General features: G+C 72.5%; 46 protein-coding genes (1 of these 46 cut by a window edge). 24 read left to right on the forward strand and 22 right to left on the reverse strand.

Annotated features, from left to right (window positions below; all coding sequences use genetic code 11):
• Together ACFYZA_RS38390 and ACFYZA_RS38395 are read right to left on the reverse strand one after the other, a co-directional pair.
• On the reverse strand, positions 1-678 hold a 678-nt coding region (locus ACFYZA_RS38390; protein WP_388494905.1), incomplete at its 3' end, for a DEAD/DEAH box helicase.
• 384 nt (positions 679-1,062) lie between these two features.
• Entirely contained in the window at positions 1,063-1,266 is a 204-nt protein-coding gene (locus ACFYZA_RS38395; RefSeq protein WP_100580096.1) for a cold-shock protein, read from the reverse strand.
• A 312-nt stretch (positions 1,267-1,578) separates the two neighbouring features.
• Here ACFYZA_RS38395 and ACFYZA_RS38400 point away from each other — a divergent pair, with 312 nt between their 5' ends.
• The 4 genes from ACFYZA_RS38400 to ACFYZA_RS38415 all read left to right on the forward strand — a co-directional run bounded on the left by ACFYZA_RS38400 (position 1,579) and on the right by ACFYZA_RS38415 (position 5,687).
• The gene (locus tag ACFYZA_RS38400; protein ID WP_388494906.1) at positions 1,579-2,745 is read left to right on the forward strand and encodes a sensor histidine kinase; all 1,167 of its coding nucleotides are present in this window, start codon (positions 1,579-1,581) and stop codon (positions 2,743-2,745) included.
• Entirely contained in the window at positions 2,742-3,398 is a 657-nt protein-coding gene (locus tag ACFYZA_RS38405; RefSeq protein WP_388494907.1) for a response regulator, read from the forward strand. Before ACFYZA_RS38400 ends, ACFYZA_RS38405 begins: the two co-directional genes overlap by 4 nt.
• A 113-nt stretch (positions 3,399-3,511) precedes the next feature.
• Positions 3,512-4,150 carry a GPP34 family phosphoprotein gene (locus tag ACFYZA_RS38410; protein ID WP_382590522.1) on the forward strand — a complete coding sequence of 213 codons (639 nt, stop codon included), beginning with the start codon at positions 3,512-3,514 and terminating at the stop codon, positions 4,148-4,150.
• Positions 4,143-5,687, forward strand: coding sequence for a carboxylesterase/lipase family protein (locus tag ACFYZA_RS38415; protein ID WP_388494908.1), 1,545 nt, complete (start codon positions 4,143-4,145; stop codon positions 5,685-5,687). Before ACFYZA_RS38410 ends, ACFYZA_RS38415 begins: the two co-directional genes overlap by 8 nt.
• An 8-nt stretch (positions 5,688-5,695) precedes the next feature.
• On the opposite strand, the gene ACFYZA_RS38420 is transcribed toward ACFYZA_RS38415, so the two are convergent.
• The 7 genes from ACFYZA_RS38420 to ACFYZA_RS38450 form a co-directional block, all read right to left on the reverse strand.
• The gene (locus tag ACFYZA_RS38420; RefSeq protein WP_382590528.1) at positions 5,696-6,583 is read right to left on the reverse strand and encodes a polysaccharide deacetylase family protein; all 888 of its coding nucleotides are present in this window, start codon (positions 6,581-6,583) and stop codon (positions 5,696-5,698) included.
• A gap of 373 nt (positions 6,584-6,956) precedes the next feature.
• Positions 6,957-8,189 carry a GNAT family N-acetyltransferase gene (locus tag ACFYZA_RS38425; RefSeq protein WP_382590531.1) on the reverse strand — a complete coding sequence of 411 codons (1,233 nt, stop codon included), beginning with the start codon at positions 8,187-8,189 and terminating at the stop codon, positions 6,957-6,959.
• A gap of 115 nt (positions 8,190-8,304) precedes the next feature.
• Positions 8,305-9,453, reverse strand: coding sequence for an XdhC family protein (locus ACFYZA_RS38430; RefSeq protein ID WP_382590534.1), 1,149 nt, complete (start codon positions 9,451-9,453; stop codon positions 8,305-8,307).
• A 46-nt stretch (positions 9,454-9,499) separates the two neighbouring features.
• Positions 9,500-10,963, reverse strand: coding sequence for an NCS2 family permease (locus ACFYZA_RS38435; RefSeq protein ID WP_382590537.1), 1,464 nt, complete (start codon positions 10,961-10,963; stop codon positions 9,500-9,502).
• A 399-nt stretch (positions 10,964-11,362) separates the two neighbouring features.
• Positions 11,363-13,768 (reverse strand): xanthine dehydrogenase family protein molybdopterin-binding subunit, encoded by a 2,406-nt coding sequence (locus tag ACFYZA_RS38440; protein ID WP_382590539.1) that lies wholly within the window; start codon positions 13,766-13,768, stop codon positions 11,363-11,365.
• Between the two features lie 2 nt (positions 13,769-13,770).
• Positions 13,771-14,364: a (2Fe-2S)-binding protein gene (locus ACFYZA_RS38445; protein ID WP_382590542.1), complete on the reverse strand. Its 594-nt coding sequence runs from the start codon at positions 14,362-14,364 to the stop codon at positions 13,771-13,773.
• Positions 14,365-14,366: 2 nt separating this feature from the next.
• Positions 14,367-15,263, reverse strand: a complete 897-nt coding sequence (locus ACFYZA_RS38450; RefSeq protein WP_382590546.1) for an FAD binding domain-containing protein — start codon at positions 15,261-15,263, stop codon at positions 14,367-14,369.
• Between the two features lie 264 nt (positions 15,264-15,527).
• Here ACFYZA_RS38450 and ACFYZA_RS38455 point away from each other — a divergent pair, with 264 nt between their 5' ends.
• Positions 15,528-17,198 carry a PucR family transcriptional regulator gene (locus ACFYZA_RS38455; RefSeq protein ID WP_382590549.1) on the forward strand — a complete coding sequence of 557 codons (1,671 nt, stop codon included), beginning with the start codon at positions 15,528-15,530 and terminating at the stop codon, positions 17,196-17,198.
• 141 nt (positions 17,199-17,339) lie between these two features.
• Positions 17,340-18,113: a hypothetical protein gene (locus ACFYZA_RS38460; RefSeq protein ID WP_382590720.1), complete on the forward strand. Its 774-nt coding sequence runs from the start codon at positions 17,340-17,342 to the stop codon at positions 18,111-18,113.
• Between the two features lie 85 nt (positions 18,114-18,198).
• Here the strand turns inward: ACFYZA_RS38460 and ACFYZA_RS38465 are convergent, their stop codons facing one another.
• Positions 18,199-18,978: a GntR family transcriptional regulator gene (locus tag ACFYZA_RS38465; RefSeq protein ID WP_382590552.1), complete on the reverse strand. Its 780-nt coding sequence runs from the start codon at positions 18,976-18,978 to the stop codon at positions 18,199-18,201.
• A 122-nt stretch (positions 18,979-19,100) separates the two neighbouring features.
• Between ACFYZA_RS38465 and ACFYZA_RS38470 the strand changes: the two genes are divergently transcribed.
• Together ACFYZA_RS38470 and ACFYZA_RS38475 are read left to right on the forward strand one after the other, a co-directional pair.
• A complete protein-coding gene (locus ACFYZA_RS38470) occupies positions 19,101-19,949 on the forward strand; it encodes a (2Fe-2S)-binding protein (RefSeq protein WP_388494909.1) in 849 nt (282 codons plus the stop codon).
• A gap of 193 nt (positions 19,950-20,142) precedes the next feature.
• Positions 20,143-21,204, forward strand: a complete 1,062-nt coding sequence (locus tag ACFYZA_RS38475) for a DUF2637 domain-containing protein (RefSeq protein WP_382590558.1) — start codon at positions 20,143-20,145, stop codon at positions 21,202-21,204.
• An 86-nt stretch (positions 21,205-21,290) separates the two neighbouring features.
• Here ACFYZA_RS38475 and ACFYZA_RS38480 read toward each other — a convergent pair whose 3' ends face one another.
• The 5 genes from ACFYZA_RS38480 to ACFYZA_RS38500 all read right to left on the reverse strand — a co-directional run bounded on the left by ACFYZA_RS38480 (position 21,291) and on the right by ACFYZA_RS38500 (position 32,206).
• Positions 21,291-21,659 (reverse strand): ATP-binding protein, encoded by a 369-nt coding sequence (locus tag ACFYZA_RS38480; RefSeq protein WP_382590561.1) that lies wholly within the window; start codon positions 21,657-21,659, stop codon positions 21,291-21,293.
• Between the two features lie 1,050 nt (positions 21,660-22,709).
• Entirely contained in the window at positions 22,710-24,590 is a 1,881-nt protein-coding gene (locus tag ACFYZA_RS38485; protein WP_388494910.1) for a serine/threonine-protein kinase, read from the reverse strand.
• Positions 24,591-24,766: 176 nt separating this feature from the next.
• Positions 24,767-26,509 carry a pyruvate dehydrogenase gene (locus tag ACFYZA_RS38490; protein WP_382590567.1) on the reverse strand — a complete coding sequence of 581 codons (1,743 nt, stop codon included), beginning with the start codon at positions 26,507-26,509 and terminating at the stop codon, positions 24,767-24,769.
• 27 nt (positions 26,510-26,536) lie between these two features.
• Positions 26,537-28,276: a protein phosphatase 2C domain-containing protein gene (locus tag ACFYZA_RS38495; RefSeq protein ID WP_388494911.1), complete on the reverse strand. Its 1,740-nt coding sequence runs from the start codon at positions 28,274-28,276 to the stop codon at positions 26,537-26,539.
• Between the two features lie 153 nt (positions 28,277-28,429).
• A complete protein-coding gene (locus ACFYZA_RS38500) occupies positions 28,430-32,206 on the reverse strand; it encodes a S8 family serine peptidase (RefSeq protein ID WP_388494912.1) in 3,777 nt (1,258 codons plus the stop codon).
• 212 nt (positions 32,207-32,418) lie between these two features.
• On the opposite strand from ACFYZA_RS38500, the gene ACFYZA_RS38505 reads away from it, so the two are divergent.
• From ACFYZA_RS38505 to ACFYZA_RS38515, 3 genes are all read left to right on the forward strand, one after another.
• Positions 32,419-33,399: a helix-turn-helix domain-containing protein gene (locus ACFYZA_RS38505; protein WP_382590723.1), complete on the forward strand. Its 981-nt coding sequence runs from the start codon at positions 32,419-32,421 to the stop codon at positions 33,397-33,399.
• A gap of 69 nt (positions 33,400-33,468) precedes the next feature.
• Complete coding sequence (locus ACFYZA_RS38510) at positions 33,469-33,951, forward strand: DUF456 domain-containing protein (RefSeq protein ID WP_382590575.1); 483 nt, start codon at positions 33,469-33,471, stop codon at positions 33,949-33,951.
• A 146-nt stretch (positions 33,952-34,097) separates the two neighbouring features.
• Positions 34,098-34,481: a PPOX class F420-dependent oxidoreductase gene (locus tag ACFYZA_RS38515; protein ID WP_382590578.1), complete on the forward strand. Its 384-nt coding sequence runs from the start codon at positions 34,098-34,100 to the stop codon at positions 34,479-34,481.
• Positions 34,482-34,529: 48 nt separating this feature from the next.
• On the opposite strand, the gene asnB is transcribed toward ACFYZA_RS38515, so the two are convergent.
• From asnB to rsgA, 4 genes are all read right to left on the reverse strand, one after another.
• Positions 34,530-36,371 carry an asparagine synthase (glutamine-hydrolyzing) gene (gene asnB / locus ACFYZA_RS38520; RefSeq protein ID WP_382590581.1) on the reverse strand — a complete coding sequence of 614 codons (1,842 nt, stop codon included), beginning with the start codon at positions 36,369-36,371 and terminating at the stop codon, positions 34,530-34,532.
• A 421-nt stretch (positions 36,372-36,792) separates the two neighbouring features.
• Positions 36,793-37,893 (reverse strand): calcium:proton antiporter, encoded by a 1,101-nt coding sequence (locus ACFYZA_RS38525; protein ID WP_382590583.1) that lies wholly within the window; start codon positions 37,891-37,893, stop codon positions 36,793-36,795.
• A 64-nt stretch (positions 37,894-37,957) separates the two neighbouring features.
• Entirely contained in the window at positions 37,958-39,328 is a 1,371-nt protein-coding gene (locus ACFYZA_RS38530) for an AlkA N-terminal domain-containing protein (protein ID WP_388494934.1), read from the reverse strand.
• Between the two features lie 586 nt (positions 39,329-39,914).
• Positions 39,915-41,120, reverse strand: coding sequence for a ribosome small subunit-dependent GTPase A (rsgA, locus tag ACFYZA_RS38535; RefSeq protein ID WP_388494913.1), 1,206 nt, complete (start codon positions 41,118-41,120; stop codon positions 39,915-39,917).
• Between the two features lie 526 nt (positions 41,121-41,646).
• On the opposite strand from rsgA, the gene ACFYZA_RS38540 reads away from it, so the two are divergent.
• Together ACFYZA_RS38540 and ACFYZA_RS38545 are read left to right on the forward strand one after the other, a co-directional pair.
• The gene (locus tag ACFYZA_RS38540) at positions 41,647-43,395 is read left to right on the forward strand and encodes an ABC transporter permease (RefSeq protein ID WP_388494914.1); all 1,749 of its coding nucleotides are present in this window, start codon (positions 41,647-41,649) and stop codon (positions 43,393-43,395) included.
• Between the two features lie 26 nt (positions 43,396-43,421).
• Positions 43,422-44,840: a nitrate/sulfonate/bicarbonate ABC transporter ATP-binding protein gene (locus ACFYZA_RS38545; protein WP_382590592.1), complete on the forward strand. Its 1,419-nt coding sequence runs from the start codon at positions 43,422-43,424 to the stop codon at positions 44,838-44,840.
• An 82-nt stretch (positions 44,841-44,922) separates the two neighbouring features.
• On the opposite strand, the gene ACFYZA_RS38550 is transcribed toward ACFYZA_RS38545, so the two are convergent.
• Positions 44,923-45,327, reverse strand: a complete 405-nt coding sequence (locus ACFYZA_RS38550; protein ID WP_382590595.1) for an ArsR/SmtB family transcription factor — start codon at positions 45,325-45,327, stop codon at positions 44,923-44,925.
• A 99-nt stretch (positions 45,328-45,426) separates the two neighbouring features.
• Between ACFYZA_RS38550 and ACFYZA_RS38555 the strand changes: the two genes are divergently transcribed.
• Complete coding sequence (locus tag ACFYZA_RS38555; protein WP_382590598.1) at positions 45,427-45,819, forward strand: VOC family protein; 393 nt, start codon at positions 45,427-45,429, stop codon at positions 45,817-45,819.
• Here ACFYZA_RS38555 and ACFYZA_RS38560 read toward each other — a convergent pair.
• Both ACFYZA_RS38560 and ACFYZA_RS38565 read right to left on the reverse strand, forming a co-directional pair.
• Positions 45,759-46,481 (reverse strand): helix-turn-helix domain-containing protein, encoded by a 723-nt coding sequence (locus ACFYZA_RS38560; RefSeq protein ID WP_388494915.1) that lies wholly within the window; start codon positions 46,479-46,481, stop codon positions 45,759-45,761. The two genes, ACFYZA_RS38555 and ACFYZA_RS38560, sit on opposite strands and share 61 nt — an antisense overlap.
• Before the next feature lie 37 nt (positions 46,482-46,518).
• Positions 46,519-47,724 (reverse strand): YihY/virulence factor BrkB family protein, encoded by a 1,206-nt coding sequence (locus tag ACFYZA_RS38565; RefSeq protein ID WP_382590601.1) that lies wholly within the window; start codon positions 47,722-47,724, stop codon positions 46,519-46,521.
• Between the two features lie 17 nt (positions 47,725-47,741).
• Between ACFYZA_RS38565 and ACFYZA_RS38570 the strand changes: the two genes are divergently transcribed.
• The 10 genes from ACFYZA_RS38570 to ACFYZA_RS38615 form a co-directional block, all read left to right on the forward strand.
• Positions 47,742-49,388, forward strand: a complete 1,647-nt coding sequence (locus tag ACFYZA_RS38570) for an acyl-CoA dehydrogenase family protein (protein ID WP_382590604.1) — start codon at positions 47,742-47,744, stop codon at positions 49,386-49,388.
• Between the two features lie 331 nt (positions 49,389-49,719).
• Positions 49,720-50,973 carry a GAF domain-containing protein gene (locus tag ACFYZA_RS38575; protein ID WP_382590730.1) on the forward strand — a complete coding sequence of 418 codons (1,254 nt, stop codon included), beginning with the start codon at positions 49,720-49,722 and terminating at the stop codon, positions 50,971-50,973.
• Between the two features lie 43 nt (positions 50,974-51,016).
• Positions 51,017-51,583: a GNAT family N-acetyltransferase gene (locus tag ACFYZA_RS38580; protein WP_388494916.1), complete on the forward strand. Its 567-nt coding sequence runs from the start codon at positions 51,017-51,019 to the stop codon at positions 51,581-51,583.
• Positions 51,584-51,675: 92 nt separating this feature from the next.
• Positions 51,676-51,759, forward strand: coding sequence for a putative leader peptide (locus tag ACFYZA_RS38585; RefSeq protein WP_310591794.1), 84 nt, complete (start codon positions 51,676-51,678; stop codon positions 51,757-51,759).
• A 113-nt stretch (positions 51,760-51,872) separates the two neighbouring features.
• Complete coding sequence (locus ACFYZA_RS38590) at positions 51,873-53,570, forward strand: nitrite/sulfite reductase (protein ID WP_382590610.1); 1,698 nt, start codon at positions 51,873-51,875, stop codon at positions 53,568-53,570.
• Positions 53,567-53,746: a hypothetical protein gene (locus tag ACFYZA_RS38595; RefSeq protein WP_382590613.1), complete on the forward strand. Its 180-nt coding sequence runs from the start codon at positions 53,567-53,569 to the stop codon at positions 53,744-53,746. The genes ACFYZA_RS38590 and ACFYZA_RS38595 overlap by 4 nt, the downstream gene beginning before the upstream one ends.
• Positions 53,743-54,513, forward strand: a complete 771-nt coding sequence (locus ACFYZA_RS38600; RefSeq protein ID WP_382590616.1) for a phosphoadenylyl-sulfate reductase — start codon at positions 53,743-53,745, stop codon at positions 54,511-54,513. The genes ACFYZA_RS38595 and ACFYZA_RS38600 overlap by 4 nt, the downstream gene beginning before the upstream one ends.
• Before the next feature lie 32 nt (positions 54,514-54,545).
• Entirely contained in the window at positions 54,546-55,091 is a 546-nt protein-coding gene (gene cysC, locus ACFYZA_RS38605; RefSeq protein WP_382590619.1) for an adenylyl-sulfate kinase, read from the forward strand.
• Positions 55,088-56,023: a sulfate adenylyltransferase subunit CysD gene (cysD, locus tag ACFYZA_RS38610; protein ID WP_167152672.1), complete on the forward strand. Its 936-nt coding sequence runs from the start codon at positions 55,088-55,090 to the stop codon at positions 56,021-56,023. Before cysC ends, cysD begins: the two co-directional genes overlap by 4 nt.
• Before the next feature lies 1 nt (position 56,024).
• Positions 56,025-57,343 carry the 5' portion of a sulfate adenylyltransferase subunit 1 gene (locus ACFYZA_RS38615; protein ID WP_388494917.1) on the forward strand. 31 nt of this gene lie beyond the right edge of the window, so the window shows 1,319 of its 1,350 coding nt (coding positions 1-1,319); it begins with the start codon at positions 56,025-56,027; its stop codon lies beyond the right edge, outside the window.

The following is a 57,343-nucleotide window of genomic DNA, read 5'->3' on the forward strand; positions in this document are numbered from 1 at the left end:
CACCTGCGGCATGAAGCCCATGTCGGCCATCTGGTCGGCCTCGTCCAGGACCGTGATGTCGACCTGGTCCAGACGGCAGTCACGCCGCTCGATCAGGTCCTTGAGCCGGCCCGGCGTCGCCACCACGACCTCCGCACCCGACCGCAGCGCACCCGCCTGACGCCCGATCGACATCCCACCCACCACCGTGGCGAGCCGCAGCCGCAGAGCGCGGGCGTACGGCGTCAGCGCGTCGGTCACCTGCTGCGCCAGCTCACGCGTCGGCACCAGGATCAGCGCGAGGGGCTTCTTGGAGTCGGCGCGGCGGCCCGCGGTGCGCACCAGGAGGGCGAGGCCGAAGGCGAGGGTCTTGCCCGAGCCGGTACGGCCACGGCCCAGGACGTCACGGCCCGCGAGCGAGTTCGGCAGCGTGGCCGACTGGATCGGGAACGGCTCGTTCATGCCCAGGCTCGTGAGGAGCTCGAGCACCTCGGCGGGCAGTTCGAGGTCGGCGAAGTTCGCGACGGGGGGCAGCGCCGGGGTGACGGTGACGGGGAGGGCGAACTCGCCCTGGGGTGCTGCGGGCCTGCGGCCGCCGCCGGAGCGGTTCGGGCCCTGGGGCCGGAAACGGGCCCCGCGGTCGGCGCCGCCCTGGCGGCCGGCGGAGTAGCGGTCGTTCGTGCGAGCTGAACGGTTCAAGGAGAACCTTCCTCGATATGGCACGTATCGAGGGACGCCCGGCGAATGGGATCAGCCGGGGCATCGCAAGAACGAGCCGAAAGCAGAAAATTGAATTCCGATCCGGCCGCACGGGGACGCGGAAATTCCCCGCCCGATGTCGGAATGCCGGGCAGCCGCCGCCTGGGAGGCGGGCGGGCCGGATCAGGACAGCGGGCTGATGTCCGCCCCGGCCGTGGCCGTGGCGGTCGTCCGCTGCGGCGGGACGAGCGGGCGGGTGCCCGGCGTCCCGCGGGCCGTGGAGAATCCGTCACGAGGTGACGGTGGCCCGGTGGTACAGCACAACGGGCTGGGGCCCGCACCCCAAGGTGCGAGCCCCAGCCGCGTGCAGAAAACGCTTCAGCGTCAGGCAGGCGTGATGTTCTCGGCCTGCGGGCCCTTCTGGCCCTGCGTGACGTCGAAGTTCACCTTCTGGCCTTCCTGAAGCTCACGGAAGCCCTGGGCGGCGATGTTGGAGTAGTGGGCGAACACGTCCGGGCCGCCACCCTCCTGCTCAATGAAGCCGAAGCCCTTTTCCGCGTTGAACCACTTCACGGTGCCAGTAGCCATGTCATATCTCCTTCGGGGCAATGCCCGGGGGTCCGCACTGTGCTGACCCCGTCGTTACCGCGATGATTGCCCCGTCCGGAAAAAACACCGGAAATACAAAAGCGCCCGACGGCATAAAACCATCAAGGCACTTGAAGTCTTTGGGAACCACAACTGCAACTGGGATCAACAGTAGCACGGATCCGAGAAGACGGCACGGCAAATACTACTATTTTGCGCGCGCCGCCAGGAAGCCTCGCCGTACTTTCGGCAAATTTCCGACGCCCCGGCCACGAATATTCCACCTTCACCTGGGGTTGGTAGCGTCGCGGCGTGGGTCTTACACGCGGTTCCGACGGCAGTGGCAGCCCGCTCACGGACGGCACCGGCGCTCCTCCCTCGCCCCGGGCCGTCCAGGTGCTGCGGGCCGGCTCCGCGGTCCTCGTGCTCGGGGTGGCGGTGCCCGTCTGCCTGGCGGCCGGGCCCGAGGCCGGTGCCGCCTGGCGGCCGGCCGCCGCCCTCGTGCTGGCCGTGGCGCAGGTGGCGGTCCTGTGGCGGGTGGTGGGCCGGCCCGGCCCGGTGCTCGCCGCGAGCGCGGCGCTCGGAGCCGCGATGTGGCTGCTCTTCCCGGCGCTGAGCCTGACCGGGTCCCTGCTCGGGGCGCAGCTCGCCCTGTGCGTCCTGTCCGCGCTGCGGCCGGTGCGCGGCTCGCGGTGGGGGCTGCTCGGGATGCTCGCGCTCGCCCCGCTCGCCTTCGTCGGCGGCGGCCCCCTGGCGCTCGTCACCCAGGTACTGGCGGCGACGCTGGCCTGGACGGCGGGGCAGTGGCGCAGGGCGCAGCAGGAGCGGCTCGCCGCCGAGACGCGGCGGGCGGTGGCCGAGGAGCGGGCCAGGATCGCCCGGGAGGTGCACGACGTGGTGGCCCACACCGTGTCGGTGATGGTGATCCAGGCGAGCGCCGCCGAGGACGTCTTCGACGCCGATCCCGAACAGGCGCGGCAGGCCCTGCGGGCCATCGACGGCGCGGGCCGCTCGGCGCTCGGGGAGCTGCGGGTGCTGCTGCGGGCGGACGCGGGCGGGGAGGGCGACGAGGGGCGGCGACCGCCGCGCGGGCTCGGGGACCTCGCCGAGCTGGCCGCGGGCGCGCGGGCCGCCGGGCTCGCCGTCGAGCTGAGCGAGGAGGGCCGGGGGCCGACGCCGCCGTCCGCCGTGGACCTGGCGGCCTACCGGATCGTGCAGGAGGCGCTGACGAACACGCTGCGGCACGCGGGGGCGAGCTTGGTGCGGGTGTCGGTACGCCGTGAGGAGGAGGCGATCCACATCGCGGTGAGCGACAACGGCCGCCCCGGCGCTCGGAGTTGGCGCTCGGCCGGGTCGGGGCGAGGGCTCGCGGGGATGCGGGAGCGGGCGGCGCTGCTCGGCGGCACGCTGGTGGCGGGCTCGGGGCCCGACGGGGGTTTCGAGGTGCACGCGGTGCTGCCGATAAGGTACGCGTCGTGACGATCCGGGTGGTGGTGGCCGACGACCAGGCGCTGGTGCGCGGCGGTTTCCGTCTGATCATCGACGCCCGCGACGATCTCGAGGTGGTCGGCGAGGCGGCGGACGGGCGGCACGCGGTGCGCCTGGTGGGCGAGTTGAGGCCGGACGTCGTCCTCATGGACGTGCGGATGCCCGTCATGGACGGCATCGACGCGACGCGTGCCATCGTCGCGTCCGGCAGTACCGCCCGGGTCCTCGTCGTCACCACCTTCGACCTCGACGAGCACGTACTGACCGCGCTGCGGGCCGGGGCCAGCGGCTTCCTCCTCAAGGACATCCGGCCCGCCGAACTCGCCGAGGCCGTCCGCGTGGTGGCGCGCGGGGACGCGCTGCTCGCGCCGACCGTGACGCGGCGCATGCTCGACCGCTTCGCGCACACCACGACGCCTCCGGCGCCCGCCGCCCTCGCCGCGCTGTCGCCGCGTGAACGGGAGGTGCTCACCCTGATCGGGCAGGCCCTTTCCAACTCCGAGATCGCCCGCCAGTTGCATCTGTCCGAGGCCACGGTCAAGACCCATGTCGGCGCCGTGCTGCGGAAGTTGGGGCTGCGCGACCGGGTGCAGGCGGTGGTCGCGGCGTACGACCACGGCCTTGTCGAGCCGCGCCGCGGCTGAGCCGCCGCCTCATCCCGTGGGATGAGGCGCCCGCGCGTTCATCCCGTGGTCGGGGCCCGGTTCGGTCCGCCGGGTGGATCCCCCGCGAGGGGCGGGTCCCTAGCGTCGGTGTCATGACGCACACCCTGTACGGCCGGATGTATCTCGCGGCCTACGACACCGACGCCGGCGCCCTGTACGACCGCACCCGCACCGGCTTCCTGCTGCGCGCCGCGCTGCTCGCGGAACTGGCCTGCCTGGGCCGTGTCGCCGATGCCTCGGGCGAGGTGACGGTGACGGATCCCGGCGGCACCGGCGACCCGGTGCTCGATCTCGTCCTGGGCCGAGCCGGGGAGCACCGGCGCACCTGGAAGGCGTGGGTGCGCGGCGACCGCGAGGAGACCCTGGGCGCGGTCGAGGACCGGCTGGCCGCGCTCGGCCTTGTCACCGTCGAGGAGCGGGCCGCCTTCGCGCGGCCCGCCCGACGCGAGGTGACCGTGCGGGACGCGGCGGACGTACGGGCTCTTCAGGCACGCCTCACGGCGCTGCTGCGAGGTGCGGGACCCGTCGAGGCGTATGACGCCGTGGTCCTGGCGCTCGCCTCGGCGGGCCGGGTGCGGCACCTCGTTCCGGCGGCGGACGCCCGGGCCCACCGGGACCGTCTCGACGCGTTGACCGGGCGGCTCGACGCGATCGCGCCCGGACTCGGCCGCGCGGTGCGCGGTCTCGGGACCACGCTGGTCGCGGCCCAGGGCGGAATGGGGGGTGGCTGAGGTGCGGTGGATCGCCGCGGTCCTCGCCGGCGCCCTGGCCGTACTGCTGCCGCCGGTCACCGCGTCGCCCTCGCCGGAGGCGTCGGTGGTGCGGACCCGGGACGGGGCGGTGCGCGGCTCGGTGCGCGACGGCTACCGGGTCTTCGACGGCATCCCGTACGCCGCCCCGCCCGTCGGCGCGCTGCGCTGGGCCGCGCCCCGCCCGGCCGCCTCGTGGCCCGGGGTCCGCGACGCGACGCGGCCCGCCCCGGCGTGCGCGCAGCCGGCCGGTGAGGTGCCGGGCGGCAGCACGAGCGAGGACTGCCTGTATCTGAACGTGACCGCCCCGTCCGACGCGGCGCCGGGCCACCCCCGGCCGGTGATCGTGTGGCTGCACGGCGGCGGCTTCACCACGGGGGCCGGAAGCTCCTACGACGCGCACCGGATGGCGGTGCGAGGGGACGTCGTCGTGGTCACCGTCAACTACCGCCTGGGCGCGCTCGGTTACCTCGGCCGGGCGGGCCTGGCCGGCTCGGGCACCTTCGGCCTCGCCGACCAGCAGGCGGCGCTGCGCTACGTACGGCGCGGCATCGGGGCGTTCGGCGGGGACGCGCGGAACGTGACGCTCGCCGGGGAGTCGGCCGGGAGCTACGCGGTCTGCGCACAGCTCGCCTCGCCCTCGGCGGCCGGGCTGTTCCAGCGGGCGATCATGGAGAGCGGGCCCTGTACGGGCGGCCCGGCGCGCCCCTTCGCCCCCTACGCGGTGGCCCCGACGGTGGCGGAGGCGGCCGGGACGGAGCTGGCCGGCGCGGTCGGCTGCGCGAGGGCCGCGGACGTGCTCGGCTGTCTGCGCCGGGTGCCGGTGGCCCGGCTGCTCGCGGCGCAGGGCGCGGACGCGCAGCCCGAGTACGGCACCGCTCTGCTGCCGCGCGACCCCGCAGGGGCGGTGGCCTCGGGGCGGGTGGCGCGGGTGCCGGTGCTCATCGGGGCCAATCACGACGAGGGCACCATCTGGGCGGCCGGCATCATGGCGGCGGGCACCGCCGTCACTCCGGCCAACTGGCCCGATGTGGTGCGGGAGTTCGTGCCCGATCCGGCGCGGGCCGCCGAGGTCGTGGCCGCGTACCCCGTGCGCGGCACGGACGGCGGGCCGGTGTTCGGCGCGGTCATCGGGGACGCCGACTACGCCTGCCCCACACTGCGGACCGGCTCGCTGCTCGCCGCGCGACGGACGGTCTGGCGCTACGAGTTCGCCGACCCGGACCCGCCGCGCCCGACGCCCGCTCCCCCGCCGTTCCCGCTGGGCGCGACCCACACCACGGAACTGCCGTACCTGTTCGATCTGGGCGGCCGGCCACGGGATATGACGGAACGTCAGCGGCGCCTTGCCGACACGATGATCGGTTACTGGACACGGTTCGCCCGCACCGGGGACCCCAACGGCGGCGGGGCGCCGCACTGGGCCCGCTCACAGGTGCAGAGCCTGGCTCCGGAGCGTACGGGCCCGGTGCGGCCGGGCGGGGTCCATCACTGCGCGCTGTGGGCGACGATGCCGTGAGCCGTGGGTCAGACGGCCGGGAAGCTGAAGGTGTAGCCCTGCTCGGCGAGCCACGGCAGCAGTTCCTTCAGTGCCTCGACCGTCTGGCCACGGGCGCCGCCGCCGTCGTGGAAGAGCACGATCGGGCCGTTCTTGAGCTCCTGCTTCACCGTCTTGACGATCGTCGCCGTGCCGGGCTGCTTCCAGTCCTTGGTGTCGACGTTCCAGCCGAGCGGGCGCATCCCGTGGCCGGCCGCGACGTGGCGGTTGTCGGGCGTGAAGGCGCCGCCGGGCGCGCGGAAGTACTGGACCTTCGCGCCGCCGGCCGCCTGCTCGATCATCTTCTGGGCGTCGAGGATCTGGGCGCTCTGGTAGGCGACGGGCTTCTTGTTCATGGCCTCGTCGTGGCTGACGGTGTGGTCGCAGAGCCGGTGCCCGGCCGCGACGACCTCCTTGACCATGGCGGGGTCGGCCTTGGCCTGGGGGCCGATCATGCAGAAGGTCGCCTTCACCCCGTACTGCTTGAGGACGGCGAGGATCTTGGGCGTCCAGACCGGGCTCGGGCCGTCGTCGATGGTGATCGAGACGGACTTCCCGCCGCTCTCGGTGGCGTGGTCGATGGTCTCCGATATCGCGCCGGAACCGGGGGGCGCGGCGGCGCCGGTGGCCTCGGAGGAGCCGTCCGAGCCGTCCGGCGCGCTGTCGTCGCCGCCGGGTCCCGAGGGCTCGGCGGGGCCCGATGGGCGCCCGCCCGGCTTGTTGTCGGACTTGGCGGTGGCGTGGGCGAGCGCGGGGCCGGGACCGTCGGCGGAGGTGTCGCTGCCGAGGAACACCGCGGCGGCGACGCCACCCGTCAGAGCCAGGGCCGTAGCCGTGGCCATCACGATGCGGCGTGTGTGGGCAGTCAGTCGCGCCATGGTTTCCCCATCCCCTCGGTACGTGCCGGTACGGCAGCGGAGCTTCACCGGTTGGCCACGATCGCACGATCGCGCTCGAATCCCGAAATGTGAATTCTCCGGCCGGGTACCGACGGAAAATACCCGAATTCCGACAACTTCCTTGACATGCGAGGGGGTTGACGCGACCTCAGTGATGCGAGGGGTTCGGCGTGGGCTCCGCACGCGGGGACTTTGGTCCCTAACGCGCAGGCAAAGACCCCGCCAAGGGGACGTTCGGTTCCCGCTCCGAGCAGGGAGTTCGCCGTGGGACGTTCGTCCCGGCCGCGCCCTGAGTACGACGAGAGCCTCGTCACTCCGGCCCGCGGATCTCCCCGTTCGACCCCCGGGCCGGTCAGAACTCGTCGACGGTGTGCGGCAGTTCCGCGGTGCGCAGCGCCGCGTCCAGGGCCTCGGCCGCGCCCGGGGTGTGCTCGGTCACCAGGCCGGCGAGCACGAGGCGGCGCACCTCGGTGCCGCCGAGGTAGACGGCGGCCAGGTCGCGCACGTCGAGGCCGAGGTCGGGCTCGGCCGAGGTCGGCTCGTAGGTGCAGCCGTGCGGCGACGCGGCCAGCCGGAAGCGGCCCGCGTTGGCCGGGACGCGGTCGTCGGTGACCTCCAGGACGAGGAAGGCCTCGGCCGCCCAGGAGCGGGCGGTGAGCGCCGCGCCGACGTCCACCAGGCGGATCCACAGTGCCGGGAACTCGGCGACGGCCCTGACCTGGTCGCGGTCGGTCGCGAACAGGAGCAGCGGGTCGTCCGGCGCCAGGCCCCAGGCGCGGACGGTGCCGGTGAGGTCGATGCCGGCCAGGTAGTTCCACAGCGCGGCCTCCCCCGCCGGGGTGTCCGCCTCCAGCTCGGCGACCTGGACGGTGCCGGGCTTGGCGGGGTCGTCCTCACGGCGGGTGCGGTAGACGGCGTACCCGGCGAGCGGCTCGCCCACGGCGCCGAGGCCGACGATGCGGGGCGGACCCAGCTCCTCGTCTTCCTCGTCGGTCTCGGGCAGCCATTCGCCGCGCCAGCGCTCCGCGTCGCGCGCGACGCGCCCGGCCCGGCGGGTGCGGGTCGCCTCGTAGTAGGGGCCGAGTTCGGCGGGCGCGTCGGCGGCGTCGATCAGGCGCAGGGCGCGCGGGTCGGGGTCGATGCGCAGGGCGAGCGGGCGGGTCGAGTTGATCTCTACCGTGGTCCCGTAGGTGCCCGCGCCGAATCCGAAGCGGCCGTAGATGGCGGCCTCGGAGGCCCACAGGGCGGCGATGGGGCGGCCGTGCGCGGCGCACCGGCGGAACACCTCGGCGATCATGCCGGAGAGCACGCCGCGGCGGCGGTGCGTGGGGGCGACGGAGACGAACGTGAGCCCGGGGCAAGGGAGTTCACCGCCGGGGACGGAGAGCGTGAAGCGGTGGGCGACGAGGAAGCCGACGAGCGCGTCGCCGTCGTAGGCCCCCACCCGGTCGCAGCGCAGCACCATCTCGCGGTGGTACTCGCGCTTCTCCTTCTCGTCGGGGCGGTCGTGGAAGACCAGCCACCACAGTTCCAGGGCACGGTCGACGTCGGACTCGGGCACGTCCCGGAACTGCAGCTCGCTCATGCCGCGACCCTAACCCGGCCGAAACGGGCAGTCACCCGTATATCGCCCGGGTCGGGGACGGCCGCCCCGGACGGCGCCCGACCAGGTGGGACTATCGGCACCCGAGCCGGTGGGGCTAGGCGACCGAGCCGATGCGGCCGACCTTCGTCGAGCCGTCGTGGTGGATCGGGGTGTGGGCGCCGGTCAGGGCGACCCCGCTGCCGCCGCGCCGGTTGGCGACGATCTCCGCGGCGATGGACAGGGCGGTCTCCTCGGGCGTACGGGCGCCGAGGTCGAGGCCGATCGGGGAGCGCAGGCGGTTCAGTTCGAGCTCGGTGACGCCCACGTCGCGCAGCCGCTTGTTGCGGTCCAGGTGGGTGCGGCGCGAGCCCATCGCGCCGATGTAGGCGACCGGCAGCTTCAGGGCGGTCTCCAGGAGCGGGATGTCGAACTTGGCGTCGTGGGTCAGGACGCACAGCACCGTACGGGAGTCGGTGTCGGTGCGCTGGAGGTACTTGTGCGGCCACTCCACGACGATCTCGTCCGCCTCGGGGAAGCGGGTCCTCGTCGCGAAGACGGGCCGGGCGTCGCACACCGTGACGTGGTAGCCGAGGAACTTGCCGACCCTGACCAGGGCGGCGGCGAAGTCGATGGCGCCGAAGACGATCATCCGGGGGGCCGGGACGCTCGACTCGACGAGCACGGTGAGCGGCTGGCCGCACAGGCGGCCGTCGGCGCCGAGGGAGAGCGTGGCGGTGCGGCCCGCGTCGAGCAGGGCGGTGGCCTCGTCGGCCACGGCGCGGTCCAGCTCGGGGTGTCCGCCGAGGACGCCCTCGTAGCGGCCGTCGGGGTGGACGAGCAGGGCGCGGCCCATCAGTTCGGCCGGCCCGTCGGTGACCCGGGCGACCGCGGCGGCCTCGCCGCGCGCGGCGGTGGCGAGGGCGGCGGCGAACACCTTGCGGGCGGGGGCCTTCGCGCCGACCGGGGTGACGAGTATGTCGATGACGCCGCCGCAGGTCAGGCCGACCGCGAAGGCGTCCTCGTCGCTGTATCCGAAGCGTTCGAGGACGGTCTCGCCGTCTTCGAGGGCCTGCTGGCAGAGTTCGTAGACGGCGCCCTCCACACATCCGCCGGAGACCGAACCGATCGCCGTGCCGTCGCTGTCGACGGCGAGGGCGGCTCCCGGCTGCCGGGGCGCGCTCCCGCCGACGGCCACCACGGTGGCCACGGCGAACTCGCGTCCCTGCTCGACCCACCGGTTCAGCTCTTCGGCGATGTCCAGCATGTTCGGTCTCCTTAACGACGTGTGGAGGGCGTCAGCGGCCTGGCCGCTACTTGACGCCGAGCCAGTTCTCGATGGGATGGAGGGCGAAGTAGATGGTGAAGACGGCTGTCAGGGCCCACATGAACCCGCCGATCTCCCGCCACTTGCCCTGTGCTGCCTTGATCACGGTGTAGGCGACGACGCCCGCGCCGACACCGGCGGTGATGTTGTACGTGAACGGCATCAGCGCCACGGTGAGGAACACCGGGATGGAGACCGAGCGGTCGCTCCAGTCCACGTGCTTGGCGGCGCTCATCATCATCGAGCCGATGACGACGAGGGCGGCGGAGGCGACCTGGGCCGGAACCAGCTGGGTGACCGGGGTGAAGAAGAGGCACGCGGCGAAGAAGAGACCGGTGACGACCGAGGAGAGGCCGGTACGGGCACCTTCACCGGCGCCGGAGGCGGACTCGATGAACACGGTCTGGCCGGAGGCGCCGGAGACGCCGCCGATCGCACCGCCCGCACCGTCGATGAACAGCGCCTTGGACAGGCCCGGCATGCGGCCCTTGTCGTCGGCGAGCTTGGCCTCCTGGCCGACGCCGATGATGGTGGCCATCGCGTCGAAGAAGCCGGCGAGCACCAGGGTGAAGACGATCATGCCGACGCTGATGGCGCCGATGGAGCCCCAGCCGCCGAACTCGACGTGGCCGAAGAGGCCGAAGTCGGGCGTGGAGACGGCGCTGCCGCTGAGGCCGGGGGCGGTGCCGCCCCAGTCCGCGTCGGTCAGGCCCGCGGCCTTGGTGACCACGAAGGCCAGGACGCTGCCGGAGACTATGCCGATCAGGATGGCGCCGGGCACCTTGCGGGCCTGGAGGGCGAAGATCAGCAGCAGGGTGATGGCGAAGAAGAAGACGGGCCAGCCGACGAGCTGTCCGGTGGCTCCGAGGGTGACCGGCGGTCCGTGCTCGGGTCCCTTGCCCACGAATCCGGCCTTCACCAGGCCGAGCAGGGCGACGAACATGCCGATGCCCATGGTGATCGCGTGCTTGAGCGCCAGCGGGATGGCGTTCATGATCATCTCGCGGAGGCCGGTGACGACCAGGAGCATGATCACGACGCCGTACATGACGCACATGCCCATGGCCTGCGGCCAGGTCATGTTGGGGACCACCTGGGTGGTCAGGGCCGCGGAGACGTTCAGTCCGGCGGCCAGTGCGAGCGGGACCTTGCCGATGAAGCCCATCAGCAGGGTGCTGACCGCGGCCGCGAGCGCGGTGGCGGTGACCAGGCCCGCGTGGCCCAGCACGTGCTTGTCGACGTCGGGCGTCGAGAGGATCAGCGGGTTGAGCAGGAGGATGTAGCACATCGCCATGAAGGTGGTGATGCCGCCGCGCACTTCCTGCGCGAACGTGGATCCTCGCTCGGATATGTGAAAGTACCGGTCGAGCCAAGACCTGCCGGCGGGGGGACGGGAGCCGGAGCCCGCGTCCTCGGCGGTGGTCTTCGGCTCCACAGACTGCTGGGTCATGGGCCTACTCCCAAGGTTCACAGGGGCACCCGCATAAGACTTGAGTCCTCAGGTCAGACAAGCTGCGGGATTTGGGATGGTGCGTGGGCTGCACGACCCGGGGGACGGCCCGAGACGAACGGTGTCTGCTCCTGCCGGGGTACCGAAGGCGGTACCGCAGTGCAGATGGCTACGGGTGATGCTGGTGTGACTCGGTTCTGCTGGTGGTGCTCTTACTGCGGGTACTGCGGGTACTGCGAGAACCGCGAGCGGTGCGGTACTGGTGTGCTCCGGGCGGTGCGGGCGTCGGAAGTGTGACGTTCCCGGGAGGCACGCACCGCCCGGAGGGCTTTGGGAGGGGGCCCGGGGGACTCGCGTCCCCCGGAGGAAATCCCTTTCACCCCCGAACCCCGCGAGGGGTCAGGCTCCGGTGCCCGTGAGGTGCTCGGGACGGACCGGGGTCTTGTTGAGCTCCAGACCGGTCGCCGCCCTGATCGCCGCGAGGACGGCCGGGGTGGACGAGAGGGTCGGGGCCTCGCCGAGACCGCGCAGGCCGTACGGCGCGTTCGGGTCGGCGAGCTCCAGGACGTCGACCGGGATGGTCGGGGTGTCCAGGATCGTCGGGATCAGGTAGTCCGTGAAGGACGGGTTGCGCACCTTCGCGGTCTTCGGGTCCACGATGATCTCTTCCATCACCGCGACGCCGAGGCCCTGGGTGGTACCACCCTGGATCTGGCCGACGACGGAGAGCATGTTGAGGGCCTTGCCGACGTCCTGGGCGGTGGCCAGCTCGACGACCTTGACGAGGCCGAGCTCGGTGTCCACCTCGACCACCGCGCGGTGCGCGGCGAACGTGTACTGGACGTGGCCGTTGCCCTGGCCCGTGACGAGGTCGAAGGCCTGGGTCGGACGGTGCCGGAACTCCAGCTCCTCGTCGATCGCCTCGCCCTCCAGGACGTCCGCCAGGTCGGCGAGGACCTCGCCGCCGTCGGTGACGACCTTGCCGCCTTCGAGCAGCAGCTCGGCGGTGGCCCAGGCGGGGTGGTAGGAGCCGAACTTGCGGCGGCCGAGCTCCAGGGCCTTGGCGCGGACGGCCTCGCAGGTGTTCTTCACCGCGCCGCCGGTCATGTACGTCTGCCGCGAGGCGGACGTGGAACCGGCGGAGCCGACCTGGGTGTCGGCCGGGTGGATGGTGACCTGCGTGACGCCCAGCTCCGTGCGGGCGATCTGGGCGTGCACGGTGACACCGCCCTGGCCGACCTCCGCCATGGCCGTGTGGACCATCGCGACGGGCTCGCCGTTGATGACCTCCAGGCGGACCCGGGCGGTGGAGTAGTCGTCGAAGCCTTCGGAGAAGCCGACGTTCTTGATGCCGACCGCGTAGCCGACACCGCGTACGACGCCCTCCCCGTGCGTGGTGTTGGACAGACCGCCGGGCAGCGCGCGGACGTCCGCCTCCTCGCCGGCCGCCAGCCACTGCTGCTCGGGCGGCAGCGGGCGGGCCTTGACCCGGCGAAGCAGCTCGGCGACCGGGGCCGGGGAGTCCACGACCTGCCCGGTCGGCATGATCGTGCCCTGCTCCATGGCGTTGAGCTGGCGGAACTCCACCGGGTCCATGCCCAGCTTCGCCGCGAGCTTGTCCATCTGGGCCTCGTAGGCGAAGCAGGCCTGGACGGCGCCGAAGCCGCGCATCGCGCCGCAGGGCGGGTTGTTCGAGTAGAGCGCGATCGCCTCGATGTCGACGTCGTCGATGACGTACGGGCCGACGGAGAGCGAGGAGGCGTTGCCGACGACGGCCGGGGAGGCTGAGGCGTAGGCGCCGCCGTCCAGGACGATCTTGCACTTCATGTGCGTGATCTTGCCGTCCTTGGTGGCGCCGTGCTCGTAGTAGAGCTTCGCCGGGTGACGGTGCACATGGCCGAAGAAGGACTCGAACCGGTTGTAGACGATCTTGACCGGCTTGCCCGTGCGCAGCGCCAGGAGGCAGGCGTGGATCTGCATCGAGATGTCCTCGCGGCCACCGAAGGCACCGCCGACGCCGGAGAGCGTCATGCGCACCTTCTCCGGCGGCAGGCCGAGGACCGGGGCGATCTGCTGGAGGTCCGAGTGCAGCCACTGGGTGGCGACGTACAGGTCGACGCCGCCGTCCTCGGCGGGCACCGCGAGACCGGACTCCGGGCCGAGGAAGGCCTGGTCCTGCATGCCGAAGGTGTACTCGCCCTTGACGATCACGTCGGCGCGCTTGGCGGCCTCCGCCGCGTTGCCGCGGATGATCGGCTGGCGGTGCACGATGTTGGGGTGCGGGACGTGACCGGAGTGGTGGTCGTCGCGGCCCTCGTGGATCAGCGGCGCGTCCGGGGCGAGGGCGGAGGCCTCGTCCGTGACGAGCGGCAGCTCCTTGTAGTCGATCTTGATCTTGGCGGCCGCGCGGCGGGCGGTCTCCGGGTGGTCGGCGGCCACGAGGGCGACCGGCTCACCGTGGTGGCGGACCCGGCCGTTGGCCAGGACGGGGGTGTCCTGGATCTCGAGACCGTAGTTCTTCATCTTCGCCGGCAGGTCGTCGTAGGTGAGCACGGCGTAGACGCCGGGCATCGCGACGGCCTCGGAGATGTCGATGTTCTCGATCAGGGCGTGGGCCACGGTGGAGCGCAGCGTCTGGCCCCACAGCATGTCCTCGTGCCACATGTCCGAGGAGTACGCGAACTCACCGGTCACCTTGAGGGTGCCGTCGGGGCGCAGCGTGGACTCGCCGATGCCGCCCTTGGTGTGGTTCTGCGTGACGTTGGTGGGCGTACCGGCCGGAGTGGTGCGGGTGTTCTGCGCCATGATCAGACCGCCTCTTCCTGACGGGCGGCCGCGAGGCGGACCGCGTCGAGGATCTTCTCGTAGCCGGTGCAACGGCAGAGGTTGCCCGAGAGCGCCTCGCGGATGTCCGCGTCGGACGGCTCGGAGTTGCGCTCCAGGAGTTCGTCGGCGGCCACCAGGAGACCCGGGGTGCAGAAACCGCACTGCACGGCGCCGGCGTCGATGAAGGCCTGCTGGATCGGGGAGAGCCCGCCGGCCTCTCCAGTCTGCCCGTCCTGCGGCTTCGCCTGCCAGCGCTTGGCGGCGTCGACCGAGGTGCCGCAGGCGCCGGAGGCGCAGCCGCCGCCGGGGTGGGCGTCGGTGCGGTGGGCGGCGTAGTCGGCCAGGCCCTCCACGGTGACGACCTCGCGGCCCTCGACCTGTCCGGCCGCGACCAGACACGAACACACCGGAACACCGTCGAGGCGGACCGTGCAGGAGCCGCACTCGCCCTGCTCGCAGGCGTTCTTCGAACCCGGAAGGCCCATGCGCTCGCGCAGGACGTAGAGGAGGCTCTCGCCCTCCCACACGTCGTCGGCCTCCTGCTTACGGCCATTGACCGTGAAATTCACGCGCATGGTTATGCAGCTCCTTCAAGGGTGCGGCCGTTGTCGCCGCGGTACGACTCCCAGGTCCACATCAGCGTGCGACGGGCCATGACGCCCACGGCGTGACGGCGGTAGTTCGCGGTGCCGCGGACGTCGTCGATCGGGTTGCACGCACCCGAGGCGAGCATGGCGAACTGCTTCGCGACCGACGGGGTGATGATCTTTCCGTTGTCCCAGAAGCCGCCCTCTTCGAGCGCCGCGTTCAGGAATTCCTCGGCCGCCTTCGCCCGGATGGGGGTCGGGGCCGCCGATCCGATGCCGGTACGGACCGTACGGGTCTCGGGGTGCAGGGCCAGGCCGAACGCGCAGACCGCGATGACCATGGCGTTGCGGGTGCCGACCTTGGAGAACTGCTGGGGGCCGTCCGCCTTGGGGATGTGGACGGCCTTGATCAGCTCGTCCGCCTCCAGCGCGTTGCGCTTGACGCCCTTGTAGAACTCGTCGATGGGGATGAGCCGGACGCCGCGCGCCTGGGACTCGACCTCGACATCGGCGCCGGAGGACAGCAGCGACGGGTGGGCGTCACCGGCCGGCGAGGCACAGCCGAGGTTGCCGCCGACGCCGCCGCGGTTGCGGATCTGCGGGGAGGCGACGGTGTGCGAGGCGAGCGCGAGGCCCGGCAGCTCCGTCCGCAGGTTCTCCATGATCTTGGTGTACGGGACGGAGGGGCCAAGCCGGACACTGTCCTGCCCGACCTCCCACTGAGCCAGCTCGCTGATGCGGTTCAGGTCCAGGAGGTACTCGGGCCGCCGGTGGTCGAAGTTGATCTCGACCATCACATCGGTGCCACCCGCAATGGGCACAGCTGTGGGGTGCTCTGCCTTGGCGGCGAGCGCCTCCTCCCAGCTGGCGGGGCGAAGGAAGTCCATGAGTGGCTCTCTTCCGATTCTCAAATTCGGGGTCGTTCGCGCGGGTCCCGGGGACGGCAGGCCCTCGACATCTCAGTCGTTCATGTGCTGTTAACGCGGTGTGGACTCAGTACACAAGCCCCCGATCCCTCGGGTGCAGTCACCGAAACCATGAAGGAGTTGGCTGGTCTCCGCTCACGTCTTGTAGATTCGTATGAAAGGCGGTGCTCCGTTACCTCACCGCTTTCCAACGGCAACATCAAGACAGATCGGCGGCGACACGCGATGCGGCTGCGCGCACTTCTGGAAACCGACGCGCTGGGGCTGCGGCTGCTCGGCGGCGAGGACGAGCTGGACCGCACGGTGCGGGGTGTGATGACTACGGACCTGCGGGATCCGAGTCGCTATCTGGCGGGCGGCGAGCTCGTTCTGACGGGTCTCGCCTGGCGTCGGGACGCCGAAGATTCCGAGCCATTCGTACGCATCCTCGCGAGTGCGGGCGTGGCGGGTCTTGCGGCCGGCGAGGCGGAACTCGGCGCCATTCCCGACGATCTTGTTTTGGCTTGTTCTCGCCATCGGCTCCCGCTGTTCGCGGTGAACGAGTCGGTCGCGTTCGCAACCATCACCGAGCACGTCGTACGGCAGGTCTCGGGCGAGCGGGCAGGCGACCTCGCGGCGGTCGTGGACCGCCACCGCCGTCTGATGACGTCCGGCCCGGCGGGCGGCGGCCCCGAGGTGGTCCTCGACCTGCTCGGCTCCGACCTCGATCTGCGGGCCTGGGTGCTTTCTCCCACCGGCCGCCAGATCGCGGGCGCCGGCGATCCCCTGACCCCCGCGGTCGGCGCCGCGCTGGCCGCCGAGCACCTGGGCGCCACCCGCACCGGACGGCGCGGCCCCCACCGGGCCACCATCGACGGCGTCACCTACTCGCTGTTCCCGATCCGCAACAACGGCCGGGGCGCCGCACCGGCCGCCCGGGACGTGCGCGAGACGGTGCTTTCGGACTGGCTGCTGGCCGTCGAGGCCGACGCGAGCGACTGGCCGGCCGCCCGGCTCGACCTCCTCCAGGGCGTCACCCAGCTGATCGCGGTCGAACGCGACCGGCGCGACGCGGCCCGTACGGTACGCCGCCGGCTCGCCCAGGAAGTCCTCGAGCTGGTGCAGACCGGGGCCGCGCCCGCCGAGATCGCGGCCCGCCTGCGCGTCGCCGCCCCCGTCCTGCTGCCCGGCCTCGGTTCGGCGCCGCACTGGCAGGTCGTGGTGGCCCGGGTGGACTGGGAGCGGGACTCGGGCGCCGAGATCGCGGGCGGCCCGGTCGCCCAGTCGCTCCTGGAGGAGATCCTGGTCGACCCGGCGGTGGTCGGCTCCGAGTCATCCGACCGGATCGCGGTCGCCCACGCGGGCGACGAGGCGATCGCGCTCGTGCCGCTGCCCGCGGCCACGGCCGAGGGCGCCGAGGGCGGCCTGCACGCCGACGCGCTGCTCGGCGCGGTGCGCGCGCCCCTGTCGGCCGGCCTCGCCGACGACGGCCGTCTGACACTGGGTGTCAGCGCCGCGGTGCACTCCGCCGAGGGACTGCGCGGCGCCCTGGAGGAGGCCCGGCACGCCCGCCGGGTCGCCGCCGCCCGCCCCGGCCGGGTGTGCGCGGCCGGCCACCACGAGCTGGCCTCGCACGTGCTGCTGCTCCCGTTCGTGCCCGACGACGTGCGGCGCGCCTTCACGGCCCGGCTGCTCGACCCGCTGCGCGACTACGACCGGCGCCACCGGGCCGAGCTCATCCCGACCCTGGAGGCCTTCCTGGACTGCGACGGCTCGTGGACGCGGTGTGCCACGCGACTGCATCTGCACGTCAACACCCTTCGCTACCGGGTGGGCAGGATCGAGCAGTTGACGGCCCGTGACCTGTCCCGTCTCGAGGACAAGCTGGACTTCTTCCTGGCGCTTCGTATGAGCTGACAGTCGATCCCGGCCAGTGTCGGACGATTGTGAACTCATTCACGCACCCCCCTTGGCCCGGCGTGCCATTCCGTGTTGAGATGCGGATCTACTCAGCAGCTCGATGGCGCGCTCGGGGAGGGCAACGTGGCGTACACCGCCATGTCTGGTTCCGGAACGACTGCAGATGACGGGGATCCGCTCCAGACGGCGATATGGCGGCTGCGCTCACGCGGCTGTTGGGCGGACGCCGCCGCCCTGCTCGAACCGCATGCGGGAGTACCGGCCCGTGCCCTGCAACGCACCGCCCTGCTGACCGAGCGCTGTGTGTACACCGAGACGGGCTGGGCGGAGGCCGACGAGGCGCTGCGCGGCGCCGAGGCCATGGCCCGCAGCGACGAGGAGCGCGGCGCCGCCGCCTGCGAGCGCGGCTATCTCGCTTACGCCTCAACCCTGTTCGGGGTGCGCGACCGGGCGGACGAGGCACGCTCGGCGTTCGGCCGGGCCGCCGCCCTGACCGCCCCGGCCGGCCGGGGCCGGGCGCTGCTCGACTTCCGGCGCGGGCTTCTCGCCGAGAACGTGGCCGACGCACCCCAGGCCGCCCGCTCCGCCTACCGTCGCGCCCACGAGGGCGCCGCCGCCCACGGCGACACCCTGCTGCTCTCCTTCACCTGGCGCCATCTGGCCGGACTCGCCCTGCGCGACGGGGAGTTGGCGGAGGCGCGGCACGGCTTCACCGAGTCCCTGCGCATCCGCGAGGAGCTCGGCTACCTCATCGGCACGGCCCCCGCGCTCGCCGCGCTCGCCGACACCGAGGAGGAGCCGGTCTCGACCCGGCTGCGCACGGAGGCGGCCCGCCTGGTGCGACTGCTCGGCGTCCCCACCTGGCTCGCGGCCCATCTGGGGGCCGCTCCCCCGCGCCCCGCCGAAATCTGATATCGCGTCAATTCCTTTGCCCGGCACGACACTTACGCCGTTCTTGGCCCGGCCCCGCGCCGCACTCACGCCCGGGAGCGGGCTCTCAGAGCGCCGAGCCCGTGAAGTGTTCCCGCACCAGCGACTGGACGACCGGCAGGTTCTGGGCACACAGGGCGTCGAGCAGGGCCAGGTGTTCGGCGGCGTCGGCCACCAGCTCACCGCGGCGGGCGACCGGCGCCGCGGTCAGCGGCCACTGCGCGCGCCGGTGCAAGTCGTCGGCCACCTGCACCAGTTGCTCGTTGCCGGCCAGCGCGAGGACCGCCCGGTGGAAGGCGCGGTCGCACTCGGCGTAGCCCGCCCGGTCGCCGGTCGCGGCGGCCTCGGTGGTCGCCTCGGCCAGCGGGCGCAGCTCGGCCCAGCGGGCCGCCGGGACCGTACGGGCGAGCCGCAGCATCACCGGCACCTCGATCATGGCCCGCACCTCGGCGAGCTCCGCGAGCTCGCGCGGGCTGCGCTCGGTGACCCGGAAGCCCCGGTTCGGCACGACCTCGACGGCGCCCTCGATGCTGAGCTGCTGCATCGCCTCGCGCACCGGGGTCGCGGACACCCCGAAGCGCTCACCGAGCGCGGGGGCGGAGTACACCTCGCCGGGGACCAGGTCGCCGTCGACCAGGGCGGTGCGCAGGGCGGCCAGTATCTGCCCGCGTACGGAGTGGCGGTGGACGGTGCGGGGCCGCGGCTCTACGGCGCGGGGGGACGGCGGCTCGCTGTGGGTGTGCTCGCCGCGCGCGCCGGCGAGGTGCCCGGCCTCCCGGGCCTGGCCCGGAACCCTGGGTGACCCGTACGGAGGCACCGTCGCCTCGCGCGCTCTGCCCTGCTCCACCCCGGCCTCCTACGGCTCCGCTGCCCCCACAGACCATAGGCGGACAAAGCGCGAGTTCAAACATCGCCGACATCGGCTAAGGTAAGCCTTACCTGTCAACGATCGTGATTCGGTGGTCCCGCATGACCGTCTCCACCTTGCTGGCCAGCCCCGCGCCCAGCCCTGTCGCCCCCTCCTATGCCCGGCTCGCCGAGGTGTACGCCGGTCTGGGCATCAGGGAGCTGTCCGCGACGGAGCGGGTGCCGAGCGGTGCGGGCTGGGTCGGCGCGGCGGAGCTCGCAGCCGGCGGAAGGGCCCTGGACGCCTTCCTCGCCTGGGACAACGCCCAGGTCGTACGGGACTACGGACACCAGGCCCGCCCCGATGTCATCGCCTCGTTCGGCTTCCACCGCTACGCCTGGCCCGCCTGCCTCCTGGTGACGGTGCCGTGGTTCCTGCACCGCCGGGTGCCGCGCGTCCCGGTCGCCGACGTGGCGTTCCAGCGAACGCTCGGTCAAATCGCCGTACGGGTAAGGGAATTCGCCTGCCTGCCGGACGACCCGGCCGCCGAACTGCCCGGCGCCCGCGTGGTGGCGGACGAGGAGGCCCTGCGCGGTGAGGTGCGGGACGCGGTGGCCGAGCACATCGGGCCGGTGCTCGACGGGTTCGGACCGCGCATGCGGCGCGGCCGGCGGGCGCTGTGGGGCATGGCGACGGACGAGATCGTCGAGGGGCTCTGGTACGTCGGGGCGCTGCTCGGCGAGGAGCCGCGCGCGATGACCGAGCTCGACGCGCTGCTCCCCGGCACCACGAAGCCGTACGTGGGCACCCCGGGCTTCCGCGACCTGACCGCGCCCGACGGGCGGCGCCTGCCGACCCGGGACCGGGCGAGCTGCTGCTTCTTCTACACCGTGCGCCCCGAGGAGACCTGCGTCACCTGTCCGCGCACCTGCGACGCCGACCGCGCACGGATGCTCAGCGCCGCATCCTGACTCCATGCCACCCGTAAGGGTGAGCGCCAGTCGAACCCAACTCGCGCGCCGGGCACGGCAGTTCGAGCTATCTCCCCCTATCCGACTGCCCTCGCACTCCGTTGGCGTCCTCTTGCCCCGAAACCCCCTGCCGCCCCGGGCGGCTGGAGCAGTATGGCGGCCGATACGCCCTACGCGATGCAAGGGACACCGCATGCGACTGACCGACATATCGCTGGACTGGCTGCTTCCGGGCGGCGTGATGATCGTGGGGGTCGTCGTGGCTCTGGTAGTGCTCGCGCGCGGCAAGCGCACCGGTGACAGCGCCACCGGCGACGACTCCTGGGAGCGCAGCGAGGAGCGCCGCAGAAGGAAGGAGGCGGTGTACGGCACCGCTTCCTACGTGCTCCTGTTCTGCTGCGCGGCGGTGGCCGCCGCGCTCTCCTTCCACGGTCTGGTCGGCTTCGGCCGGCAGAACCTGAATCTGACGGACGGCTGGGAGTACCTCGTACCGTTCGGCCTCGACGGTGCGGCCATGTTCTGTTCCGTGCTCGCGGTGCGCGAGGCCAGCCACGGTGACGCGGCCCTCGGCTCGCGCCTGCTCGTGTGGACGTTCGCGGGCGCCGCGGCCTGGTTCAACTGGGTGCACGCGCCGCGCGGCATGGACCACGCGGGTGCCCCGCAGTTCTTCGCCGGCATGTCGCTCTCCGCGGCGGTGCTCTTCGACCGCGCGCTGAAGCAGACCCGCCGGGCGGCCCTGCGCGAGCAGGGTCTGGTGCCGCGGCCGCTGCCGCAGATCCGGATCGTCCGGTGGCTGCGTGCTCCCCGGGAGACCTTCGGCGCCTGGTCGCTGATGCTCCTGGAGAACGTGCGCACCCTGGACGAGGCGGTCGACGAGGTCCGCGAGGACAAGCGCACCAAGGAGGAGAACAAGCTCCGCAGGCGCGACCAGGAGAAGCTGGACCGGGCGCACTTCAAGGCGCTCAGCCGGCAGAACCGCTCCTGGGGACGGAACAGGGGCGGCGGCCGTCAGGTCGACGTCCAGGGCATCGGACCGGGACCGGGCTCCGCGCAGCCCAAAGCTGTCGCGGAGCCGGCCATAGCAGAGCCGGGACAACTGCCCCTGCGCAACCGGCCCTCCCTCCAGGCCGTCGGGACCGCTGAGTCCCCGGCGGCCAGGACCGTCGATCTCACCGCCGAGGACGACACCCAGGCGTTGCCCCGGCTCGACTCATTGGAGCGCAAGCTGAAGGACCTTGAGCAGCAGTTCGGCTAGCGGAAAAGGGCGCGCGCACCAGCCGCACTCCCCGGCACGGGTGAGGACGGCCGGCAGCCGCGCCGCCCGGCACGGTCGAGGACGGTTCAGTACCGGGCCGCCCCCTCACCGAGCTCGAACCAGACGACCTTTCCCCGGTCGTGCTCGTGGACGCCCCAGGCGTCCGCGAGTGCCTGGACGAGCACCAGCCCCCTGCCGTGCGTGCCGTCGTCGGACGACGGCGCGTACGGCGTGGGCAGCGCGGCCACGAAGTCCTGTACCTCTACGCGGAGTCCGGCCTCGCCCACCGTCACCGTCACGACGGCTCCCTGTCCGGTGTGGACGAGGGCGTTGGTCACCAGCTCACTGGTGAGCAGTTCGGCCACGTCCGTCGCCTCCGCCTGCGGCGAGGCTCCGAGGAGTTCCCGCAGTGCGTGGCGTATGTCCCGCACGGCGCCCAGATCCGACTGTCCCACTCTCCTGCACAGCAGACGCTGGTCCCCCTGCTGCGCATCAGGTGTCCGGACGGGCCCGCTCCCCGCGGAGCCGAGTCCTGCCTGATGCCCTGTCATAACCCCCACCTGCACGCTGTGACGACCTTTCCCCCTCGAACACGCACACGGGATGCATGCCCCACCGGGCCACGGTCACGCATGGTGATTCCGCAACGACCGAAAGGGACTTCGTTCGGTGGGCCGCACCGGGAGAGCCCGGGCACGACGGCCGACCGGCGGTCGGAGGACGCCGCGCGGAGGCCATGCGCCGCCTCGTGCGCCCCGCGCAACACGCGGCCCGGAGCCGCCCGCCCCTCTCCGTCCGGCCCGCACCGGGGCCGGGCCGCTGCCCGTCGCCGAGGCGTTGACGGCGGCATACGAGCCGTTCGAGGCGGCACGAGCCGAGGAGCGGCCGTGCTCAGACGAGCCGGTTCCGGATCGAAGGAAGGGTGCCCGGGAGGTGGCCGGGACCCAGGGCCGGAGCGGTCCTCGGCACCGGATTTACCGGCGTCCGCGCGGGGTTCCTGGGGCAGGGCCCGGTGTGCGAGAGCGCGGCGGCTTCCGTGGAGGGGCGTCCCCCTCGGCAACCGGCATATCCCGGAGGCAGCGCAGGCCACGCCTGCGGAGGGGGTCGCACTCCCCCGGGAGGAGTCCGCCGATCCGGCGATCCCGCACACCTGAGAACCGACCCCGCCAGCGGACGGGACGGCCGCGGGCCATCGGCCGATCCACCGACACGGCCCTGCCGAACTCGCCGTATTCAAAGGGTGGTTGAGGTACTGGGCGCCCCACGCGGATCCGCCGGCTGAGCCGATGTACGGGCTCGACGGTTGTGGAAGGCGGAACTGCCGCATCCGTCCCACGACGACCCGTCCGGCCCGTCGATCCCGCGCGTACACCACGAGAGGCGCGAGGCGTACGCACGGTACGCGGGGAACCGGAGGGCGTCGTCGCGGCGGCCCCGCCGGGGCCCGGCCGCCGCCCGGACCGCTCCGGGCCGCAGTGCTGCGCACCGGCCCGCGCGGGCACCGCTCAGTAGGGCACGGTGCCGCACCAGGTCTCTGCCCAGGCCGAGGCACCGTACTTGTTGGCCGCGCGCATCGAGACACAGATCTCGTCACCCGAGAAGGGGCCGTTGATCGTGTAGTTGGTGCCCCCGCTGGAGTAGATGGTGTCGACGCTCTTCTTCGTGAAGTTGCTGCCCTTGTTGGTGTAGTGGATGTCGTAGCGGGTCGCGCCGGAGACCGTCGGCCAGCTCACCGCGATCGGCATGGAACAGGCGCCGACGCAGCTGTTGGTGTACTCGAGCTTGTAGGCCTTCATGTCGGCCGGCGGGGAGCCCGCCGGCGTTCCGGAGGACCCGGACGAGTTCGAACCGCCGGACGCGCCCGCCGAACCGGAAGCCCCGGACGAGCCGGACGCGCCCGAGGAACCGGAGCCGCCGCCGGCGCCACCACCGGCACCCTTGGAGGAGCCGCCGCCCCCGGGCGAACCTCCCGGGGTGCCGGCCGGCGGGGCCGAACTCCCGCCGTTCGCCGCCGTGTTCTGCCCGTCGGCACCCTTGCCGTCCGGGCCCTTCGTGCCGTCCTTCGCCTTGTCACTGGCTCCCGGGGAGGGCGAACCGCTGGGCCCGCTGGGCGAGTTGCTCGTGGAGGGCGTGGCGCTGGCGGCGGGTCCGGTACTCGCGCTCGCGGCGGCACTGCTGCTCGGCGGCTGGGCGTGCGCTTCGTTACCGCCGTCGCCGGCGAAGGGCTGGAGCACCGCGATCGTGCCGCCGCCGACGGTGAGTACGGCGATGACGGGCAGCACGACGAGCCTGCGACGGCGGCGGGTCCGCCGGGGCTCCCGGGCCGTGGCGGAGCCGACCGCCACGACGCCTTCGGCGGGGGTCCCGGGCGGCGGCCGCAGGCCGATGGTGGCCCGGTCCACGGGCGCCTCCCGCAAGGGCGTCGCCTCGGCGTCGAGCAGGCGGGCGGACTGCTGGGCGAGGCGCGCCACGATGCGGGCGGGCAGCCAGTCGCCTCGCGCTCCGCTCGGCCGCGTCCGCTCGGGGTCGGCCAACAGCTCGTCCACGGACGGGCGTTGATCGATGTCCTTCGTCAGGCACCGGGTGATGAGCGCGCGCAGCGAGTCGTCCTCGACACCCGTCAGATCGGGCTCGCCCTCCACGATCTGGAACATCACGGCGTGCTGGTTGCTGGCTCCCTGCCCGAACGGCAGCTGCCCGGTCGCCGCATAGGTCAGCACGCACCCGAGGGTGAACACGTCGCTCTTGGCCCCGGCGCTCTGGCCGCGCACCTGCTCCGGCGACATGAAGCCGGGCGAGCCGACCGCCATCCCCGTGCTGGTCAGCAGGGACTCGACGGACGTCCCAAGGGCCCGCGCGATCCCGAAGTCGATGACCTTCATGCCGTCCACGGTGAGCATCACGTTGGACGGCTTCAGGTCGCGGTGCACGATGCCCGCGCCGTGGATGTCCTTGAGCGCCCTCAGCATCCGCTCAACGAGGGCGTGCAGGGACGCGGTCGGCAGCGGTCCGTAGCGCCGCACGATCTGTTCGAGGGAGAGCCCGGGGACGTACCCCGTGGCCACCCACGGCGGCTCGTCGCCGGGGCCCGCGTCGAGCACCGGCGCCGTGTAGCGCTCCCCGACCTTGCGGGCCGCCTCGATCTCCCTGCGGAAGCGCGCCCTGAACTGCTCGTCGGACACGTGCTCCTCGTGCACGACCTTCACGGCGACGGTGCGGCCGCTGTCCGAACGTGCCAGGAACACCCGCCCCATACCGCCCGCGCCGAGCCGTCCGAGCAGCAGGTAAGGCCCGATGCGCGCGGGGTCACTGGCCGCGAGCGGCTTGATACCCCCGTCGACGTAATCGTCCTTCTCGCCGCGTCCGTCCCCGTTCGTACCGCTCATGATGGTGTGGCTCCCCCGGCCCTTCTCGCCTGGTCATCGGCGCAACTCCGCTGAGCGTAGTCGCTGTTGAGGCGCCGAGTGAAGGCGAGGACGCGGGGGCGGGCGGGGCGGTTCCGTACGGTCGGGCGGAGCGGTGGAGTCCGATTCGCCCCCGGCCCGGGCTGGGGCCCCGGGCGTCAAGGCCTCGGCACGTTGCGGAGGTTGGAGCGGGCCATCTGGAGCATGCGGCCCACTCCGCCGTCGAGGACGATCTTGCTCGCGGAGAGCGCGAAGCCCGAGACCATCTCGGCGCTGATCTTCGGCGGGATGGAGAGCGCGTTGGGGTCGGTGACGATGTCGACGAGCGCCGGGCCCTTGTGCCTGAAGGCGTCCTTGAGCGCGCCCGCGAGCTGCCTGGGCTTCTCGACCCGCACCCCGTAGGCCCCGGCCGCCCGGGCGATGGCCGCGAAGTCGGGGTTGTGGTTGGTCGTCCCGTACGAGGGCAGACCGGCGACCAGCATCTCCAGCTCGACCATGCCGAGCGAGGAGTTGTTGAAAAGCACGATCTTCACGGGCAGGTCGTACTGCACCAGGGTGAGGAAGTCGCCCATCAGCATCGAGAAGCCGCCGTCGCCGGACATCGAGACGACCTGGCGGCCGCGGTCGATGAACTGGGCGCCGATGGCCTGCGGCAGCGCGTTCGCCATCGAGCCGTGGCTGAACGAGCCGATGATGCGGCGCCTGCCGTTGGGCGAGATGTAGCGGGCCGCCCAGACGTTGCACATGCCGGTGTCGACCGTGAACACCGCGTCGTCGTCGGCGAGTTCGTCCAGGACGGAGGCCACGTACTCGGGGTGGATCGGGACGTGCTTCTCCACCTTGCGGGTGTAGGCCTTGACCACGCCCTCCAGGGCGTCGGCGTGCTTCTTCAGCATCTTGTCGAGGAACCTGCGGTCCGTCTTGACCTTCACGCGCGGCGTCAGCGAGCGCAGCGTCTCCCGCACATCGCCCCACACCGCCAGGTCCAGCTTCGAGCGGCGGCCGAGGTGTTCGGGGCGCACATCGACCTGGACGATCTTCACGTCGTCCGGCAGGAAGGCGTTGTACGGGAAGTCGGTGCCGAGCAGGATCAGCAGATCGCACTCGTGGGTCGCCTCGTAGGCCGCCCCGTAGCCGAGCAGGCCGCTCATGCCGACGTCGTACGGGTTGTCGTACTGGATCCACTCCTTGCCGCGCAGCGCGTGACCGACCGGGGACTTGATGCGCTCGGCGAACGCCATGACCTCGGCGTGCGCCCCGGCGGTGCCGCTGCCGCAGAACAGGGTGACGCGCTTGGCCCCGTCGATGAGGGCGGCGAACTTGTCGATCTCGGTGTCACCGGGCCGCACCGAGGGCCGGGACGTCACCAGGGCGTGGTCGATCGCCTTGTCGGGGGCCTGCGCGGAGGCGATGTCGCCGGGCAGCGAGAGCACGCTGACCCCGCCGCGGCCGATCGCGTGCTGGATGGCGGTCTGCAGCACGCGGGGCATCTGCTGCGGGTTGGAGATCAGCTCGCTGTAGTGGGAGCACTCGCGGAACAGCTGGTCGGGGTGGGTCTCCTGGAAGTAGCCGAGGCCGATCTCCGACGAGGGGATCTGCGAGGCGAGGGCGAGGACGGGGGCCATCGAGCGGTGCGCGTCGTACAGGCCGTTGATGAGGTGGAGGTTGCCGGGCCCGCACGACCCCGCGCACGCGGCCAGCTCCCCGGTGAGCTGCGCCTCGGCGCCGGCCGCGAAGGCCGCGACCTCCTCGTGCCTGACCTGGATCCAGTCGATGGCGGGGGTGCGGCGAATGGCGTCGACGACGGGGTTCAGGCTGTCACCGACGACTCCGTACAGCCGCTTCACGCCCGCGCGGGTCAGGATGTCGACGAACTGCTCTGCAACGTTCTGCTTGGCCATGGGTCCATCAACCCATGGCCTTCGCCGTTACGCCTCCCAGACCGCGACCGCCGTACGGTCGTCGGCGTACCCCTTCACCCTGAGCTGGACGTCGGCCAGGAACCCGGCGAGGCCGGGCGGCTCGGGGGCGGCCCAGCGTTCGGCGAGTTCCTTGGCGAGGGCCGCCTCGCCGCGCAGGGGCTCGGCCAGGCCACCGCTGCACAGCAGGAGGGTGTCGCCCGGCCGGGCGACCGAGGCCCGGAAGCGGAACGGCTCACCCGGCGGGGCGGGCGGGTCGATGTAGGGGCGGGCGGGCTCGACGGTGCCCAGGTCCATGGTGAGGCGGTCGCCCTGCTCGGTCTCGGCGGGCGCGGAGCCGAAGCCGACCACCGGCTCGCCCCGGGCCTGCCCCGGCTCGGGCACGGCGGGCTCGATGTCCTGCCACACGCCGCCGCGCAGCCGGAACAGGCCGCCGTGGCCGACACCGAAGAACACCCGGGTGCGGCAGGCGGGGTCGGCGGAGAGCAGCAGACAGCGCAGGTTCGCCGTGTACTCCTCGGGCTCGGCGCCGAGCTCGGCGGCGCGCGCCCGCAGCATTCCGTAACTGCGGTCGGTGAGCCGGTGCAGGCCCGACTTGAGGTCGCCGCGCCGGCCCGCCCTGATGTCCTCGGCGAGCCGGGCGTGACTGCGGCCGATGGCGCCGCCGATCCAGTGACAGGCGTCGGCGGCGGCGAGCTGCGCCCGCTCGCTGGTGCGTACGCCGCTGGCCACGGCGACCAGGACCAAGGCGTTCTCGCCGGAGCCGAAGCGGGCGGTGAGCAGCGCGTCGCGGCGCGGCTCGCCCCGGTAGCGGGCGGAGTCCCCGCGCGAGGAGGCGGCCCGCAGGACGTAGGCGCCGTAGCGGGCGCCGTCGAGGACGGTGTCGGCGACGAGGTCGTCGAGTTCGTCGGGCCGGGCGGCGGGCAGCGCGGTGGGCTCGGCATCGTAGGTGGGCGGCCCGTCACCCACATGGCCGGTACGCGGCCGGGGCACCGGCGCGAAGCGCTCGGGTGGCGCGGTCTCGGGCGGCGCGAACTGTTCGTCGGGCGCGGTGACGGGTGGGCCGGACGCCCCCGTGCCGGGCGTCCGCAGGCTGCTCGGGGCGTTCACGACCCGGCGCCCGTCGTCGGCCGCGCGGGCAGGTTCGGGCGGGGCGGTGATCGGCGCCGCCCCCTCCGCCCAGCCCGGCGGCAGCTCGGGCACGGGCTCCGTCGGCGGCGGCGGAGCCGAGGGCACGGCCTCCCACCAGGCGGCCGGCCTTCGCGGCTCGGCCGGGGTCTCGGGCGGCTCCCAGGGGGCACGGGGGCGGGGCTCGGGTGGCGGGGCGGGTTCCGCGGCTGCGGGCGGTTCGGGTTGGGGGGCTGCGGGCGGTGTGGGCTCCGCGGCTGCGGGCGGCTCGGGTTGGGGGGCCGGGCGTTCCGGTGCGGGCGGGGGCGCTGAGGGCTCCGGGGCCGCCGCCTCCGGTACGGCCGCATCCGACAGGGGCGCCTCCGGTACGGCGGTCTCCGGTACGGGCGCCTTCGGTACGGCGGTCTCCGGTACGGCCACGTCCCATGCGGGCGCATCCGGTACGGGCGGATCCGGTACGGGCGCATCCCCCGAGGGTGAACCCACCGTGTCCGACGCCGAGTTGAAGCGGTCGTCCAGGCTGTCGCGCGAACCGTCGGGACCGGCGTCCGGGGCCGACTCGTCGTACAGCCGGTTCCACCAGTCGTCGTCCCGGGTCGGCCTCTCCCCCTGCTGACTCATGCCCTTATTGTCCACCGCTGGAGGCGTACGAAAACGGGGCATCGGGAAAATGTGCTCAACGGACAAGTGTGGCAACGGCAGAAAAAAGTCCGCCGGGCGTCCCCACCCCCCACGGGGAGGACACCCGGCGGACCGTCTGTGTGGTGAACGCGGTTACCGCACCGCGTATGCGTTCACCACGGTCTGGGTGACCGAGTTGCCGTTGGCGTCGGTCAGTTCGGTCTTCAGGGTCACGCTCTTGGCGGCCGCGCCCGCGTGGTTCACCGTCGCGGTCCAACTCGCGCCCTGGTGGCCGGACTTGGCCTCGGTCCAGGTGGTGCCGCCGTCGTAGGAGTACGACAGCTTCGCCGAGACCAGGGCGGCGGGGGTGTAGCCCGCGTGGCCGGTGGCGGTGAGGGTGATCCTCTGGCCGTCGGCCGCCGGGACCGTCTTGAGGCCGTCCTCGGGGATGGCGTACCGGGGGAAGAGCAGCGGGATCCCCTGCGAGTACGCCTTGTCGTCGAGGTGCGAGCGGAACTTCCAGCTCGTGACGACTTCCTGGGACCGCTTCCAGACCGAGCCGGAGGGACCGATCTTCTGGTTGTCGCTGACGAGCTCGTACGCCGCGTCGTCCGCGGGGACGGTGAACACCCCCGACGGCCAGCCGCTGCTGTCGTAGTCCTCGCCGTTGCGGCGCAGCAGCAGGGAACCGATGTCGCCGAACGAGCCGGGCTGGGCGCTGTGCTGGGAGTCGCCCCACATGTTGGGGGCGAAGCCCATCAGGTTGCCCTGGCGCTCGGCGGCGAGCAGCGGCTTGCCGCTCGCGTCGCGTCCGGCGTCGGGGCCGACGACCCCGTCGTACCAGCTCTCGGCGGTCTGCTTGCCCGCCTGGTACGCCTTGGCCGGGGACAGCATGAACTCGCCGAAGGGGAAGCTGGACGAGACGAAGTGGTCCCAGGTGGTGCTGCCCGCCGTGTAGTACTCGGTGCGGGTGGAGGGGACGGCCACCAGGTCGATGCCGGAGACGCTGACGGGCCCGGCGCCGTTGGGACGGTAGGCGGCGACGCCGTCGATGAAGTCGGCGGGCACGCCCATCGAGTGGTACGTCGATGCGTTGCGGCCGAGCTGCGCGTCGCGCACCCGGTAGGTGCGGTCGGAGCCGAAGCCGCCGTCCTCCTGGAAGCCCAGGTTGTAGACGTAACCGCTCTTCGCGGTGGCCTTCCAGCGCAGCGTCACCGGGCCGCCGGCCAGGCGGTCGGCGAGCGCCTTGGCCTCGGTGGCCTCGACGGCGAGGGTGGGCAGCGGGCCGCCCGCGAAGCCGTACGTGGGCAGCCAGCGGCCGGCCGAGGGGCGGTGCACGACGAGGGCCGTGGCACCCGCGGCCTTGGCGTCCTTGCCCAGGGTCAGGGCCGAGGCGTTGTCGTCCGGCACGGCGACGAAGGCGATCTTCCCGCTGACGCCGGCCGCCTTGAGCTCGGCCGGGGTGCCCTTGCCCGCGTCGACGAGCGGGGCCCGGCCGGTGCCGTCGAGGTTGTCGGAGCCGATGCTCGCGGTGAGCGGGTGCAGGTCCGGGCCGCCGACCGCGCCGAGCTTCTCGAACTGCGGGGCGTACGCGCGCCAGTAGCTGCCGAACTCGAAGTCGCCGTTACGGGCGTCGCCCTGGACGTCGGCGAAGTAGTCCTTGATCAGGCGGGATCCGCTGACGGAGCCCGAGTGCAGCCACTGGCCGCCCCAGGAGCGCGCGAAGTCCAGCGTCGTGGTGCGGACTTCGGCGGGCCTGTCGGTCTTCACCGTGAGCCGGTGCGCCGTGCGGGCGTCCAGGACCAGGGTGGTGTCCTTCTTCAGGTCGAGCTGCGGGCGGCCGAGGTAGCTGACCGAGCCGATGTTCGTGCCGGTGGCGTCCGACGGGTCGGCCGAGGCGACGAAGGACGACACGAAGTAGGCGCCCGGGCGAAGCCGGTAGACCTGGTCGGCGGCGCCCTCGTTGAAGCGGCGCTCACCGGTCGCGGTGTCGGTGCCGATGACGTCGAGCGAGGAGGCGCCGGCGGCGGGCCTGCCCTGGCGGTCGACGAGCTTGACCCGCAGGGTGACCGTCTCGGGCTCGACGTACAGCGAGAACGGGGTGGAGACCTTCACGCCGTTCGCCGTGGCGAGCACGCGGCCGGTGACGTCCCCGTACTGGGCGGCCTTGAGGCGGGCGGTCGGGTCGATGGCGAGCGGCACCTTGACGGTGGCTCCGGCCGGGACGGTGACCGATCGTGAACTCAGCTTCGCCACAGTGGAGTTGACGGCAGAGCCGTCGTTCCCGGTGACGCCCGCGACCTGGAGGTCGAGCTTCACCGTCCTGTCCGAGACATTGGTGTAGGGCACGGAGACCGTGGTGCGATCGCTCTTGTCCTGCGGCCAGTTGAAGGTGCCGGCCTGCACGGCGGGCGCGCCGAGCACGGTCTCGTCGATGGCGGCCTTGACGTCGAGGCGCCCACCGCCGGTCTCGCGCACGTCGCCGGGTATGCCGCTGTTGGCGGAGGAGACGAGCGCGGCCTTGATCTGCTGCGCGCTCCAGTCGGGGTGGCGCTGCTTGACGATGGCGGCGGCGCCCGCGACGTGCGGCGTGGCCATCGAGGTGCCGGACATGGTCTGGTACGCGTAGACGCCGCGGCCGCCCGCGTTGGCGGCGGAGATGCCGACGCCGGGGGCGGTGATCTCCGGCTTCAGGGTGTGCGTGAAGGGGGCCGGGCCCCGGCTGGAGAAGCTCGCGGTGGTGTCGTCGCGGTCGACGGCGCCGACGGTCAGGACGCCGGGCGCGCAGCCGGGCGAGGACACGGTGTTCAGGGCCGGGCCCGAGTTGCCGGCCGCGATGACGAACAGCGTGTGGGTGGCGCTGGTCGCCAGTTCCTGCGCGGCGGTGCTCATCGGGTCGGTGCAGTCGGTCGGGACCGGGCTGCCGAGCGACATGGAGACGACGTCGGCCTTGTTGTCGACGGCCCACTGCATGCCGGCGATGATCCACGAACTGTCGCCGGAGCCCGAGTCGTTGAGGACCTTGCCGACCAGCAGGTCGGTGCCGGGGGCGATGCCCTTCTTCTTGCCGTCGCTGGCCGCGCCCGAGCCGCCCACCGTGGACGTGGTGTGGGTGCCGTGGCCCTGGCGGTCCTCGGTGTCGGGCGAGTCGGTGAAGTTCTTGGAGGCGGTGATGCGGCCCTTGAGGTCGGGGTGTTCGGCGTCCACACCGGTGTCGAGGACGGCCACCTTGGTGCCCTTGCCGTCGTATCCGGCGGCCCAGGCGAGGTCGGCGCGGATCTGCTTGGCGGACCGGTCCAGGGAGGCCGTCACCTTGCGGTCGAGCCACAGCTTCTTAACGCCGGAGGCCGACCGGGTGCGGGGGCTCGTGACGTCCGCCCACACCTGGGCGGCCTTCGTCTTGTCGGCGCTCAGCGCGATGCCGTTGACGGCCGGCAGGCTGAGCCCGGCCTTCGCGCCGCGCGGCACGGCCGGGGCCGAGCGCGCGGTGGCGTCGCCGTACACCGCGATGAGCGGGAGCGACTTGGTGTGCGCGTCGTCGTAGCCCTGGCGGATGAGCCCGGAGACGTTGAACAGTTCCTCGTCGACCTGGCCGGCGGCGAGCGCTCCCGCCGCGTCGTCGGGGTAGACGTACAGCTCGTCGCCCGTCCGCCTGGTCTGGACGAGCGGTACGGAGCCGTCCTCGCGCGGCAGCGCGGTGATGCCGGTGGGCGTGCCGGAGCCGTCCCTGCTCACCACGACCTTGTCGCCGGTGACGAGGGTGACGGTGGCCGGTGTTCCCGTGCTGCTCGCGGCGCTGCCGACGAGCGGTCTCTTGGCGGTGTCGGCTGTGCCGTCGGTTCGTGGCGCTGCCACGGACGGCGCCACCGCGGTGACGGCGAGGGCGGCGGCGGTCGCCACCCCCAGAGCCGTACGCGATATCGGGCGCATCGCTCTCCCCAGATCAATCCGGACCAAAAGGCACCTCGCGCAAAGAGCGCAAATGCCCTGTGTCCAGAGGCTGTTGGTGCTGCGGTGGCTCGACATTGGCAGAGCGGCGGCCCCTCCGGGGATGATGTTGTACGGCGGGTTTGCGCCGGGGCGGGTTCCCGCCATCGCGCAGGTGAGGGCCTGGACACAGGCCCGGAGGGAGGCGGTCCGTGGTGCTGGGAGCGATAGGTCTCGACGAGACGCAGGAGTCGGCGTACCGCGCCCTGGTGGCGGTGGGCGCGGCCGAGGTGAGTGACCTCGCGCACCGGCTCGCGCTGCCCGAGAACGAGACCGAGCGCGCGCTGCGCCGCCTGGAGCGCCACGGCCTGGCCGCCCAGTCGTCCGCCCGCACCGGACGGTGGGTCGCGGCGCCGCCCGGGGTCGCCCTCGGCGCGCTGCTCACCCAGCAGCGCCACGAGCTGGACCAGGCCGAGCTGGCGGCGGCGCTGCTCGCCACCGAGTACCGGGCCGAGGCGGCCGAGCCGGCCGTGCACGACCTGGTCGAGGTGGTGACCGGGGCGAGCGCGGTGGCCCACCGCTTCCACCAGTTGCAGCTGGGCGCGGCCGAGGAGGTGTGCGCCCTGGTGACGGGCAAGCCGGTCGCGGTGACCGGGATGGACAACGAGTCCGAGGAGCGGGCCTCGATCCGCGGGGTCGACTACCGGGTGGTGATCGAGCGCGAGGTGCTCTCGCTGCCCGCCGGCATCGTCGAGCTGTCCGCGGCGCTGGGCCGGGACGAGCAGGTGCGCACGGTGGAACGGGTCCCGACCAAGCTCGTCGTCGCGGACCGCAGCCTGGCGATGGTGCCGCTGACCGGGCGCGGCGCCGAGCCGGCCGCGCTCGTGGTGCACGCCAGCGGGCTGCTCGAATCCCTGATGGGCCTCTTCGAGGCGGTGTGGCGGGACGCGCTGCCGCTGCGCCTGGGCGGCGGGGGCCGGGGCGTGGTGGAGGAGAACGGGGGGCCGGACGCCACCGACCTGGAGATCCTTTCGCTGCTGCTCGCCGGGATGACCGACGCCAGCGCCGCCAAACAGCTCGAACTGGGTCTGCGGACCGTGCAGCGCCGGGTCAAGGGCCTGATGGAGCTCACCGGGGTCACCACCCGTCTCCAGCTGGGCTGGCATGCCTACGAGCGGGGCTGGGTGGCCCGCTGAGCATCCCGGGGCCCGCCCGGTGAACCGCCCGGAACTGCGGGAACGCGCCGTTTCCCGCACCCTTGGCAGATGGGTGTGTGGCAGCTCCTGGCGGTCGGAGCGGTGATGCTGATGGGTCTGTGCGGTGTGCTGGTCCCCGGCGTTCCGGGGCCGGCGATCGTATGGGCGGCCGTCGCGTGGTGGGCACTCGACGGCACCACCGGTCTCGCCTGGGCCGTGCTGGCCGGAGCCACGGGCGTACTCCTGCTGAACCAGGCGCTCCGGGCCCTCCTGCCGCCGCGCCGCTTCAAGGCGGCGGGGGTGTCCAGGCGCTCGGTGCTCACCGCGGGCGTGGCGTCCGTCGCGGGGTTCTTCGTGCTGCCGGTGCTCGGCGGGATCGCCGGGTTCCTCGGCGGGCTCTACGGCGCGGAGCGGGTGCGCCTCGGCAGCCACGCGGACGCCTCGGCCTCGGCCCGTACGGCGCTGCGCGCGGGCGGCTATTCGGTGATGGCCGAGCTCTTCGCCTGCCTCCTCGTCGTCGGGGCCTGGCTCGGCGCGGTGATCTGGGGCTGAGCGGAGCCTGGCGCGGCGCGGTGGCCCGGGGCCGGCCGGAGAGCCTGGCGCGCGGCGCGGGGCTGAACGGGGGGCGGTGGGGCGCTCCCGGGACCTGGGGCCGCATCCCGATGACGGGGCGGCGACGGCCGTGTGAGGGTGGCCCCATGAGCGAATTCAGCGAGGCCGAGCGTGCCTACCTCAAGAACCAGCGGCTTGGCCGGCTCGCCACCGTGGACGCGAAGGGCCAGCCGCAGGCCAACCCGGTCGGCTTCTTCCCGCAGGACGACGGCACGATCCTCATCGGCGGATACGCCCTGGGCACGACCAAGAAGTGGCGCAACCTCCAGGGCAACCCGAAGGCCGCCCTGGTGGTCGACGACGTCGTGAGCGTACGGCCGTGGAAGGTGCGGGGCGTGGAGATCCGGGGTACGGCCGAACTCCTCACCGGGCCGCATGAGTTGGGGCCGCATTTCAGCGAGGAGCTCATCCGCATTCACCCCCAGAAGATCCACAGCTGGGGCCTCGACGAGGCTCCGGACCCCAACTAGCTTCCGACAGGCTTCAGTTGCCCGGCCCGGGCGTCAACCGGGCTGCGCCTAGGAGAGTTTCACCTCCGGCTTGTACAGGTCGAGCCAGATCGCCAGGTCCAGGGTGCGCTCCAGGCCGCGCCGGGAGGCCTGGTGGATCTGCGGGCCGCTCACCTCGGCGGCCCGGCGCAGGCCTTCGCGGTCGATGAGGTCGAAGACCGGGTGCGAGGGCTGTGCGAGCAGGTCCTTGGCGTGCCCCTGGAGGGCGATGGCGTACTTCGGGTCCTGCGTGGAGGGGTAGGGGCTCTTGACCCGGTCGTACACGGACTGCGGTATGACGTCCTTGGCCGCCTCGCGCAGGAGGCTCTTCTCGCGGCCGTCGAAGGACTTCACCGACCAGGGCGCGTTGTAGACGTACTCGACGAGCCGGTGGTCGCAGAACGGCACCCGCACCTCCAGGCCGACGGCCATGCTCGCGCGGTCCTTGCGGTCGAGCAGGATCCGCACGAAGCGGGTCAGGTGGAGGTTGCAGATCTTGCGCATCCGGTACTCGAAGTCGCTCTCGCCGTCGAGGCGTTGGACACCGGCGACGGCGGTGTCGTAGGAGTCCTTGACGTAGGCGGGGACGTTCAGTGCGGCGGTCAGGTCCGGGCGCAGCAGGCCGGAGTCATCGCCGAACTGCTCGGCGAACTTGACGAGCCAGGGGAAGGTGTCGGCGGCCCGGGCGTCCTCGTCGAAGAACTGCTTGTAGCCGCCGAACACCTCGTCCGCGGACTCACCGGACAGGGCGACCGTGGAGTGTTCGCGGATCGCCTTGAACAGCAGGTAGAGCGAGGCGTCCATGTCGCCGAAGCCCACGGGGATGTCGCGGGCCCGGATGACCTTGGCCCGCACCTCGGGGTCGGCGAGGGACTGGGCGTCCAGGACGATGTCCTGGTGGATCGTGCCGGAGGTGCGGGCCACGTCGTGGACGTAGGGGGTGTCGGGGGTGGCGCGGAGTTCGTCGGCGACGAAGTTCTCGGTCTGGCCGACGAAGTCCACCGCGAAGCTGCGTACTTGATGGCCCACCTCGCCGAGCTGACGGGCGGCGAGCGCGGTCAGGGCGGAGGAGTCGAGGCCGCCGGAGAGCAGCATGCAGCGCGGCACGTCGGCCACGAGCTGGCGGCGGACGATGTCGTCGAGCAGCTCGCGGACGCGGGCGATGCTGGTGGCGCGGTCGTCCTCGTGGGGGCGGGTTTCGAGCGACCAGTAGGTGTGGGTGCGCAGCCCACCGCGGTCGACGGTGACGACGGTGCCGGGCTCGACCTCCTTCATGCCGTCCCACACCGCGTGGCCGGGCGTCTTGACCATGGTGAACAGCTCGCGGAGCCCGTCGAGCGAGACCGAGCGGCGGGCCAGCGGGTTGGCGAGGATCGCCTTGGGCTCGGAGCCGAAGAGCACGCCGTCGGCGGTCTCGTAGTAGTAGAAGGGCTTGATGCCCATCCGGTCGCGGATCATGACGAGGCGCTGGACGCGCTCGTCCCAGATCGCGAACGCGTACATGCCGTTGAGGCGTTCGGCGACGGCCTCGCCCCATTCGAGGTAGCCGTGCAGGACGACCTCGGTGTCGGAGTCGGTGGTGAACCGGTGCCCACGGGCGGTGAGTTCGGCCTTGAGCTCGGTGAAGTTGTAGGTCTCGCCCGAGTAGACGAGGGCGACGGCCTGGCCGCCCGCCTCGACGCTCATGGGCTGGCGCCCGCCCGGAAGGTCGATGATCGCGAGCCGGCGGTGGCCGAGGGCGGCCGGCCCGTTGGCCCAGACGCCGCGGTCGTCGGGACCGCGGCAGTCCATCGTCTCGGTCATCGCATCCAGGGTGTCCCGCTCGGCGCGCAGTTCACGTTCGAAGGAGATCCAGCCGGTGATGCCACACATGGTGCCTCCTGCTTGGCCTCTTCGGCCGGAGGGGGGACGTTCCGCCGACCGAATCAGATGTATTGAGCAACTACCTACCTTTCGATCGTGTGTCTCGGCAGGGGCATCCGTCAACACGTCCGTAACACAGCTGGCTTGAATGCAGCACCCAGTCGGCCGGGAACACACATGGGAGAGACGGGGAACGTATACGGGAGGTCAAGGGCCCCTAAAACAAGGGAAGTTACCGACAGGGGCGGCGGGAGGGGCCACGCGCAGGAGCTGCGGGAGCCACGGGCCGGAGGCCTACGGGAGCCCTGGGGGCCAGGTGGGCCCTGGGGGCCAAGGTGGGCTGCGGGAGCCAGGTGGGCCACGGGAGTCAGGTGGACTGCGGGAGCCAGGTGGGCCACGGGGGCCACGTGGGCTGCGGGAGCCAGGTGGGCTACGGGCTGACCGCGAGCACGATGTACGCGGCGAACAGCGAGAGGTGCAGGCCGCCCTGCATCAGGGTGGCGCGGCCCGGGACGACCGTGAGGATGCCGACGGTGACGGTCAGCGCGAGCAGCACCATGTGGCTGGCGCCGAGGCCCAGGACCAGCGGGCCCGCGAGCCAGATCGTGGCGAGCGCGACGGCCGGAATGGTGAGGCCGATGCTGGCCATGGCCGAGCCGAGCGCGAGGTTGAGGCTGGTCTGCACGCGGTCGCGGCGGGCGGCCCGTACCGCGGCGATGGTCTCGGGCAGCAGCACGAGGAGCGCGATGACGACGCCCACGACCGAGGCGGGCAGACCGGCCGCGGCCACCCCGCGCTCGATGGTCGGCGAGACGCCCTTGGCCAGGCCCACGACCGCGACGAGCGCGACCCCGAGCAGGGCGACACTGGTCCAGGCGGTGCGCGCGGAGGGCGGGTTGGCGTGGTCGTCGTCCCGCATCACCTCGCCCTGCTGGGTCACCGGCAGGAAGTAGTCGCGGTGGCGCACGGTCTGGGTGGCGACGAAGAGCCCGTACAGGAACACCGAGGCGATCGCGGCGAAGATCAGCTGGGCGGGCGAGAACTCGGGGCCCGGCTTGCTGGTGGTGAAGGTCGGCAGGGCGAGACTGAGGCCGGCCAGGGTGGTGACCGTCGCGAAGGCGGTGACGGTGCCCTCGGCGTTGAAGACGGCCAGTCTGCGGCGCAGCGCGCCGACCAGGAGACACAGGCCGACGATGCCGTTGCACGTGATCATCACGGCGGCGAAGACGGTGTCACGGGCGAGCGAGGCGCTCTTGTCGCCGCCGTCCGACATCAGCGTGACGATGAGCGCGACCTCGATGACGGTGACGGCGACCGCGAGCACGAGTGACCCGAACGGTTCGCCCACCCGGTGCGCGACCACCTCGGCGTGGTGCACGGCGGCGAGCACCGCACCGGCCAGGAAGCAGGCGACCAGCGCGACGAGCCACGCGGGCAGCGACCGCCCCCACGTCAGCGCGAGCAGCACGAGGGCGAGCGGCGGCAGCAGCGCCGACCAGCGGTCCAGGGGCAGGCGCGCGAGACGGATCATGCCTCTGACGTTCTCAGAAGTGGCCCGGCCCCGCCCGTCGGACTACTGCGGCCCGGCGGTCGCGCTACCGCTCCCCGGCCGCCGCGACCGCGAGGTGGCGGCGCGCGTAGGAACGCCAGGGCCGCCAGGCGTCCTCCCCCGCGCAGCCCACGTCCGGGTCGCCGAGCGCCCGCGTGCGGATCACCTGGACGGTCCCCTCGGCCATGCCGGGCAGCGCCCTCAGGACGCGTGCGGCCTCGTCGCGGTCGGCGCCGGCGTCCAGGCGCAGGGTCCCGTCGGCGAGCGCGGCGGCGAGGGCGGCGAGGTGCGGGTCGGGGTGGCCGGCGAGCAGCGCGGGCTCGGGGAAGAGGTGGGTGAGCGCCCCGCAGGGCGCGTCGAGCCGCTTGCCGTATGCCTCGACGAGGCCGGCCGCGGCCTCCGGGCCCACCAGCGCGCGCACCGCGCACTCCTCGGGGTCCGCGGCGCCGGGCGAGCGAAGGCCCGGGGTGCGTGCGACGAGCGGGGCCAGACGGGGGTCGGCGCCGAGCCGCTCGTCGACGGCGTACGGGTCGGCGTCCAGGTCGAACAGGCGGCGCAGGCGCTGCACGGCGGTGGTGAGGTCGCGCAGATCGGTGAGGTGGATCCGGGCCTCCAGCCAGCCCTGGCGGGCTGCGGTGTGCGCGGGGGCGGCCTCGTCGACGGCCACGACCGCGGCGCCGTGGGGCAGCCGCAGGGTGCGCCGGTAGACGCGGGCGCCGCTCTCGCCGACGACCTCCTCGACGTGCTCGACGGCCTCACGCTCCAGGAGGTCGAAGGTCTCCTTGACGGCGTACGCGCCCCGGTAGGCGAGCCGCAGCGGGATGCCGGCGGACGCCGCGACGCCGGGCCCGGTGGCCCGCGTTCCGGCCTCCTCGCGCAGGCCGCTGGGGGTACGGGCGTAGATCTGCCGGATCGTGTCGTTGAACTGGCGCACGCTGGCGAATCCGGCGGCGAAGGCGATCTCGGTGACCGGGAGCGGGGTGGTCTGGAGCAGCACGCGTGCGGTGTGGGCGCGCTGCGCCCTGGCGAGGGCGACCGGGCCCGCGCCGACCTCGGCGGTGAGCTGCCGCTGCACCTGCCGGGTGCTGTAGCCGAGCCGTGTCGCGAGCCCCGGCACGCCCTCCCGGTCGACGACTCCGTCCCCGATCATGCGCATGGCCCGGCCGACGACATCGGCTCGCGCGTTCCACTCGGCGGAGCCGGGCACGGCGTCCGGGCGGCAGCGGCGGCACGCCCGGAAGCCGTGGCCCTGGGCGGCGGCGGCGCTCGGGAAGAACCGGACGTTCTTGCGGCGGGGGGTGACGGCGGGGCAGCTCGGCCGGCAGTAGATGCCGGTCGTCGCCACGGCGAAGAAGAACTCCCCGTCGAACCGGGCGTCCCTGCTGCTGACCGCCTCGTACTGGGCGTCTTGGTCCATCACGCGTTCCAGTGTGCGGGGTCCCCTGCGGGGTCGCTGGCGGAATTCGGACACCTAGCCCTCGCGGCCCCGGCCCACCCCGGACGCCCTGGCCCTTCGCGGCCCCGGCCCACCCCAGACGCCCTGGCCCTTCGCGGCCCCGGCCCACCCCCCTGGGCGCTGCCCCGGCCCGCTCCCTGTCGCAGCTCGGCTGCGGGCCGGATGGGGCCGGTCGCGCAGTTCCCCGCGCCCCTCAACCCGCTTTCGGCCGTCCACCGTGCGTGGCTGGTCGCGCGGTTCCCCGCGCCCCTCAACCCGCTTTCGGCCGTCCACCGTGCGTGGTTGCTCGCGCAGTTCCTCGCGCCCCTGTAGGTGACCCGGCATCCCCGGTCGCGCCCACCGCGGCGGAGCCGCGCAATGTCACAGCCCCGCGCCCCTGGCAGCGCCGGTGGCATGGGCATCTTCAGCCCGTCCGGCAATTGAGGACGAGCGCCCTTAAGGCGCGAACGGGGTCTGGGGCGGAGCCCCAGGAGGGCCGGAACCAACCAACCCCGAGTCACGGGCAGGGGAGGCGGGGCCGGCCACTCCCCGCATCCCCCGGAAGGGCTCAGCGAAGGCGCCCCCGCTTGAGGGCACCGTTGGCCCGGCCTTCCGCCCCCTTCGCCTTCCAGTCCCGCCGAATCTCCGCCCGCAACCGCGCGTCCGTCTTCGCCACGATCCGCTGGTTCTCCCGCAGCAGCTTGCGGTAACTGTCCAGGCGGCGCTCGGCCAGCGAGCCGTCCTCGATCGCGGCCAGCACCGCGCACCCCGGCTCCGCCTCGTGCGCGCAGTCGTGGAAACGGCAGTCCGTGGCCAGCTCCGCGATCTCGGAGAAGACCTGCCCGACGCCGGACTCCGCGTCGTAGAGCCCGACCCCGCGCAGGCCGGGGGTGTCGATGAGCACGCCCCCGCCGGGCAGCACCAGGAGGTTGCGCGTGGTCGTGGTGTGGCGGCCCTTGCCGTCGACCTCGCGCGCGGCCTGCACCGCCATCACCTCGTCCCCGAGCAGCGCGTTGGCCAGCGTGGACTTGCCCGCACCGGACTGCCCGAGCAGCACACTGGTGCCGCCCGCGACGACCGAGGCCAGCGCCTCGACGCCCTCGCCACCGGTCGCGCTGACCGGCAGCACCCGGACCCCGGGCGCGGCCGCCGAGACGTCCTGGACGAGATACGACAGCCCGACCGGGTCGGGGACCAGGTCGGCCTTGGTGAGCACGACGAGCGGCTGGGCGCCCGACTCCCAGGCCAGCGCCAGGAAGCGCTCGATGCGGGCGAGGTCGAGCTCGACCGCGAGCGACACCGCGATGATCGCGTGGTCGACGTTGGCCGCGAGGATCTGCCCCTCGGACCGGCTGGAGGAGGTGCTGCGTACGAACGCGGTGCGCCGCGGCAGATACGTACGGACGAACCTCGGGTCGCCGACCGGCTCGACGGCCGCCCAGTCGCCCGTGCAGATGACCCGCATCGGGTCGTGCGGGGTGACGAACGCGGTGTCGGCGCGCAGAGTGCCGTCGGCGGTCACCACGTCGCACTGACCGCGGTCGACCCGGACGACCCGGCCGGGCACCAGGCCCTGCTCGGCGTACGGGGCGAACTCCGCGGCCCAGCCGTCGTCCCAGCCGTACGCGGCGAGCGGACGCGAGGGAGCGGAGCTGTTGAACCCGGAGGCGGAGGGCCCGGAGGCGGAGCGCCCACGGAGGTCGGGCTCAGAGGTATTGAGCTCAGAGGTGTTGAGCTCGGAGGTGTCGTGCGGGAGGGAGAACGAGGAAGACAAGGGGAACCCTTCGAAGGGCGGCCCCGGCGTCACGCGCACAGGCGTGATGGAAGAAGTCGGTCAGCCGGAGACCGCGGGCAAGGTGTGGATGAACTTCGGGATGCGGGCAGCGCCCTTCGCAACGACAGCCATCGGTCACACCTCCCCAACCACGTCTCAGTACCGGCGACGACGATGTGTCGCCCCGTTCGAACAGCCCCGACTCTAAGCGCACCCGGCCCGGAGGCGCCAGCGAATAAAGCGAGTTGGGGCCGGCAGGGAACCCCGCACCGCTGCCCCGGAACGCACCCCCACCCCTTATTTGCGTATGAGCGCAAGAAGCGGCACACTGCACGAGTCGCTGGAAACCGCATCACCGAAGGGGGCAGCCATGGACGCGGATCCTCCCAGTCCGCAGCGCCCCGCCGGGCGTCGCTGACCCTTCCTCCCCCCTTCCTTTCTCACCACGCCGGGCTCCGCCGTGCCGGGGTGCGCGGTCGCGCCCCCGGGACTCCTGTGCCCACAGTGTGGTCGGAGGTTTCTTGTGATGTCGTTCCGGACGAGCAGCCCCGCACCGCGGGTCACCTCCGGCTTCGCAGGGCGCCTGGCCCGGCTGAGCTGGATCGACGCGGTCGTCGCCGCGGCCGTGCTCGTGCTCTTCTACGTCGTGCTCCAGGTCGGCCACGGGACCACGGTCCGGTTCTCGACCGACCAGTCGATCAAGGTCGACACCGATCCGGCCCAGCTGCCGTACGACGCCGCGCGCTCGCTCCTGCGCATGTTCATCGCGCTGGCCGCCTCGCTGGTCTTCACCTTCGTGTACGCGCTGGCCGCCGCCAAGAGCCGGCGTCTGGAGCGCATCCTGATCCCGGCGCTCGACATCCTCCAGTCGGTGCCGGTGCTCGGCTTCCTCACCGTCGCCGTCAGCGGTTTCATCGCCCTGTTCCCCGGCTCCATGCTGGGCCTCGAATGCGCGTCGATCTTCGCGATCTTCACCTCGCAGGCCTGGAACATGACGTTCGGCTTCTACCACTCCCTGACCTCGCTCCCGCGTGAACTCGACGAGCTGTCACGGTCGTTCAGGTTCACGCGGTGGATGCGGTTCTGGAAGGTCGAGCTGCCGTCCGGGATGATCAGCCTGGTCTGGAACGGGATGATGAGCTTCGGCGGCGGCTGGTTCTTCCTCGTCGCGTCCGAGGCGATCAGCGTCAACAACAAGGACTACGCACTGCCCGGCGTCGGCTCGTACGCGGGCGCCGCCATCACCGACGGCGACCTCGGCAAGGTCGGCTGGGCCATCCTCACCATGGCCGTGATGGTCATCGGCGTGAACTTCTTCTTCTGGCGGCCGCTGACCGCCTGGGCCGAGAAGTTCAAGAACGAGCAGTCCGAGGCCGGCGAGATCCAGCGCTCGGCCGTCCTGGACTTCCTGCGCCGCTCGCACTGGCCCCAGCTGCTCGGCAAGGCGTTCCGCCCGCTGGGCCGGGCCCTGAGCCGCGCGGGCCGCGCCTTCGGCACCGACGACCGTCCGCTGAGCGTCGACGGGGCGCGCCGGCGCACCGGGGACATCACGTTCACGGTCGTCGCGGGCGGCCTCATCCTGTGGGGCCTGTTCGATCTCGGCCGCTACCTCCACGACCAAACGGGGCTCGGCGTCTTCGGTGAGCCCCTGCTGCTCGGCCTCGCCACGCTGGCCCGGGTGGTGGTCCTGGTGGCCGCCGCCACCGTCATCTGGGTGCCGATCGGCGTGAAGATCGGCTTCTCGCCGCGCCTGACCCGCATCGCCCAGCCCGTCGTGCAGGTCCTCGCCAGCTTCCCCGCCAACTTCCTCTTCCCGCTGGCCGTCTGGTTCTTCCTGAAGACGGGCCTGTCCATCAACATCGGCGGCATCCTGCTGATGGCGCTCGGCGCCCAGTGGTACATCCTCTTCAACACCATCGCGGGCGCCATGTCGATCCCGAGCGACCTGCGCGAGGCCATGGACGACCTGGGCGTAGTCGGATGGCAGCGCTGGAAACGGCTGATCCTGCCCGGCATCTTCCCCGCGTACGTCACCGGCGGCATCACCGCGTCGGGCGGCGCCTGGAACGCCTCGATCGTCGCGGAGGTCGTCACCTTCGGCGGCACCACCCTGACGGCGACCGGCCTCGGCGCCTACATCGCGAAGGCCACCGCCTCCGGCGACTTCCCGCACCTGCTGGCGGGCGTGGCGGTGATGAGCCTGTACGTCGTCGGCCTCAACCGCCTGCTGTGGCGCCGCCTCTACCGGCTCGCCGACACCCGCTTCGCCCTCTGACACCCTGAGCCTTCCTGGAGCCCCCCATGGTTCTGAACACCCTGCGCACCCTGCGCAACGCCCGGCACGCCGTCGCCCCGCGAGCCCCCCGCCCGGCCGACGGGGAGGTCCTGCTCGAAACGGTCGGCCTGACCAAGGCGTACGCGGGCGCCGACGGCGAACTGCCCGTCCTCGGCGGCATCGACCTCCAGGTGCGGGCCGGCGAGGTCGTCGCGCTGCTCGGCAAGTCGGGCTCCGGCAAGTCGACGCTGCTGCGCTGTCTGGCGGGCCTGGTGCCGCCGAGCTCCGGCACGGTCTCCTACCGGGGTGCCCCGCTGACCGGCGCCAACCCGGGCACCGCCATGGTGTTCCAGACCTTCGCGCTGCTGCCGTGGCTGACCGTGCTGCAGAACGTCGAACTGGGCCTTGAGGCGCGGGGCGTACCGGCGGACGCGCGGTCGCGGGCGGCCCGCCAGGCGATCGACCTGATCGGCCTCGACGGCTTCGAGTCCGCCTATCCCAAGGAGCTGTCGGGCGGCATGCGCCAGCGCGTCGGCTTCGCCCGGGCCCTGGTCGTCGAGCCGGACGTCCTGATGATGGACGAGCCGTTCTCCGCGCTCGACGTGCTGACGGCGGAGAACCTGCGCGGCGAGCTGATGGAGCTGTGGGAGTCGGGCCAGTTCCCGACCCGGGCGATCGTCCTGGTGACCCACAACATCGAGGAGGCGGTCCTGATGGCCGACCGGATCGTGGTGCTCGGCTCCCGGCCCTACGGCACGATCCGCGAGACGTTCGAGGTGGGGCTCGCGCGGCCGCGCGACCGCGACGCGCCCGCGTTCGAGGAGCTCATCGACCGGGTCTACCGCACGATGACGGGCCGGGTGAAGGAGACCCACGGGTCGGGCCCCAGCCCCGTCCGGGCCGGGCAGGCCCCGCTCCCGGGCCGCGCCGAAGGCATCGAGCCCGACCGGCGCACCCCCGCGAACACCCCGCTGCCGGGCGCGAGCGTGGACGGCCTTTCGGGCCTCGCCGAGATGGTCGCCCACCGTGGCGGAAGCTGCGATCTGGCGGACCTCGCCGACGATCTGGGCCTGGAGATCGACGACGTGCTGCCGCTGGTCGACGCCCTGGAACTGCTGGGCTTCGCGGCCGTCACCGGTGACGACCTGGTCCTGACCGACCGGGGCACCACGTTCGCGGGCGCGGACGTGCGCCGGTCCAAGGAGATCTTCGCGGCGGCCGCGGTGGACGCCCCGCTGGTCCGCCTGATCACCACCAGCCTGCGCCAGAGCCCCGACGACGCCACCTTGCGGGCGGGCTTCTTCCGGGACGTGCTGGCCCACCACTACACGAGCGAACAGGTCACCCAGCAGCTGGAGACCGCGACGGACTGGGGCCGCTACGCCGAGCTGTTCGGGTACGACGCGGAGCGCGAGGAGTACCGGCTCGACGAGGGGGCGGCGTAACCCCGCCCGCCCGCGCGGTTCCCCGCGCCCCTCAGGCATCCCGTTCCGCCGGCCGGACGGGTCCCTGAACTCCCGCCGGGGGCTATTCGGTGACCGGGCGTGGGGCCCTTGCTCTGCGGGTCGCTCGGGACGGGGCGGTCTCCGCCGGCGTTGCGGGGGCCGGGGGCGCGGTTGCCTCGGGTGACGTCGCGAGGGCCACCACGGACGCCTCCTCAAGGAGGCCCCGCACCCCCGCGTGGGCCGCCCGGTAGAAGATGCGGGTGCCTTCGCGGCGCGAGGTGACGAGTCCGGCGGCACGCAGCTTGGCCAGGTGCTGCGAGGTCGCGGCGACGTGCGCGCCGAGGAGTTCCGCGAGCGCGCTCACCGGCAGTTCGGCCCCGCCGAGCGCCCACAGCAGGCGGTACCGCGAGGGGTCGGCCACCGCCTTCAGTACGGCGACCGCTCGGTCGGCCCGCTCCGCGTCCCAGCTGTCCATTTGCGCTCCCATGCAAATAGCGTAACGGCGGCGCGGCGCCCCGCGCACGGCACGGCCGGGGTGTCCGTTTCGTTCAAGACCCGCGCCCGCCGCGCTGCCTACGGTGAAGCCATGACTCCACGACTCGACGCCATCGGCCTGGTAGTGGCCGACATGGCCGCATCGCTCGCCTTCTACCGCCGCCTCGGCCTGGACATCCCGGCCGACGCGGACACCCAGCCGCATGTGGAGTGCACGCTCCCCGGCGGCACCCGCGTCCTGTGGGACACCGAGGACACCGTCCGCTCCTTCGACCCCGGCTGGCAGCGCCCCTCGGACGGCGGCCGTGCCGGGCTGGCCTTCGCCTGCGACTCGCCCGCCGAGGTCGACGCGACGTACGAGGCGCTGACGGCCGCCGGACACCACGGGCACCTCAAGCCCTGGGACGCCTTCTGGGGCCAGCGCTACGCGACCGTCCACGACCCGGACGGCACGGAGGTGTCGCTGTTCGCCGCCTTGGCGTAGGCGGTCAGCGTCATCCCGGCGAGCGAGCGCATCTCGCGGGCCAGGTGCGCCTGGTCGGCGCAGCCCGCGGCGAGTGCGGCCTCCGCGTACGGCACGCCCCGCGCCACCAGGGCGAGGGCGCGTCGCAGGCGCAGGATGCGGGCCAGCGTCTTGGGCCCGTAGCCGAAGGCGTCCAGACAGCGCCGGTGCAGCTGGCGGGCGCCGAGCCCGGCCTCGGCCGCGGTGGCGCCCACGCTCCAGCCGGCGGCGAGCCGCGCCGAGACCGCCCGCGTCAGCGGGTCCGGCGGCGGGGCCTTCGCGAGGGCCACGGCTTCGAGGGCCTCGGCGGGCGCGGCCGCGTCCCCGACGCGCAGCGCGAGCGAGCGCACCTCGGCGCCGGGCCAGAGCGCGTCGAGCGGGACCCGGGCATCGCGCAGTTCGTGGGCCGGGACGCCGAGGAGCGCGGGAGCGGCGCCGGGGGCGAAGCGGATCGCCGCGTAGTGCGTGCCGGGGGCCGCGTCGGGGACGTGGGCACGGGTGTCGGGGCCCGCCACCACGAGGCGGCCCTCGCACCAGAGCAGGTCCATGCAGCCGTCGGGAAGGACGGGCCGGGGCGCGCCGTCCGACACGGTCCGGGTCCACAGGACGGCGCCGGACAGCCGCGAGGGCCGCTCTCGGTACATGCTTCGAGGGTAGTCCCGCGCCTTCGGACCCCGCCGGTCAGTCGTGGTCGCGCGGGGACTTCTCCTGGCCGCGCGGGGGCTTCTCCGACGACTTGCCCGACGGCTTCTCCTCGTGCTTGCGCACGGCGTGCAGCCGGGACTTCACGTCCTCGGGGGGCAGGAACTTCGACCAGCGCTCGGGGAATTCGGACGGCATCCCGGGGTCGCCCGCCTCGTCCCCGTCCTCCGTGCCGTCGAAGAGCATCGCCTGCGTCGGCTGGGAGCGGGCCACGATCTGCGCGGCCTGCGCGGCCTTCACCCGCTCGCCGGCCTCGCGGGCGGCGGCCGTGGCCACCGAGGGCCACACCCGGTCGATGGCGGCGTTGACGGCCGCGCCGACCAGGACCGCGAACGCGGAGATGCCGATCCACAGCAGCACCGCGATGGGCGCGGCGAGCGAGCCGTAGATGGTGGGGCCCTCCACCGTGCTGGTCAGGTAGATCCGCAGCAGGAACGAGCCGAGCACCCACATCGCCAGGGCCACGAGCGCGCCCGGCACGTCCTCGATCCACGGCGAGCGGACCGGCACCGATACGTGGAAGAGGGTGGTGAGGAAGGCGATCGACAGCAGGATCATGGTCGGCCAGTACAGGAAGCTGATCACGTCCGTGCCCCAGGGGATCCACTCCACCACCCGGTCCGGGCCGACCACCGCGAGCGGCAGCACGACCGCGCCGATCAGCAGCGCGACGACGTAGAGCACCAGCGAGAGCGCCCGGGTCTTCACGATGCCGCGGTGCCCGTCGAGCCCGTACATCACGGTGATGGTGTCGATGAAGACGTTGACGGCGCGCGAGCCCGACCACAGGGCGATGGCGAAGCCGATGGAGACGATTTCCGGGCGTTTGCCCTTGGTGACGTCGTCGAGGAGCGGCTGCGCGAACTCGTGCACACCCCGGTCGGACAGCACGGTTCCGGCCGCGTTCAGGATGTTCTGCTCGATGCTGGCGACGGTGTGGGTGCTGGTCCAGCCGTCCACGTAGCCGAGCAGCGCGATGACACTGAGCAGCAGCGGAGGCAGCGAGAGCAGCGTGAAGAACGCGGCCTCGGCGGCCAGGCCCAGGATCCGGTACTCCACACAGGAGTTGACGGTGTCCTTGAGGAGCAGCCAGCCCAATTTCCGCTTGGAGACGTTCCGGTAGAGGACGCGGGCCCGATGAAGGCGGCCGGATGTCCGCTCGGGTGTTTCATTTGCTGGCTGCACGTCCTTACCGTATCGGCATGGCAGCCACCACCCACACAGTGACCAACCAGGCTCCGCCCCTGGTCGGGTACGACGTCTTCACCGCCGACCGGGCCCTTGGCGAGGCGGTCGAGCGGCACGTAGCGCCGGAGCTTCTCGACGGTGTCCAGGAGGAGCTCGCGGGCCTCGGACAGTCGGCGGGATCGGCCCAGGCCCAGGAGTGGGGTGTGCTGGCGAACGAGAACCCGCCGAAGCTGCGCACCCACGACCGTTACGGCAACCGGATCGACGAGGTCGAGTTCCATCCGAGCTGGCACCGGCTGCTCGGCAAGGCCGTCTCCTCCGGGCTCACCGACGCCTGGGGACGGCCCGCCGGGCATGTCCGCCGGGCCGCCGGGTTCCTGGTGTGGACGCAGGCGGAGGGCGGGCACGGCTGCCCGGTCTCCATGACGCACGCGGCCGTTCCCGCGCTGCGCACCGATCCGGCGCTGGCCGCCGAGTGGGAGCCGCGGCTCACCTCGCACGTGTACGAGCAGGGGCTGCGGCCCGCCGCCGAGAAGGGCGGCGTCATCTTCGGCATGGGCATGACGGAGAAGCAGGGCGGCAGCGACGTACGGGCCAACACCACGTTCGCGACGCCCCTCGGCGCCGACGGCGAGTACGTCCTGACCGGGCACAAGTGGTTCTGCTCGGCGCCGATGAGCGACGGGTTCCTGGTGCTCGCCCAGGCATCCCCTTCCAAGAAGGACAGCCTCACCTGCTTCCTGGTGCCGCGCGTGCTGGCCGACGGCACCCGCAACGCGTTCGCGATCCAGCGGCTCAAGGACAAGCTGGGCAACAAGTCGAACGCCTCCAGCGAGGTCGAGTTCGACGGGACGTGGGCGCGCCGGGTCGGCGAGGAGGGCCGCGGGGTGCGCACCATCATCGAGATGGTGGCCGCGACCCGCCTCGACTGCGTCATCGGTTCGGCCGCGCTCATGCGGCAGGCCGTGACCCAGGCGGTCCACCACGCCTCCTACCGCAGCGCGTTCGGCGGGTTGCTCATCGAGAAGCCGCTCATGCGCAACGTCCTGGCCGATCTGGCCCTGGAGTCGGAGGCAGCGACCACGCTCGCGCTGCGCCTCGCGGCCGCCTACGACGCCGACACCGAGGAGGAGCGCGCGTTCCTGCGGCTCGCGGTGCCGGCCGCCAAGTACTGGGTCACCAAGCGGTGTACGCCGGTGGCGGGCGAGGCCCTCGAATGCCTCGGCGGCAACGGGTACGTCGAGGAGTCCGGGATGCCGCGGCTGCTGCGGGAGGCGCCGCTGAACTCGATCTGGGAGGGCTCGGGCAACGTCCAGGCCCTGGACGTGCTGCGGGCGCTCCAGCGTGAACCGGGGGCCATCAACGCCTTCCTCCAGGAGGTCGGCAAGGCGCGCGGCGCGGACCACCGGCTCGACGGGGCGATCAAGAACCTGCTGACCGAACTCGCCGACCTGGACGGCATCGAGGGGCGGGCGCGGCGCCTGGTGGAGCGGATGGCGCTCGTGCTCCAGGGCTCGCTGCTGGTGCGCTGGGCGCCGCCGGAGGTCGCGGACGCGTTCTGCGCCTCGCGGCTCGGCGGCGACTGGGGGGCGGCGTTCGGGACGCTGCCGTCCTCGCTCGATCTGGCGTCCGTGGTGGAGCGGGCCCGCGTCGAGGTGTGAGCGGTGGCCCGTGGCGCGGCCGAAAAGCGGCGCCCCGGGCGGTCCGTCGGGGGTGGTGCTGCGCCGACACGGCACCACCCCCGCACTCTCATGCGTCCGAGGACGGAGCATGACGACCGGACTTCCGGTGCGCTGCCACCTTCGTACACACGCACGGCCGTTCGCGAGAGTTGCAAAGGGTTGCAACCATGTGGGGCATATCGCCGCACGCCAACTACCGGGCGGGCACGATGAATTCAGGACATCCGGGCTCGGCTCCGCCGGGCACCGGTGTCGACGGCAGGAGGATTCCGTGCACACCACCACGCTGGACGTGGCCCGGCTCGCCGCCATGGACGCCCAGGAGGCGACCCGGCTCCTGAAGGGCGTACGCGCGGCCGCGCTCGCGGGCCGGAGCTCGAAGGTCGTACCGCGCACGGAGATCGGGGAGTCCTGGCGGCGCGCGCTGCGCAGCGGCCTCGACCCGGACGGGGACAACCACGCGGGCCTGCTGCCGCTGTCCGAGGTCGAACGGCGCAGGCGGCACTCGCCGTTGGCGGAGGTCCTGCCGGTGCTGCGGGACGCGCTGGTGTCGGTCGCGGACGCGGCCCAGCACATCATGGTCGTCTCGGACACCGAGGGCCGGCTGCTGTGGCGCGAGGGCCATCCCTCCGTCCTGAGGCTCGCCGACACCCTGGGGTTCGAGGTCGGCGCGGACTGGAGCGAGACGGCCGCCGGCACCAACGGGGTGGGCACCCCGCTCGTCACCGGGCGTCCGGTGCAGGTGTACTCGGCCGAGCACTTCGTGGCCGCCCACCACACCTGGACCTGTGCGGGCGCGCCGGTCGTCGACCCGCGCGACGGGCGGCTGCTCGGCGTGGTGGACATCAGCGGGCCGCTCAGCACCATGCACCCGGCGACGCTCTCCTTCGTCACCTCGGTGGCCCGGCTCGCCGCGGCCGAGCTGCGCGGCCGGCACTTCGCCGCCCTGGAGCGGCTGCGCACGGTGGCCGCCCCGGTGCTGTGCCGGGTGGGCGGCCGGGCCCTCGCCGTCGACGACGACGGCTGGGTCGCCGCGGTCACCGGCATGCCGCCCACCGACCGGCTCGCCCTGCCGAAGGCCCGGCGCACGGGCCGGGTCTGGCTGCCCTCGCTCGGCATGTGCACCATCGAGCCCCTGCCCGGCGGCCGCCTCGTGCGGGTCGCCGACGAGGCGGCCGGGCCCGGTCCCTCGGCCGCCCGGCGGGTCGTGCTCGACCTCTCCAGGCCCCGGCGCTGCGCGGTGACCGTCTCGGGAGACGCGGGCGACTGGACGCAGGAGCTCAGCCCCCGCCACGCCGAGCTGCTCTTCGTGCTCGCCCTGAACCGGGAGGGCCGCAGCGCGGCCCAGCTCGCCCAGGACATCTTCGAGGACCCGACGCGCACGGTGACCGTACGGGCCGAGATGTCCCGCCTGCGCCGCCATCTCGCGGAGGTCCTCGCCCACCGCCCGTACCGCTTCAGCGAGGACGTACGAGTGGAGGTCGTCCGGCCCGGCCATCCGGCGGACCTGCTCCCCCACTCGCTTTCCCCGGCGATCGCGGCGGCCCGGGGCGAGCTCGCCTGACCTGCGTTGGAGGCAGCGCGGCGCGCATGATTGCCTGACGTCCATGAGCATCACCGTGACCACCTGGTCCCTGGAACAGACCTCCCCCGCCGATCTGCGCCCCGGCGCGGAACCCGAGGGTGACATCACGATCGCGCGCGCCGGGATCCCCTCGCCGGAGTTCAGCCGCTTCCTCTATACGGCGGTCGGCGGCGACATCACCTGGCTCGACCGCCTCGGCTGGAGCCGCGCCGAGTGGCAGCGGACCCTGGACAAGCCCGGCACCGAGACCTGGGTGGCCTACGAGCGGGGCACGCCCGCCGGTTACGTCGAGCTGGAGGCCCAGCCCGGCGGCTCGGTCGAGATCGTCTACTTCGGTCTGATCCCCGCCTTCCGGGGCCGGCGCATCGGCGGCCACCTCCTGACGTACGGGCTGCGGCGGGCCTGGGATCTGGCCGAGAGGTGGCCGGAGCTTCCCCCCACCGAGCGGGTGTGGGTGCACACCTGCTCGCTGGACGGCGAGCACGCCATGGACAACTATCTGCGGCGCGGCTTCAAGCTCTTCGACACCAAGGAGGAGCAGGCCGAAGAGGTGCCCACGCCGGGACCCTGGCCGGGCGCGGTCCAGTGACCCGGACCACAGAGTCTTACGATGCGGGACAGCTATGTCCACATTCTGGATAGTGGTGGACTGGGTCTAAAGTCCCGTGACACGCTTCCGTCATGTCTGGAACTGGAATTGCCTTGGTGAGTCGGCGGCACGTCGACCTCGGCCGCATGTCCAGCGCCATCTGTCCGGCACGCTGACGCCTCCAGCCACGCCGCGATTCTCTCCCCTCTGTCCTGACTGCGCACCGCCGCGCCGAAGCGCGAGTGTGCAGGTCAGAGCCGCCCACCCGCAGTCCCGAAGGACATACGCCATGGCCGCCAGCCCGGAAAACCCTGCCCCCACGACGCCCCGCCGCAAGCCGGGCCGCCACCGTGGTGAAGGCCAGTGGGCCGTCGGCCACTTCACGCCGCTCAACGGGAACGAGCAGTTCAAGAAGGACGACGACGGTCTCAATGTGCGGACACGCATTGAGACGATCTACTCCAAGCGCGGCTTCGCCTCCATCGACCCCAACGACCTGCGCGGCCGGATGCGCTGGTGGGGCCTCTACACCCAGCGCCGCCAGGGCATCGACGGCGGCAAGACGGCGATCCTGGAGCCGGAGGAGCTGGACGACGAGTACTTCATGCTGCGCGTCCGCATCGACGGCGGCCGCCTGACCACCGAGCAGCTGCGGGTGATCGGCGAGATCTCGCAGGAGTTCGCGCGCGGCACCGCCGACCTCACCGACCGGCAGAACATCCAGTACCACTGGATCCGCATCGAGGACGTCCCGGAGATCTGGAACCGCCTCGAAGCCGTCGGCCTGTCCACCACCGAGGCCTGCGGCGACACCCCGCGCGTCATCCTCGGCTCGCCGGTCGCCGGGATCGCCGCGGACGAGATCATCGACGGCTCCCCGGCGATCGACGAGATCCAGCGCCGCTACATCGGCAACCCGGCCTTCTCCAACCTGCCCCGCAAGTTCAAGAGCGCGGTCTCCGGATCGCCGCAGCTGGACGTCGCGCACGAGATCAACGACATCGCCTTCGTCGGTGTCGAACACCCCGAGCACGGCCCCGGCTTCGACCTGTGGGTCGGCGGCGGACTGTCCACCAACCCCAAGCTCGGCGTGCGGCTCGGCGCCTGGGTGCCCCTCGACGAGGTGCCCGACGTGTACGAGGGCGTCATCTCGATCTTCCGTGACTACGGCTACCGCCGGCTGCGCACCCGCGCCCGGCTGAAGTTCCTGGTCGCCGACTGGGGCGCGGAGAAGTTCCGCCAGGTCCTGGAGGACGAGTACCTCGAGCGGAAGCTGGTCGACGGGCCCGCGCCCGAACTGCCCAAGGAGGTGTGGCGCGACCACCTCGGGGTGCACCGCCAGACCGACGGCCGCTTCTACATCGGCTTCGCGCCCCGCGTGGGCCGCGTGGACGGCGCGACCCTGAGCAAGATCGCCGAACTCGCCGAGACGCACGGATCGGGACGCCTGCGCACCACCGCCGAGCAGAAGCTGATCGTGCTCGACATCGAGGAGGGCCGCGTCGACTCGCTCGTGGCCGGCCTGGAGGCGCTCGGCCTCAAGGTCAACGCCTCCCCGTTCAGGCGCGGCACGATGGCCTGCACCGGCATCGAGTTCTGCAAGCTCGCCATCGTCGAGACCAAGGCGCGCGGCGCCTCGCTCATCGACGAACTGGAGCGCCGCCTGCCGGAGTTCGACGAGCCGATCACCATCAACATCAACGGCTGCCCCAACTCCTGCGCCCGCATCCAGGTCGCCGACATCGGCCTCAAGGGCCAGCTGGTCCTGGACGGCGAGGGCAACCAGGTCGAGGGCTTCCAGGTGCACCTGGGCGGCGCGCTCGGCCTGGAGGCCGGCTTCGGCCGCAAGGTCCGCGGCCTGAAGGTCACCTCGGCCGAGCTGCCCGACTACGTCGAGCGGGTGCTCGGGCGCTTCCAGGCGGAGCGCGCCGAGGGCGAGCGCTTCGCCACCTGGGCGGCGCGTGCCGACGAGGAGGCCCTGTCATGAGCGAGCGCGCGGCCCCCTTCTACTGCCCGTACTGCGGCGACGAGGACCTGCGGCCCAACGAGACCGGTCACGGCGCCTGGGAGTGCGCGGCGTGCAACCGGGCCTTCCAGCTGAAGTTCCTCGGGCTGCTCGCCCGTGGCGTTCAGCGCAACGACCGTGGAGGGGAAGCGATATGACGGCCACTCAGACCGGCACCGGTACCGCCCGGGAGCGCGCGGCGCTCGCCGGGCAGGCGGACCGGGACCCGGGCGGGCGCACCGCCGAGGAGCTCAGGGAACTCGCCGAGCAGGCGGGCCGGGACCTCGAAGAGGCCTCTCCCCTGGAGATCCTGCGCTGGGCCGCCGACACCTTCGGCGAGCGCTTCTGCGTGACCTCCTCCATGGAGGACGCGGTCGTCGCCCACCTCGCCTCGCGTGCGATGCCCGGCGTGGACGTGGTGTTCCTCGACACCGGCTACCACTTCCCCGAGACCATCGGCACCCGGGACGCCGTCGCCGAGGTGATGGACGTCAACGTCATCACCCTCACCCCGCGCCAGACCGTCGCCGAACAGGACGCCGAGTACGGCCCGAAGCTGCACGACCGCGACCCCGACCTGTGCTGCGCGCTGCGCAAGGTCAAGCCCCTTGAGGACGGCCTCGGTTCGTACGCCGCCTGGGCCACCGGGCTGCGCCGCGACGAGTCCCCGACCCGGGCGAACACCCCGGTCGTCGGCTGGGACGAGAAGCGCCAGAAGGTCAAGGTGTCGCCGATCGCCCGCTGGACGCAGGACGACGTGGACGCCTACGTCGCCGAGCACGGCGTGATCACCAACCTCCTCCTCATGGACGGCTACCCCTCCATCGGCTGCGCCCCCTGCACCCGTCGGGTAGCCGAGGGCGAGGACGCGCGGGCCGGACGCTGGGCCGGGCGCAACAAGACCGAGTGCGGGCTGCACGGATGACGGACCGTCAGAAGAACGATCAGGAGACCCCGATGAGCGTGACGGAGGCGGGAGCCACCATCTGGCTGACCGGTCTGCCGAGCGCCGGCAAGACCACCATCGCCTATGAGCTCGCGGGCCGACTGCGCGCGGCCGGGCACCGGGTGGAGGTGCTCGACGGCGACGAGATCCGCGAGTTCCTCTCGGCGGGCCTCGGCTTCAGCCGCGAGGACCGGCACACCAACGTGCAGCGGATCGGCTTCGTCGCCGAACTGCTCGCCGCCAACGGCGTGAAGGCCCTGGTCCCGGTGATCGCCCCGTACGCAGACAGCCGCGAGGCGGTGCGCAAGCGTCACCAGAGCGAGGGCACCGCCTATCTGGAGGTGCATGTCGCGACTCCCGTGGAGGTCTGCTCCGTCCGCGATGTGAAGGGCCTCTACGCCAAGCAGGCGGCCGGCGAGATCAGCGGCCTGACCGGCGTCGACGACCCGTACGAGGCGCCGGAGTCACCCGATCTGCGCATCGAGTCGCACACCCAGACCGTGCGGGAATCCGCGGCCGCGCTCTTCGCGCTGCTCACCGAGAGGGGCCTGGCATGACCTCGGCAATCACTGCGGGCGAGGGCATCGACAGCCCGTACGCGCTCAGCCACCTGGACGCCCTGGAGTCCGAGGCGGTGCACATCTTCCGCGAGGTGGCGGGTGAGTTCGAGCGGCCGGTGATCCTGTTCTCCGGCGGCAAGGACTCCATCGTCATGCTGCACCTGGCCCTGAAGGCGTTCGCCCCGGCCGCCGTTCCGTTCACGCTCCTGCACGTCGACACCGGGCACAACTTCCCCGAGGTCCTCGCCTACCGCGACCGGGTGGTGGCCGAGCACGGACTCCGGCTGCACGTCGCCTCGGTGCAGGACTACATCGACGCGGGCAAGCTGCGCGAGCGCCCGGACGGGACCCGCAACCCGCTCCAGACCCTCCCGCTGACCGAGGCCATCCAGGAGCACCGCTTCGACGCGGTGTTCGGCGGCGGCCGGCGCGACGAGGAGAAGGCCCGCGCCAAGGAGCGGGTGTTCTCGCTGCGGGACGAGTTCTCGCAGTGGGACCCGCGCCGTCAGCGCCCCGAGCTGTGGCAGCTCTACAACGGCCGGCACGCCCCCGGCGAGCACGTCCGGGTGTTCCCGCTGTCCAACTGGACCGAGCTGGACGTGTGGCAGTACATCGCCCGCGAGGACATCGACCTGCCCCAGATCTACTTCGCGCACGAACGCGAGGTGTTCAAGCGGTCCGGCATGTGGCTGACCGCCGGCGAGTGGGGCGGCCCCAAGGCCGACGAGAGCGTCGAGACGCGTCTGGTGCGCTACCGCACGGTCGGTGACATGTCCTGCACCGGCGCCGTCGACTCCGACGCGACGACGCTGGACGCCGTCATCACCGAGATCGCCGCATCGAGGCTCACCGAGCGGGGCGCCACCCGAGCCGACGACAAGATGTCCGAGGCCGCGATGGAAGACCGCAAGCGCGAGGGGTACTTCTAGAATGTCCAACTCCGTTGATACAGCAGTGCAGTTGGCCGATCTCTCGGCCACCACCCTGCTGCGCTTCGCGACCGCCGGGTCCGTCGACGACGGCAAGTCCACCCTGGTGGGCCGGCTCCTGCACGACTCCAAGTCGGTCCTGACCGACCAGCTGGAGGCCGTCGAGGCGGCCTCGCTCAAGCGCGGCCAGGAAGCCCCCGACCTCGCGCTGCTCACCGACGGCCTGCGGGCCGAGCGCGAGCAGGGCATCACCATCGACGTGGCGTACCGCTACTTCGCGACCCCCCGGCGCCGGTTCATCCTGGCCGACACCCCGGGGCACGTGCAGTACACCCGCAACATGGTGACCGGCGCCTCCACCGCCGACCTCGCCGTGGTCCTGGTCGACGCCCGCAACGGCGTCATCGAGCAGACCCGCCGGCACGCCGCGGTCGCCGCCCTGCTGCGCGTGCCGCACGTGGTCCTGGCCGTCAACAAGATGGACCTGGTGGCGTACGAGGAGAAGGTCTTCGCCTCGATCGCCGAGGAATTCACCGCGTACGCCAGCGAGTTGGGCGTGCCTGAGATCACCGCCATCCCGATCTCGGCGCTGGCCGGCGACAACGTGGTGGAGCCCAGCGCCAACATGGACTGGTACGGCGGCCCCACCGTCCTCGAGCACCTGGAGACGGTCCCGGTCAGCCACGACCTGACCTCGTGCCACGCGCGCCTTCCGGTGCAGTACGTGATCCGGCCGCAGACCGCCGAACTCCCCGACTACCGGGGCTACGCGGGCCAGATCGCGGCCGGTACGTTCCGGGTCGGCGAGCCGGTGACGGTGCTTCCGTCGGGGCGCACGAGCACGGTGGCGGGGATCGACCTGCTCGGCGAGTCCGTCGACGTCGCCTGGACCCCGCAGTCCGTCACGCTCCTCCTGGCGGACGACATCGACATCTCGCGCGGCGATCTGATCGTGCCGAGCGGGGACGCTCCCCCCACCACCCAGGACGTCGAGGCGACCGTCTGCCACGTGGCCGACCAGCCCCTGACGGTGGGTCAGCGGGTGCTGCTCAAGCACACCACCCGCACGGTCAAGGCGATCGTCAAGGAGATCGAGTCCCGGCTCACCCTGGACGACCTCTCCCAGCACCCCCACCCGGGCCAGCTCGTCGCCAACGACATCGGCCGGGTCAAGGTGCGCACCGCCGAGCCGCTGGCGCTCGACTCCTACGCCGAGTCCCGGCGCACCGGATCCTTCCTCCTGATCGACCCGGCGGACGGCACCACGCTCGCCGCCGGCATGGCGGGCGAGTCGTTCGCCACCCACAAGGTCCTCACCAC

Source organism: Streptomyces sp. NPDC001828, assembly GCF_042892175.1.
Lineage (GTDB): Bacteria > Actinomycetota > Actinomycetes > Streptomycetales > Streptomycetaceae > Streptomyces.

Bases quoted from the DNA above. Each gene is read 5' to 3' on its own strand.
- ACFYZA_RS38455 (WP_382590549.1), top strand. From the start codon at position 15,528: ATGCGGCTGCGCGCACTTCTGGAAACCGACGCGCTGGGGCTGCGGCTG.
- ACFYZA_RS38530 (WP_388494934.1), bottom strand. From the start codon at position 39,328: ATGGACCAAGACGCCCAGTACGAGGCGGTCAGCAGCAGGGACGCCCGG.
- ACFYZA_RS38575 (WP_382590730.1), top strand. From the start codon at position 49,720: ATGGACGCCCAGGAGGCGACCCGGCTCCTGAAGGGCGTACGCGCGGCC.
- ACFYZA_RS38495 (WP_388494911.1), bottom strand. From the start codon at position 28,276: ATGAGTCAGCAGGGGGAGAGGCCGACCCGGGACGACGACTGGTGGAAC.
- ACFYZA_RS38570 (WP_382590604.1), top strand. From the start codon at position 47,742: ATGGCAGCCACCACCCACACAGTGACCAACCAGGCTCCGCCCCTGGTC.
- ACFYZA_RS38410 (WP_382590522.1), top strand. From the start codon at position 3,512: ATGACGCACACCCTGTACGGCCGGATGTATCTCGCGGCCTACGACACC.
- ACFYZA_RS38435 (WP_382590537.1), bottom strand. From the start codon at position 10,963: ATGACCCAGCAGTCTGTGGAGCCGAAGACCACCGCCGAGGACGCGGGC.
- cysC (WP_382590619.1), top strand. From the start codon at position 54,546: ATGAGCGTGACGGAGGCGGGAGCCACCATCTGGCTGACCGGTCTGCCG.
- ACFYZA_RS38595 (WP_382590613.1), top strand. From the start codon at position 53,567: ATGAGCGAGCGCGCGGCCCCCTTCTACTGCCCGTACTGCGGCGACGAG.
- ACFYZA_RS38470 (WP_388494909.1), top strand. From the start codon at position 19,101: ATGACCGTCTCCACCTTGCTGGCCAGCCCCGCGCCCAGCCCTGTCGCC.
- ACFYZA_RS38430 (WP_382590534.1), bottom strand. From the start codon at position 9,453: ATGCTGGACATCGCCGAAGAGCTGAACCGGTGGGTCGAGCAGGGACGC.
- ACFYZA_RS38420 (WP_382590528.1), bottom strand. From the start codon at position 6,583: ATGGCGCGACTGACTGCCCACACACGCCGCATCGTGATGGCCACGGCT.
- ACFYZA_RS38445 (WP_382590542.1), bottom strand. From the start codon at position 14,364: ATGCGCGTGAATTTCACGGTCAATGGCCGTAAGCAGGAGGCCGACGAC.
- ACFYZA_RS38585 (WP_310591794.1), top strand. From the start codon at position 51,676: ATGTCTGGAACTGGAATTGCCTTGGTGAGTCGGCGGCACGTCGACCTC.
- ACFYZA_RS38450 (WP_382590546.1), bottom strand. From the start codon at position 15,263: ATGGACTTCCTTCGCCCCGCCAGCTGGGAGGAGGCGCTCGCCGCCAAG.
- ACFYZA_RS38500 (WP_388494912.1), bottom strand. From the start codon at position 32,206: ATGCGCCCGATATCGCGTACGGCTCTGGGGGTGGCGACCGCCGCCGCC.
- ACFYZA_RS38555 (WP_382590598.1), top strand. From the start codon at position 45,427: ATGACTCCACGACTCGACGCCATCGGCCTGGTAGTGGCCGACATGGCC.
- ACFYZA_RS38475 (WP_382590558.1), top strand. From the start codon at position 20,143: ATGCGACTGACCGACATATCGCTGGACTGGCTGCTTCCGGGCGGCGTG.
- ACFYZA_RS38590 (WP_382590610.1), top strand. From the start codon at position 51,873: ATGGCCGCCAGCCCGGAAAACCCTGCCCCCACGACGCCCCGCCGCAAG.
- ACFYZA_RS38600 (WP_382590616.1), top strand. From the start codon at position 53,743: ATGACGGCCACTCAGACCGGCACCGGTACCGCCCGGGAGCGCGCGGCG.
- ACFYZA_RS38490 (WP_382590567.1), bottom strand. From the start codon at position 26,509: ATGGCCAAGCAGAACGTTGCAGAGCAGTTCGTCGACATCCTGACCCGC.
- ACFYZA_RS38525 (WP_382590583.1), bottom strand. From the start codon at position 37,893: ATGATCCGTCTCGCGCGCCTGCCCCTGGACCGCTGGTCGGCGCTGCTG.
- ACFYZA_RS38515 (WP_382590578.1), top strand. From the start codon at position 34,098: ATGAGCGAATTCAGCGAGGCCGAGCGTGCCTACCTCAAGAACCAGCGG.
- asnB (WP_382590581.1), bottom strand. From the start codon at position 36,371: ATGTGTGGCATCACCGGCTGGATCTCCTTCGAACGTGAACTGCGCGCC.
- ACFYZA_RS38550 (WP_382590595.1), bottom strand. From the start codon at position 45,327: ATGGGAGCGCAAATGGACAGCTGGGACGCGGAGCGGGCCGACCGAGCG.
- ACFYZA_RS38545 (WP_382590592.1), top strand. From the start codon at position 43,422: ATGGTTCTGAACACCCTGCGCACCCTGCGCAACGCCCGGCACGCCGTC.
- ACFYZA_RS38460 (WP_382590720.1), top strand. From the start codon at position 17,340: ATGTCTGGTTCCGGAACGACTGCAGATGACGGGGATCCGCTCCAGACG.
- ACFYZA_RS38510 (WP_382590575.1), top strand. From the start codon at position 33,469: ATGGGTGTGTGGCAGCTCCTGGCGGTCGGAGCGGTGATGCTGATGGGT.
- ACFYZA_RS38560 (WP_388494915.1), bottom strand. From the start codon at position 46,481: ATGTACCGAGAGCGGCCCTCGCGGCTGTCCGGCGCCGTCCTGTGGACC.
- ACFYZA_RS38485 (WP_388494910.1), bottom strand. From the start codon at position 24,590: ATGAGCGGTACGAACGGGGACGGACGCGGCGAGAAGGACGATTACGTC.
- ACFYZA_RS38540 (WP_388494914.1), top strand. From the start codon at position 41,647: ATGTCGTTCCGGACGAGCAGCCCCGCACCGCGGGTCACCTCCGGCTTC.
- ACFYZA_RS38580 (WP_388494916.1), top strand. From the start codon at position 51,017: ATGAGCATCACCGTGACCACCTGGTCCCTGGAACAGACCTCCCCCGCC.
- cysD (WP_167152672.1), top strand. From the start codon at position 55,088: ATGACCTCGGCAATCACTGCGGGCGAGGGCATCGACAGCCCGTACGCG.
- ACFYZA_RS38395 (WP_100580096.1), bottom strand. From the start codon at position 1,266: ATGGCTACTGGCACCGTGAAGTGGTTCAACGCGGAAAAGGGCTTCGGC.
- ACFYZA_RS38425 (WP_382590531.1), bottom strand. From the start codon at position 8,189: ATGAGCGAGCTGCAGTTCCGGGACGTGCCCGAGTCCGACGTCGACCGT.
- ACFYZA_RS38440 (WP_382590539.1), bottom strand. From the start codon at position 13,768: ATGGCGCAGAACACCCGCACCACTCCGGCCGGTACGCCCACCAACGTC.